The sequence below is a fragment of the Microcoleus sp. Pol12A5 genome (genome assembly GCF_036701435.1).
Lineage (GTDB): Bacteria > Cyanobacteriota > Cyanobacteriia > Cyanobacteriales > Microcoleaceae > Microcoleus.
The window spans coordinates 1-51,889 of record NZ_JAUBQU010000036.1 but is presented as its reverse complement, the minus strand read 5'-3'; the positions used below and the strand labels follow the sequence as shown (position 1 = coordinate 51,889).

Genomic DNA, 51,889 nt, shown 5'->3' with positions numbered 1-51,889 from the left:
TAATCAGTGGTTTGACTCATTTCTATTGGTGGCCGGAGGCAAAAGCTTAATCATGGTTAATCGACCGGACATGATATAAGATATTCTATACTTCCGCGTATACAAAAGCAGGTACGCGCTTGTAAGCAGGCGTGCCCGATCGCTTTTCAATCTCCGGGTGAAAAATCACATTCACTTCAGGATAAAACATCAAAGCAGCACCCTCACGAACCGCCCCATAAATCACCTCGACATTTTCCATTTTCCCCACATTGCCCTGCACCGTAACCCGCTGATGTTCTCGAAAACCCGTGCTTTCTGCATCCGCACGATTCATCAAAATGCAGTTGCGGTGCGGCATTCCCCGGTACTTGTCATCAATTTTGTAAACCACAGTATTGTGCTGAGAATAGCTGCGTCCCGTCATCAATGCCACAACAATACCCTGTGTTGATTCCGATCCTCCAAACTCTTTCGCTTCCGGTAATCTCAGCTTAGGTAAAGGCGCGACAAACATCTTCGCTTTCCCAGACTCTGTAGGAAATTTAGGTTCTGTAAAAATGCGACCGCCGATCGTGAATTCCTCTTTTGTTTCATCAATTGTTGCCATCTTTTCATAACCAGGAATGGTTTTAGCAATTAATTGCCGAACGTATTTTGTATCTTGAAGTCTGCGCCAATCAACAGGGAAATCACCGTGAATTATGCTTGCTAATTCTGTCAAAAAATGCACTTCAGGAATCAAATCAGAATTTTTGAGATGAGTTTCACCCTCATCATTTAAACGCACAAAATTATTCCCTGATTCCACCGTTGTTTTATGGGGATTTTCAAATCGATTCTGTACAGGAATCACAATTGTATTGTATTTTGCCAATCCGCTAAAATGTCCTAAGTTCGGTTTAGTTGCAAGGTAAATAATAGTTTCAACATTGGCTAAAGCGCGTTTGGCCTGATTAGAATCTGGATTTGCCCCGTACAAGTTGCCGCCCAGACAGATCAGCGTATCGACTTTGCCTGCATCTGCTGCTTCAATGAGCGATCGAGTTTCGTAACCCTTAACAGAACTGAGGGGACGATCTAACAGTTTTTCTAAAGCTTGTTGAATTTCTTTTTTCAGCTTCACAGTGACGCCCATAGATCCGAATCCTTGGACGTTTGAGTGTCCTCTGACTGGCATTAATCCCGCCCCTTCTTTGCCGACATTTCCTGTCATTAAGGCAGTGTTGGCGATGCTAAAAACATTATCTACGCCGTTATCGTGTTGGGTAATTCCCATCGCCCAACCGAATACAACCCGCTTTGAAGTGCCGATGATTTTGGCTGCTGCCTCAATTTCTGCTTGGGAAACTCCGCAGGTTTTAGTAATAGATCCCCAATCGGTTTCGCGGGCGTGCTGGACTACTGCTTCCCAGCCTTCAGTATAGGCTTGCAAATATTTTTCGTCCAGCAACCCTTGTTCGATTATAGACTTTTGAATGCCGACAAATAGCGCCGTATCGCTGCCCGGAATTGGTTGCAAGTATAAGGAGGAAATATCGGAACCGGGGATGAGCGACTTGACGGGAAATGCCGGAGAACCAAACTTGACTAATCCAATTTCCATCACCGGATTGATTACAATGATTTTACCGCCTTTGTCGCGAATTTTAATTAATTCGTTCATGAAGCGGGGATGGTTGTAGGCAGAATTCGCACCCGCGAGCACGACGCAATCTGCTTGCTTTAAGTTTTCTAGACTCACTATCGAGGTGCGAGTGGCAAACATTTCGCTTAAGCCAGTTGTCGAGGGAGCGTGGCAGAGATCGGAACAATCTGCTAAGTTATTGGAACCCATCGCTCTAATCATCAATTGCAGCAGAAAAGCCGCTTCGTTGGAAGAGCGGCCGGAACTGTAAGATGCTACTCGTTCCGGGGTTTTGCGAAAAGCAGCTTCGGCAATTTGATAAACTTCTTCCCAAGAAATGCGATCGTAATGAGATGAACCAGCCCGCAAAATCATCGGAAAACTCAGCCTTCCCAACCTATCGGCTTCCATTGAAGTTAATTGCTGAAGTTCTGCAATACTCTTCTTTTCAAAAAATTGAGTTGAGATAGCGGGCTTGATTTCAGCGGAGATTGCTTCGACGCTTTTCATGCAGCGCTGAAGTTTTTCGCCCTCTTCATTTGTAAACCCTCCTTTCTGCCCGCCAGTGCCCCAAGAACAGGACAAACAAGCACTTTTGTGAAGCAAAGTTTTCCAAAGTTTCGGCCCTTCTGGGGACAATGTATGTTCTGCCCAATATTCTATTACGGGCAAACCGCCACCTATCTCTGGTGTTTCCTCGTTTGTCTCGTTGAATGGCGGGATTGGTTGGACATTTTGGGAGTTGACATCCATGCGGTTTACCTTTTGTTGGAATTGCGGATTAATGCGGCGGGCGAACCGCCAAATGAGTTCAGTTTATTACGGAAATTTTAGCGCAAAGTTAAAGCCAAAAACACCAGTCAACAGATAGATACTGTAATCTAAATTAAACTCTAGGTTAGCAGTCATGAAGAGAATTCCTTCTTCATCGGCAGAGAGAGAAATCAATTCCTCACTACAAACAAGGTTTACTTCCTCTTATTTAACGCCTGCTTCCCAAACCCAAGACACAGCAGCCGATCGCCCTCAGCAACATTCGGGTCATTCTGCAAATAATCTCCCAACCACTCGCAACTCCGAGCAATGATATTATTTAGTTCCAAATTCTCCACAGGCAACAGAATTACAGTCCTATCCCTACTAGCAAAAGCCAGAGTTTTGCTGTCCGAACTAAAAGTAACGCTCAACACCCGATCGCTCGATTCTAACGTCTTAGATAGCAGCGCCTTCTTGCCGTCAAAATTCCACACCTTAACAGTATTTCCCCCACTCGCCGCCGCAATCAACTTGCCGTCGGGACTAAAACTCACGCTTTCTACAGTATCGCTGTGGTCGAGTTTTTCAGTTAAATTTGCTACCTTTCCATCAAACCCCCACAAGTAAACTTTTTTGTCAGCACAAGCAGCAGCAATAGTCTTACCGTCGGGACTGAAACTAACATTTTTAACGCTGTCCCGGTGGTCTAGAGTTTTCATAATTTTGGCAGACGAACCGTTAAATTTCCACAGGTAAACTCTCTTTTCTCCGGTAATTTCAAAAGCCTTTTTCTTCCCGCTTGCCTTGTCCTCAGAAGCGGTAGCAGTAGCAATAGTTTTGCCGTCGGGACTGAAGCTAACGCTAATTACTGGATTGGTGTGATCGAGTTTTGCAAACAAAGTTGCTTTAGAACCGTTCCAGCGCCAGAGGTACAGTTTGCGGTCGGCACTTGCGGCGGCAATTATCTTTCCGTCTGGACTAAAAATCACGCTTTTAACAATGCCGCTGTGGCTGAGAGTATCTAATAGTTTGCCGTTTAAACTCCAGACTTTCACTGTTTTGTCGTCGCTCGCCGAAGCAACAGTTTTATCATCAGGCGAAATGCTCACCCAGGTAACAGAATCCTTGTGACCTTCTAAAATTTTGAATAAACTGCCGTCATCCTGCCAAAGTCTCACGGTTTTGTCCCCGCTAGCAGAAGCAATTGTTTTGCTATCAGCGCTAAAACTGACTTTGTAAACCCAGTCTCCGTGTCCCGATAAAATCTTATTCAGCGGAGTGCTGTCCGGTTTCCAAATTTTCACTATTTTGTCTTTACTTGCGGAAGCAATAGTGCCGTCCCCGCTGAAACTTACGCCCCTTACATCGTCTTGATGTCCTCGAAAAGTATTGAGCAAAGTGCCGCTGCGACTCCAAACTTTCACCGTATCGTCTGCACTGCCGGTGACGATTTTTTCGCCATCGCGACTGAAACTCGCGCTGACAACTTCATCGTTGTGTCCTTTGAGAGTTCTGATTTCCTCACCATTTCGATTCCAAATTTTGGCTGTGGTGTCGGCACTTGCCGAGACGAGTTCTCGACTATTGGGACTGAACTTAACGCTGTAAACAATTCCAGAATGATTGGTTAATGTTTTGGGATTAATTTTAAATTTCTGGGTTTTACTTTCTCGGTTCCAAAGTTTGACAGTTTTGTCAACACTTGCGGAGGCAATTGTTTGGCCGTCGGGACTGAAACTGACGCCGAGCACCCAGTCTTTGTGTCCGGTTAAGGTTTGCAGCAATTTTTTATTCGCCAGGTTCCAGATTTTCACGGTGTTGTCGTGACTGGCGGAAGCTAGGGTTTTGCCGTCAGGACTGAAACTGACGCTGGTGACGATATCGCGGTGGCCGGATAAAATGCCGTGAAGCGAAGCTATCCCGTAGGGAATCGCACTTTTGTCGTTATCTACTTGCCAAATTCTAATTGTGCGATCGGCACAACCAGTAGCGATCGTTTTCCCATCGGGACTAAAACTAACACTCGTGACGCTATCCGGGTGATTGAAAGTTTTTAATAACTTACCTTCTTTGGTCCACAATTTAACAGTTTTGTCAGCACTTGCCGAAGCAACTGAATTGCCGTCGGGACTGACACTCACATCCAAAACAAACTTGCTGTGCTGCTCGAAACGGTTGCGTTCTTGCACCCCGGAAACTGCTTGTCTGAGTCTTTCAGCAATTTGATTTTTAGTGTCCACAGGCAGCGCTGTACTTTTCTGAGAATCACGGCCGATTTTGATACTATTTCCCAACACTCCTAATTGATTTTTTTCATTAGAAAGCACTAAAGCTTCCGATGCCGAATTTAGGGCATCTGTCCGACTTTTTTCTGCTTCTTGCCGCGCGCTTTCTGCTAGTTTCGCTTGCTCGAATGCCATCGCCGAAACACCTCCGAGTACAAGCACTCCTAGAACCGCCGCCCGCAATTGCCATCTCCGAGTTTGGTAAAGTTGAGCTTCCGCTTGGTACTGTTTGTCTCTAGCTTCCGACAGCAAAGCATCTTGCTCTCTGTCTTTGCGAATTTGTTCAATTTCATCTCGGTTAATTTGATTTTGCTTTCGCAGTTCCTCAAATTCTGCCTTTTGATCTAATTCTTGCTGCTGGCGAATGAAGCTAACTAAATAATCGTGAACGAGCTGATAAAGCTCAGCAGGCAGTTCCGTCCATCGAAAAACTAAACCAGAGCTTACTAACAGCTCTAAGACTAAATCTAATTTGTCTGCTTCGGCAAAAGTAGCCAAATTGGAGGCTAATTCAGCGCGGGTTTTTAGGGGACGTATCTCCTCTTCATCTGTTAGAAAATACAAAACTCGGCGGGCGGCCACTTCATTTTCCGGACCGCAATCTTTGATAACTTCTTCAAGAAACCTTTCGACTAATTTTTGTTGCGGATTGTTTCCTAGTTCCTGATATTGAGTTAAAGTTCTAATGTCCTCTTGTTGCAGTTGAGCGCCGACAAGTTGTAGTTCGATCGGGCGGACTTCTCCCAATTCTCCAGCTAGATCTTTGACTAATTCTTCGATCAGATCCGGTTCTAAGTAAAACTGCGCTCGTTCAGTTAATGTGCGAATTACCGATCGCGCATCGACCAGCGAAAAATTTCCCAAATAAAACAGAATATTTTTGCTGAGAATGTCCTCCAAAATATCATTGTTAACGAATCCTGTCTGGTTTTTGGGTCGGGAAAATTCTAGCAAATAGTGCAGGTAATCTTCCCGCAAACACAGGACGACTTTTAAATATTTTATTTTCAAGCATTCCCGCAAAAAATCAAAAAATATTTGTCTTTCCGCTGGCTCTTTCCACACGAAAAAAAATTCTTCAAATTGGTCAAATATCAGAACTGTCACTAAATGTTCGGAATTTATTTGCAGCTCGTTGAGAATATTTTCGTATTCGATCGCCTGTTGTTGTATGATTAATTCTACTGGCTGTGACTGCTCCGTTTTATCCTCATTATTCCCAGTCGAGCCACCCTGAAACCCCGAAATAAGATTTCCCTGGACTGAGCTTGGTTCTACGGTCAAATCTACCGGAAAAATTTCTGGTACTGCTTCGGCAATTTCCGGATCGAATATTTCAGCTTTCCCAGCAGATAGCTGTCTGGTCAATTCCCGCGGCCAGTTGTTATAAACTTGCAGCACTACGGGCAAAACAGTCCGCATTTCTATTTTTTTTTGTTTGAGAGCTGGTACTAATCCTCCCGTGACTATTGAACTTTTGCCAACTCCAGACTGACCGTAAATTACTGTCAGTTTGTCGGGGGTATTGTTCATCCTATATATCAAGCGGTTGAGGTCTTGCTCTCTGCCGGAAGCTGTAATTTCGTCAGCAATAGTAGCCGCGTTTGCAACAGTTTCGGCGACGGAATTAACCGCTTCTCTGTGCGGCTGCAATTTTCCGGCTCCAATAAAAGCTCGGAACCGATACGTGTGTTCCACCGCTCGGTAATCTTGCTTAATTTGAAATGCTTCGAGATATTCTCCCCGCTGAAAATATAGAGATCGCAGCATTTCTAAAACCCGCAAATACAGTTGCGGGTTGTAGCAAGGTTCCGTTTCTAAGCGAGCAAGCTCTAAATGTGCGATCGCCTCCTGCACCTCACCCAACTGACTCTGAGCCTCTGCTAAAATTAACAGATATAAGCCTAGATGCTGCGACTTTACAGGGGTTCCCTGTCCCGTAGCTTCTAAATTTGAGTTGAGAACGTCTAGAGCGATTAAACCCCATTCTTTCGCCCCTTTCCAGTTTTTTTGCTCTAAGGCTACTCTAGCCAAAAAGCCGTAATCTTGAGCCAAATTAACTGCTAAACTTTTCATATTTTCATGTAACCTCCGAGCTTTGATAGCTAAATTCCAGAGTGCATCCCAATCTTCTAAATGCTGCAATACTTCGCCAAGTTGATTGATGAATATACCAACGGCATCCGGCCGTCCCGCCCGTTCTAAAATATCTATACATTCCTGAAAATAATTTTTCGCCTCCGTCCAGTAAGGACGGTTGCCGCTGCGGTGTTGTTCTGCTTGGAAGCGGTAACAAAGACCGATGTGGAATAGGATAATTCCCTCTAGCACTGGTGCAGGGTGAACGGTAAATAACAAATTGCTAAATTCTGTTTTGGACCCAAGAAATGCTACTTGATGCTTCCAAAAGTTGAGACTTTTTTGATACAATTCCAGAGCAGCCGGGATACGGTGACAAGCATATTCGTGCCGACCGCGAATAAATTGCAAACTCGCTTCAATAGCTGGTTCTAACCTGATATTGCAAGTTTGCAAGTCTTGGCTAGCCGACTCTAATTCAGTCAAAGAATTGGCTCCGAGAATGGCAGAATTACTTAAACGCCAATTGCCGCTTTCTAAAATGTTGGAGAAAAGGCGATCGGCACTTTTGCCCAGGAATTCCACCAAGTCGTCGGGGCCAATCACAAATTCAACACTTGTCGTCCAAGTTTCGATATCTGTTACTAACCGAATTAGTTTTTTTAATATTTTGTCTGTCACCCACAGCACCACCGGGAAGGGAAAATTATTCCGAAATTCTTCCCTCACGTAGTTGGTAGAAGTTAGCACCCGATCGATCGCACTTACCGATTCCAATCCAAACACCATTAAAGCTGGCGGATGGCTGCAGGAAAGTTTGGTTTCTATCGTCGTGTAAAGAGTTTTAACAGATGACGGCAGGACAATTTCTCGAATCTCGATCCCCGACTCCTCCCGCAATTGCCGTACAATTTCCTCTCTCATCGCACTGTAATTGCACCGCACCAAAATCAGCGAAAATTGCCCCTGAGACATTCTCAGAGTCCGGGTGAGAGTTTGCAGCGAACTTGTGTTTTGCTGTGCTGCTGTGTCTTGCTGGCAGTGCGAATTAAGCATAATTAATATTGGAAAGATTTTCTCAGGATAGGTGCTGTCAACTGTCGAAAAAAGGGAGTTCGGTAACGGATTGATTAACGGATGTAACGGATGGCAGTTCGGCAACGGATTTTTTAACGGATGTAACGGATGGAACGAATCGACGACAGGGGAAGTGCAATTAAGAACTTCCTCACCGTTTTAGCGGCTGCTCCAAGTTTACTTTTACCCGTTTTTACGTTGGCAAATCACTGCGAAGAACCCTAGGATTAATTTTATTTTTGCTCTTGTGGGTGATTTCCAATCACTGGCAACTATCAATTAGTTAAGTTTATTTCGGCCTGCATACTTATTATGTTAACCGATCGCATTAAAGCATACCCAAAAAAATACATACTCTGTTATTCGCATATTCCCAGCAAAATCAACCGGATTTTACTTAAATCTTGATCGTTGCTCAAATTCTACCCAGCAAAAGAGTCTTTGTTTGCATGGCTCCGAGCCATCGCCCAAATTGCACAAATCCGATTCAGTTATTCGCATATCGCTGAAATCCGGCATTCCTTGCTTGACTGACCCCTTGCAGCACTGAGATAAACGATGGGCGGTGGCTCATCAATTACAGCTTGAAGATTTTTTGTCATAAATTTACTAATCTCCATATCTAAAGTAGCTGCAAAATCAGGTTCATCCCAATCCTCGCTTTCTTCAATGCTGATTGTTGTTGGGATCCCAATATCAACATCTAGCTCATCGCCAAAATCCGAAACTTTCTTAATTGGATCTATTTTCTGACCGGGATCGGCGGCTAAAGCTTGAGTTGTATTGGCTATTAGTACGATCGGCAGTGCTACTATGGCACTTATTGTTTGTCGCGCCGTGATTTTCCTCATGGTATCCTCCTGATATAAACTAAACTTTGGTGCTGCTATACATTCAACATCCGCCGCTACTTTAGAGCGCTGTGAGTCGATTTTAGATTTTAGATTTTAGATTTACTCCATAGATGAATCTGAGAGCTTGAACTAGGGTCTAAAATTGTGGGCTACTTACCTCTGTGACAGTTCACAAGTATCCGTTTTTGAGCAGAGTCATTAATTAATAGTGGCTTGTTTTTCCACAGGATCTAACCTTATCTGTGACTTTTCGCGGCAAGTTTGCTTAACTGAGCATATCCGGTCAACTGTTTGCGTTTCTATTTACTACGTGAAAACTCTTAAACAGTCAGGTTTTCCCGTTAAGTAATTCTCCAGCCTTTGCGAGTGTTCATCTCAGACTCAAAGCAAAGTGGGTGAGAAGTTCGATCGCACACCAGTTTTCGCACTCCCGCGCTGCCACCAGCAAGCTGATGTGCCGTACCACAGTCGCCGGATATCTGTCAATACTTATATCTTAACATTTCTACGTTTTTGGATGATTTTCGTTACCAGGCTCTTCCTGGTAACGCCACTCGACGAGGCAGAGCCTCCAGCCAAGTCGAAAGGGGTCCTATTTCGTCAAGCCGTGTTCGAGAGCGAAGCGAACCAACTCAGTACGGCTGTTAGTACCCGTCTTGCTGAACAAACGGCTGACGTACTTTTCCACATTACGCACGCTAGTTTCCAAGCGGCGGGCAATTTCCTTATTCATCAAACCTTGAGCAACCAAATCCAAAACACTTTGTTCTCGCGGAGTCAAATCAATTTTAATCGGGGAAGGACTTTGGGCGATCGAACTCCGCCCACTCAGCAAAGACTCAATTCTCGCCATTTGGCTTGTCAAAGCAGCAATATCTGGACTTTCAGCATTTTCGCTCGTCTCCTTAGCAGCCGCGCGGCGGGCCAGCAAATTGGTTACTATTGCTACTAATTCGTCAGGATCGAAGGGCTTAGAAAGATAAGCATCGCAGCCTGCTTGATAGCCTTGAATACGATCGCTCGTCATCCCCTTAGCCGTCAAAAACACCACCGGCAAAGACTTATAGCGAGGATCTTCCCGCACTTGCTTGAGAAATTGATAACCGTCCACCTGGGGCATCATAATGTCTGAAATCACCAAATCGGGATTGTACTGCTGCAAAAGTTCCCAGCCGTCGCGAGCATTACTGGCAACCTCAACCGCAAAATCGCTATCTTCCAAATAAGCTTGTACTGCTTCCCGCAAGCCCGGTTCATCATCTACCAATAATAATCGTGCTGACATAGTTTTTACCCTTACGCTTTACCACTATTTTTTAATTTAGCCGAATTTAACTCTTCTTGTCACTCCATCCATCCAAGGAACTAAAAAAATTGTTGTTTAACTCAAGAGTTTTGAGTTAGGTTTTGATCTAACGATTAAAAAGTTCTTAAATCTTTAATTCAAAACTCGAAACTCAAAACTCAAAATTATTGTTGAACCCTTCAACTTAAACTTTTGAACGATCGGTCAAAATTTCATAACCAGTTTCCGTCACCAACACAGTATGCTCAAACTGAGCCGACATAGCATTGTCAACCGTTACAGCAGTCCACTTGTCAGAAAGCGTCCGAGTGTACTTAGAACCCGCATTTAGAATCGGTTCGATCGCCAATGTCATGCCTGCTCGCAATTTCACGTTCGGCATTTCCCGCGTGCGGAAATTGAAAACCGACGGTTCCTCGTGCAAATTTCGCCCGACACCGTGGCCGGTAAACTCCTCAACGACGCTAAAACCGTTGCTTTTGACATGATCTTCGATCGCACCAGCCAGATCGAGCAAATAAGCTCCAGCCTTCACTTGTTCGATGCCTTTGTAGAGAGCTTCTTCTGCGACTCGGATTAATTTTGCCGATTCGGGAGTCACTTCCACAACTGCGATCGTAATGCAAGAATCGCCGTGAAAACCTTGATAATATGCCCCAGTATCTACCTTGAGAACATCTCCTGCCCGAATTACTTTTTTGGGACTGGGTATGCCGTGAACAACTTCGTTATTAATGCTAGAGCAAATCGATCCTGTGAAACCGTGATAGCCTTTAAAGCTGGGAGTTGCACCCATTTCGCGGATGCGTCTTTCGGCATAAGCATCCAAATCGGCAGTAGTCATTCCCGGTTTTACCATTAAGGAAATTTCTTTGAGTACCGTTCCAACGATTTTCCCTGCCTGTCGCATAATTTCGATTTCGCGTTCCGACTTAATTTCAATGCCTCGACGCTGTTTTTTGACTTGTGGTGCTTGAGTAGGACCAGAAAGCAGACTGCTAAAAATATTCATGTATTGATTGGCGGGTAATTTTGTACTTTGACGGCAGGTTGAAGCAAAAAACGGCAAATATCCAGTTTTTTGTGGAAAAACGAGTGTCTTGTTCCGAACTGTCGATCGCTTGTCCTTTAAGCTAGCTTAATATTTTTCTCACTAATCGGCACGGGATTGGGGGGTCAACAAAGCGGTTTTAACCGCCGAGTCTGTCGGTTCAGGATTCCCGAGCATTCCTGTGAGGTTAGCAATTGCGGCAATTAACTTAGTTATGTCAACTGGTTTAGATAAGTGCATCTGGAAACCAGCTTCCAGCGCTTGCTTGCGCTCTTCCTCTCTGGCGTAGGCCGTCAGAGCGATCGCAGGCATCTTTCCACCCCTGAGCACTTCCATTTCTCTCACGCGCGCGATCAACTCGTAGCCGTCTGCTTGCGGCATTCCAATGTCGCTCAGCAGCAGATCCGGCCAATAACTCTCCAGTGCAGCTACAGCCCCGGCTACCGATGCCGCCGATCGCACGATAGCTCCTTCGTCCTCGAGTAAAGCAATCAAAAACTCCCGCGTGTCATCGTCATCATCCACCACCAGCAATTGCAAATTAGTCAGAGTGGGGAGAACCTCTGTCGCGTCATTGAGCGGCGACCAAGCATCCCCTGCACCTTGGGTCTTCCTTTGTGCCACAGGTAAAGCCACCGTAAATTTCGCACCCACGCCCGGATTATTCTCTGCATACACCTTACCGCCGTGCAGTTCCACCAAGTGACGGACGATCGCCAATCCCAGGCCCAAACCCCCGTAAGACCTAGTTGTGCTGCTATCAGCTTGGCGGAAGCGATCGAAAACATAAGGCAAAAAATCAGGAGCGATACCAATGCCGCTATCAATTATCTCAATTTGAGCCTCATCGCCAACTGACTCTAACCGCACCTCTACTTTACCCTCTTGGGGACTAAACTTAATCGCATTTGACAGCAAATTCCACACAATTTGCTGCAAGCGATCGAAATCGCCCATAACTTCACCTACATTTGGACTGCACGTTAATTCTAGGACTATTGATTTTTCCTCAGCTAGGGGCTGCAAGGAATCTATTGCCAAGTTGATGGCAGATTCTAACCGAATCGGATGCTTATTTAAATTTAGTTTCCCGCGCAGAATCCGCGAAACATCTAAAATATCTTCAATGAGTTGAGATTGAGATTTAGCATTACGCTCAATTGTTTCTAGGGCTTTCTCTATAGTATCTTGGTCAAATGTTTTGGTACGAAGCAGCCTAGACCAGCCGAGAATTGCATTTAAAGGAGTACGGAGCTCGTGAGAGAGAATAGCTAGAAATTCATCCTTCATCTGATTAGCTCTCTCAGCTTCTTGCCGCGCCACTTGTTCCCGGAGTAGTCTGCCGCGTTCTTCCTCTGCTTGCTTGCGGTCGGTGACATCTCTAACCGTGCCCACGTGACCGATCAGTTTTCCCAAATCTGAAAACATTGGTGACGACTGCACGTGAACCCAACGCACAGTTTCGCTACCAGCTAATCGAAACTCGTTAGAATATTCCTGACTTTCTTTAATCCACGCTAACCAATCTGCTACTACCCGATCGCGATCTTCTGGATGAACTTCCCGCTGCCAAACCTCGGCCAAACTTTCCTCCAAAGTTAACCCGCAAATCGCTTGACAACGCGGGTTGATGTAAGTACAGCGGCCTTCAACGTCAGCCAAGTAAATTCCTAGTGGCGAACAAGCACACAAAGTGCGAAACCGCTCTTCACTTTTACTTAGTTCACTATTAACAGCAGCTAACTGTGTTGCTTGCTGCTTCACCTCGACTGTTTTTTGGAACAATTCCACAAATACCTGCACCTTCGAGGTCAATATTTCCGGTTCTAAGGGTTTGAACAGGTAATCGACCGCACCCAGAGAATAACCTTTAAACACGTGGGTGTCATTACTGCTGAATGCTGTGATAAAAATAATCGGAGTCGCTCGCGATCGATCTCTAGAGCGAATCAATGTTGCTGTCTCAAATCCATCCATTCCCGGCATCTGCACATCAAGCAAAATTACTGCAAAATCTTCATTAAGCAGACATCTCAGAGCCTCCGCGCCCGAACTAGCTTGTACTAGATGATAAGAGGGACTGTTGAGGATAGCTTCTAGAGCTACCAAATTTTCTGGGCGATCGTCAACTAAAAGGACATTTACTCGATGGGGGGACTGCAGATTCATAATTTTTTTAATCTTTCATTCTTAGCAAATTGACTAAACAGGGAGCGATTTTAGAGAGGGGTAAAATCCAGTCTACTTTAACATTTGCGATCGCCGACGCTGGCATGGTCGGGCATAGAGCTGAAGCCGGTTCCTCCACGAATGTCAATCCTCCCTCAGCTTTAATTTTTGCCAGCCCTTTACTGCCATCCGAATTAGCTCCCGTTAAAATTATGCCGATAACTTTCTCCCCAAAGGCATCCGCAGCCGACTCAAACAGCACATCGATTGAGGGCCGCGCGTAGCAGACAGGAGCCTCAGTTGATAGTGCAAATTTAGGAGTTCCGCGATTGCGGATTGGGGAGTTTGAATTATGGATTGACTCCACTGCCACGCTCCCCCATTCTGTAAATTCGTTTTCATACAGGATAAACTCCTCGTCAGAGGGCGATTCTATTAGCAAGTGATAGTCAGCAGGAGCCAAGTAAACCCGTCCAGGTACGATCTCCTCTTTGTCTTGGGCCTCTGTGACTTGGAGAGAGCTTTGCTTTTGTAAAAAATAAGTAAGCCTATTCTGAGAACTCTTATGGCGGTGTTGGACAATAACTACAGGCAAAGGAAAGCTTTGTGGCAAATCTGCCAGCAGAAGAGTCAGAGCCTCTAGCCCTCCCAAAGACGTGCCCACAACCACTATTTCAAAATTTTTTTTATTTAATCCTCCGGTAGAGTTTATCACTACTTTCAATGGGTTCATAGTATTTTTCATAAGGTGTAAAAGTCAGAGACTCCTGATGTCCTAGTCCTAAAACTCCAAACATTCCCAGGCTCTCATAAAAAAGCTTGTGTACCCGCTCTTGGAGGTGTGAATTGAAATAAATCATCACATTACGGCATAAAATAACATTAAATTCATTAAAAGAATTATCCGTTGCTAGGTTGTGGTGAGCAAAGACAATATTATCTTTAAGTGAAGAGCGAAAAATCGCATTTTCATAGGCAGCAGTGTAATACTCAGAAAACGCTTTCTTGCCCCCCGCTTGGTGGTATAGTTGCGTATATTCTTGCATTTGTTTCAGCGGGAATATCCCTGTTTTGGCTGTTTTCAAAACTAATTCATTCATGTCCGTAGCGTAAATACGACAACGGTCATACAGTCCTTCTTCTTGCAGCAAGATTGCCATAGAATAGACTTCTTCTCCCGTTGAGCATCCAGCGTGCCAAATCCGAATAAAAGGATAAGTACGCAACAGCGGCACCACTTTATTTCTGAAACTAATGTAAAAACTGGGATCGCGAAACATCGCCGTTACATTGACAGAAATGTCTAGGAGTAAACGATCTAAGTAAGCAGGATTGTGAAGTACCTTTTCCTGAAGTGCAGAGACAGTGGTGAGCCGTTCCGAGCGAATAGTGTTCCAAATACGGCGCTTGAGAGAGGCAAAAGCATAATTGCGAAAATCAAATCCGTAATAGCGAAACATTCCCTCTAGTAGGAGTTGAATTTCGATTGTTTCAAGTTCATGGCTTTCGGGCATTTTTAATGACTAATTGGTTATTGGGCATTTTTGACTGTTAACTGCTGACTGTTGACTGCTGACTAATGACAACTAACAACTGCCAACAGTCAACTTCCAAGTGAACAACTGACTTCATTATCGATAAAGCCAGACACGCAGCAGCGAGAGCAACTGTTCCGTATCAACAGGTTTGGTAATGTAGTCAGACGCACCAGCTTCGATACATTTTTCCCGATCGCCCTTCATCGCTTTCGCAGTCAGAGCAATCATTGGCAACGAAGCAAATTGAGGCATATTACGAATTGCTTGCATGGTTTCGTAACCGTCCATCTCTGGCATCATCACGTCCATCAACACAATATTTATCTCAGGCGTATTTTGCAATTTAGCAATGCCCTCTCTGCCATTCTCAGCATACACAACTTCCATTTTATGGCGCTCCAGCATACTTGTGAGGGCGAAAATATTCCGCATATCGTCGTCAACAATCAAGACTGTTTTGCCCGCCAGCGTCGAATCTGTTTGATACAATTGCTCTAGCATTTGGCGCTTTGGTTCGGGCAAATTTGCTTGCACTCGGTGCAAAAACAAAGCTGTTTCATCTAACAGGCGCTCAGGCGACCGCACATCTTTAACAATGATTGTTTCCGCCATGCGCTTGAGTTGAGTTTCTTCGGATCTTGTCAACTCTTTGCCCGTATAAATAATAAGTGGCAGACTTTTCAAAGTAGCCTCTTGCTTGATCTGCTCTATCAGTTCAAAACCAGTCATATCTGGTAGTCCCAAATCGAGTACAACGCAGTCAAAATGCCCCGATTTCAAAATTTCTAGCGCCTCTGCACCACTCCCCACAGCCGTGGTAGAAACATCGTGATTACCGATTAAATCCACAATACCTAGACGCTGTGTTTCGTCGTCTTCCACGACTAGCAAATTCTTCACTGGTCGCTCCACAAACCCCTTAATATCAGTCAAAGCTTTGCTCAATGCTTCGCGACTGACAGGCTTTTGTAAGTAAGCGATCGCCCCTAACTGCAAACTGCGCTGCCGCCCTTCTTCAACTGATACAATGTGAACCGGAATGTGGCGCGTACTTGGGTCGTGCTTCAAGCGATCGAGCACTGTCCAGCCATCCATCACAGGCAAATTTAGATCCAGCATAATCGCAGTTGGCTTGAACTCTCGAGCCATCGCCAAACCGATATCGCTCCGCAAAGCCACCAAACCTTTAAAACCCTGTTCCTGCGCCATATCCAGCAGAATCCGAGCAAAGTTTACATCATCTTCAATAATCAACAGCACGCGATCGTCACTCTCAATATTTTCTCGATCATCAAAGATTAAAGGTGAGGGGTAAGGTGCGATCGGCAAGTGGAAATTCGGCAAAGGAAGTGCGGGAGAATTAGCAGGGGGTAATTGAGGCGTTTGCTTGCCCGTTCCCGAACCCGTATCATTCATTATGCGCGATTCTTGGTAAGTTTGTGGCAGATAAAGCGTGAACTTACTACCCTCACCAGGATGACTTGTCAATTTAATTTCTCCACCTAACAAATTAGCGATTTCTCTACTAATTGACAAACCCAAACCCGTGCCCCCGTATTTGCGGCTAGTGCTACCATCTGCTTGTTGAAAAGCCTCAAAAATAACCCTGTGTTTTTCAGCAGAAATCCCTATCCCGGTATCGCTAACTGAGAAAGCCAAAACAGTAGGGGAACTCCTTAAACTTTCTATCTCTAAACTCCACCCTTCCCGCACTACTTCGGCACGCAATTTCACCTCCCCTCGCTCTGTAAACTTAAACGCATTAGAGAGGAGATTCTTCAAAACTTGTTGCAGCCGTTTAGCATCAGTATAGAGACCTTTTGGCAACCCAGCCTCAAGCTCTATTTTAAAACTCAACTTCTTATCCTGGGCGATTTGGCGGAAAGTCCGATCCAAATGATCTCGCAAGTCCGTAAACAACACTTGCTCAATTTCCACCGACATCGTGCCCGATTCAATCTTAGCGAGATCCAAGATGTCATTAATCAGCCCCAGCAAATCATTTCCCGCGGAGTAAATTGTGCGCGTGTATTCAACTTGCTTCAGAGTCAAATTGCCTTCAGTATTGTCAGAAAGCAATCGAGCCAGAATCAACAGCGAATTTAGCGGAGTTCGCAACTCGTGAGACATATTTGCCAGAAACTCCGACTTATACTTAGAAGTTAGAGCCAACTGTTCTGCTCTTTCTTCCAACAACCCCCTCGCCTGTTCGATATCTCGGTTTTTCCGCTCCACTTCCTTATTTTGCAGCGCTAGCAATTCAGCTTGTTCTTCTAGTTCTTCATTCGTTTGTTGCAACTCTTCCTGCTGACTCTTTAACAGTTCCTCAGATGCGCGGAGTGACTGCGCTTGTTGTTCAAGACGCTTGTTAGTTTCCGTTAGTTCTTTTTGCTGAGTTTGTAACTCTTCGGCCAAAGACTGTGACTGTTTCAGCAACTCTTCAGTCCGCATACTCGCCGCAATTGTATTTAAGACAATGGCGATACTTTCTGTAAGTTGGTCGAGGAATGTCAAGTGTATTTCGCTGAATCGGCGGAACGAAGCTAACTCGATTACTGCCGTCACTTGTCCCTCAAATAATACGGGTAAAACCACCACATTCAGCGGCGTAGATTCTCCCAGTCCCGATCCAATTTTAACGTAGTTTTCCGGCACTTCGGTCAACAGTATCCGTTCTTTTTCCAGGGCGCACTGTCCTACCAAACCTTCGCCTAAATGGAATCTATTTCCTAACTGTTTGCGTTCGCGGTATGCGTAGGTACTTAACAGTTTGAGAAACGGATCGTGTTCGACAGATTCCATCATAAAGAAGACGCCATGCTGAGCAGAAACCAGCGGCGTCAATTCTGAGAGAATTAGTTTAGAAACAGTTTCTAAATCCCGCTGACCTTGTAGCATTCGAGTAAACTTAGCAAGGTTTGTTTTCAGCCAATCTTGCTCAGTATTTTTCTGCGTAGTCTCCCGGAGATTGGCGATCATCTGGTTAATGTTGTCCTTAACAATGGCAACTTCTCCTTCCGTGGCCACGGAAATTGACCTCGTTAAATCGCCTCTGGTAACAGCAATTGCTACTTCTGCGATCGCCCGCAACTGAGTAGTCAAATTCGCCGCCAATTCATTCACATTATCCGTCAAATCTCGCCAGGTTCCCGCCGCGCCCGGAACCTTCGCCTGGCCGCCCAATTTCCCTTCAATTCCCACCTCCCGCGCCACAGTAGTAACTTGATCGGCAAACGTCGCGAGCGTATCAATCATCTCATTAATCGTATCTGCCAGAGTCGCAATTTCTCCCTTAGCTTCCAGCATTAATTTGCGCTTCAAATCGCCATTCGCCACCGCCGTCACAACCTTAGCAATACCCCGCACTTGCGCTGTCAAATTCCCCGCCATCGAGTTTACGTTGTCGGTTAAATCTTTCCAAGTTCCCGCAACTCCTTTCACCTCAGCTTGACCGCCCAATTTACCCTCAGTTCCCACCTCCCGCGCCACCCGCGTTACCTCAGAAGCGAAGGAATTAAGCTGATCCACCATCACGTTAATAGTGTCTTTCAACTCCAGAATTTCGCCTTTAACATCGACGGTGATTTTCTTAGACAAATCGCCATTTGCCACCGCTTTCGTCACTTCCGCAATATTCCGCACCTGCGCTGTCAAATTCCCCGCCATCAAGTTAACATTATCGGTTAAATCTTTCCACGTTCCCCCTACACCCCGCACGTAAGCTTGCACACCTAATTTACCTTCCGTTCCTACTTCCCTAGCAACTCTGGTTACTTCAGATGCGAAGGAACTCAACTGATCCACCATGATGTTAATGGTGTTTTTCAGTTCTAGAATTTCGCCTTTAACATCTACTGTAATTTTTTTAGATAAATCGCCATTTGCCACCGCCGTTGTCACTTCGGCAATGTTACGCACTTGGGCTGTTAAATTCCCCGCCATCGAGTTAACTGAATCCGTTAAATCTTTCCAAGTTCCCGCAACTCCTTTAACTTCAGCTTGCACGCCTAATTTCCCTTCGGTTCCCACTTCCCTCGCAACCCTAGTTACTTCCGAAGCGAAGGAATTTAACTGATCCACCATCGTGTTGACGGTGTTTTTTAACTCCAAAATTTCACCCTTAACATCTACAGTAATTTTCTTCGACAAGTCGCCATTTGCCACAGCAGTAGTAACAGCCGCAATATTCCGTACTTGTTCGGTTAAACTCCCCGCCATAAAATTAACTGAATCTGTTAAATCCTTCCAAGTTCCTGCTACGCCTCGGACATCCGCTTGACCGCCGAGTTTACCTTCGGAGCCCACTTCTCTCGCCACCCGCGTTACTTCAGATGCGAAGGAATTAAGCTGATCCACCATCACGTTAATGGTGTTTTTCAGTTCTAAAATTTCTCCTTTAACCTGTACCGTAATTTTTTTAGATAAGTCACCGTTAGCAACAGCAGTCGTCACCTCAGCAATGTTGCGGACTTGTGCTGTTAAATTCCCGGCCATTGAGTTAACTGAATCCGTTAAATCTTTCCAGGTTCCTGCTACTTCCTGCACTTCAGCTTGCACGCCTAATTTCCCTTCCGTTCCCACTTCCCTAGCAACCCTGGTTACTTCAGATGCGAAGGAATTTAACTGGTCTACCATCGTGTTGACGGTATTTTTGAGTTCGAGAATTTCCCCTTTAACATCTACGGTAATTTTCTTAGATAAATCGCCCTTGGCCACAGCGGTTGTCACTTCAGCGATGTTCCGCACTTGTGCTGTCAAACTGCCTGCCATGAAGTTAACGCTATCCGTTAAATCCTTCCAAGTTCCGGCAACTCCTTTAACTTCTGCTTGACCGCCGAGTTTGCCTTCGGAACCCACTTCTCTTGCCACCCGCGTTACTTCAGAAGCGAAGGAATTTAACTGATCAACCATGATGTTAATCGTGTTTTTTAACTCCAGAATTTCACCTTTAACATCTACTGTAATTTTTTTAGATAAGTCACCATTTGCCACAGCCGTCGTCACGTCGGCAATGTTCCGTACTTGTGCGGTAAGATTGCCAGCCATTGAATTAACTGAATCCGTTAAATCTTTCCAGGTTCCTGCAACTCCCCGCACTTCAGCTTGCACCCCTAATTTGCCTTCGGTTCCTACTTCTCTCGCCACCCGCGTTACTTCAGATGCGAAGGAACTCAACTGATCCACCATGATGTTAATCGTGTTTTTCAGTTCGAGAATTTCACCTTTTACATCTACTGTAATTTTTTTGGATAAATCGCCATTTGCCACCGCCGTTGTCACTTCGGCAATGTTACGCACTTGTGCTGTTAAATTCCCTGCCATCGAGTTAACTGAATCCGTTAAATCTTTCCAGGTTCCGGCAACTCCTTTAACTTCAGCTTGCACGCCTAATTTCCCTTCGGTTCCTACTTCCCTAGCCACCCGCGTTACTTCCGACGCAAAGGAACTCAACTGGTCAACCATTGTGTTAACAATTTGCGCTGTTTGGAGGAATTCTCCTTTGAGGGGTCTGTCTTCTATTTCTAAGGCGATAGTTTGCGATAAATCTCCTTTTGCTACGGCCCGAATTACTCTGGCGGTTTCAGAGGTTGGTTGCACTAAATCTGTAATTAGGGTATTGACAGAGTTTACGCTAGCTGCCCATGACCCCTCGGCGCTGCCGATGGTGGCCCGCTGGGCGATTTTGCCTTCTTTACCGACAACTGTGCCGATCCGCTCGAGTTCGGCCGCCATTCTCTCATTGAGATCGATAATGTCGTTAAGTTCGTCAGCAATTTTCCCCGCTAGACCCGTCTGGTCTATGGGCATCCGAACTGAAAAGTCCCCTTTTTTGACTGCTACTAAGGTTCTGAGTAACTGTTTGGCATAAGCATTATTGGAATTGGGGCTTGTTATCTGTGCAGTTGACATGACCGTTACCTTTGACGAGTTTGAAGGGGAAGCGGGGAATATTTTTGAGATTATTGATATTATCCGACTAAAGCAGTGTCTGATTGCTTCTGTCGAAAGATGGATGACAAATAGCTGATAAACAGCTATTTTGTTATTGGTTATTTTATACTGGTTCGCAGGCTCTTCTTGGTAACCAGTTAATTGTCGGGTGTCAGGAACAAGCCCGAAAGCCTGTTCCACCCTGTTCTACAAAGAGTGAATTTTATTGTAGGGCGGGCAGGATGCCAGCGCTACAGATTACCAACTGCGATTATTTCCAATTTTGCCACGAACTATTGAAAATAGAAGTACCCGGAAAGGCGATCGGATTGGCATTTTGTTGCAATCGCAACTGCAACACTTCTAAGTTTGGCTCGCGGGACGGCAATTCGTCCACTAATTCATAAGGTAGAATCCCCTTTTCCAAGGAAAAAGCAGCCGTAACTCCCGCCGCGGCACCTGCAGACCATTCAAAAGAATGCACTCGATAAGCAGCGGCCGCTGTGTGGCTAACAGCAATACTTTTACCTGCCACTAACATATTGTCAATTTTCTGGGGAATCATTGCCCGCAGCGGAATTTGGAAGGGATAAGCTTGCCCTTGAGCTTTGCGAGTACCTTCCCGTTCGGTATTTCCCGGTGCTTCCGGCGGACTGTTGGTCATGCAGGGGTGAAAGTCGATCGCATAATGACCGATACCCACAGAATCAGGATAAATCGTAGCGCGCGATCGCGATTTTGTATCCTCAACAGATTGACTTCCCACAGCCAAAGCAGGCGCATTCAAACCACCCACAGCCAACCACAAATTGCGATACTCTTCCTCAGACAAATTTTGGCGGTAAAAATCAGCCGTAAAGTCAGTGCGAGACATATCAACTTCCCACACCGTAAAACCTTGAGGCTGATTGAAACTCGGCCGCCCAATAATGCGCCGGCCCTCCCGCATATAAGGATATTTAGAAAGTCCGTGTACTGTCCCCATCGGCGAATCCAACCCGCTCAAAAAACGATTGTTTGGATTAGGCTTTTTGACTCCTTCTCCTAGCTGCGAGTCAGTAGTTCCTGTTACCAGCCAGTAGAAAAATCCTTTGGCATTTTCCTCTCCCTTTCGCAAAGTTTCCGTTCGCAAACCGCCCATCCATCCCCCCGGTTGCAGTTGACCTGCTTCTTCCAACTGCTCGCGAGAATAAATTAAATTATCCTGGGCAGAACCGGGACGATAGTCATTGCCCCAAGTCCAGTTTTGCATCGAAATATCCCCCGGATAAATCGGAAATTGCTTCGGGTCTGAAGGTCGCTTTTGATCCGGTCTCATGCTCCTGATTTGGCGGTAGGTGAAAACTAAGGGAAAGCTCGCCAATCTCTGCAATTCGTAGCTGTAGTAAGGAGCGTATTGTTGATAAAAAGACGGCACTTGATGCTGCTGCGGTTCCTTCGTTGCCTGCATCGCAAAGGTGTAGGTAAAACCTTGAGTGCAGTAAGGATCGCCGGTTGCGCTGGGGGAAGAAGGTTCGAGAGGGGAACGCGGGTCAATTCCGAGGCGGTAGGGAACATCGGCAAGTCCGATCAATTCGCCTGTTTCAGTGGCATCTACAACGTACCAATCAGCACCTTTAGGTTGAGAATTTGACTGGTTAGGTGGTTTAGGAATAAACCGAATAATAGTTTTGTTAAATCTCGGAGAATTTTCGTAGCGATAGGCTTCTTCGATAGTTTGAGAAAGAGTTTCGGTGTTGAGTGATGGCGTGTTGGTGGCGGGTTTGTGTTGAATGGCGATCGCACTTTTAATTTGTTGGCCCCCAACCGCATTCCCCGGCACAGCAGGAGTAATTGCTAGTTCTTTAATAACCGTATTGGGAAACCATTTCAGCGTGCCTTTGCCTTTTCTAGCTGCATCCTGCAAGATGTTAAATAGAATTTTGTGACCGTCGTAGGGCATGAAACACGAATAGCTAACCCAACAGCCTCCGGGATTTAGCCGGCCGTAATGTTCCTCGATCCGCCCCCGCAATTCGAGGTAGCCACGGGGGTAAAATAAGAGCGATCGCTGAGTCTCTCTTTCATCGAGTGCGGAAGTTCCCTGGGAGGAAATTTGACCGCCTACCCAGTCAGTAATTTCAGTAAGGCAAACTGTGCGCCCCGCCAGTAAACCTTCGTAAGCGGTAGCAGCGCCTGCGAGCCCGCCGCCTGCTACTAGAATGTCGCAAGTTTCTGCATTGTCTGGATTGCGCGGAGGTGCGGCAAATACTGGCGAAATGCTCCCAATCGCGGAAATGATGCCGAGGGTGAGGCTAAGGATCGATCGACTTTTGAGCAAAAATAGATAGTGTCTAAGTTTCATCAGAGATTGTGGAATTAATTTTGACATAGCACGAAAAACACTCATGCCATCTAAATGTTTATTTTGCAGTATACTGGTATTTCGCGGTGTTGTCAGGGAAAACTTTTTTAGATAAGAGGCATTAATACCAGCAACAACTATTGAACAGTCGGCTCTACCTTATGCTCAAAATCGTCAAATTTTTTAGATCATTGATTCCTTTTGAGAGTTTAACAATTACCACCAGTTTAACTTTTTCGGAAGTTTTACGCAGGTTGGATGAAGTTGTTACTCCTCCCAAAGTTTTTAGAATAATTATACCCTTTGGTCCGCCACTTCCCAAACCTTATGAAGGAACAATTTCTGGCAAAACATTCAAAATTAATCGCATCATCATCGGTCGAAATTTATTGTTCCCAATTATAGAAGGAGATATACACACTCAACAGTTCGGTTGTTCCATCAAAATTAGGATGACTTTACATAAAATAGTCATAGGACTTCTGATTCTTTGGCTGTGGACAACTGGCAGTATTGGAATGTTTTCTTTATTTGCTTGGTTAGTCGAACCCTCTGTGGGAGCAATATTTTTACCAATTTTAGGAATGTTTATTTTTGGTTGGCTTTTATGCTTAATTCCATTTAAAATAGAAGCAAAAGCAGCTACAAAATTTTTGTCTATTCTCTTAACCTAAAGTAATTTGTCACAGCCATATTTTAGCTGTATTATTAAAAATAATTTAGGTTCATCGATCGTCAGCGACGGTAAAAAAACTCCAAATTTATGCGTCAAAACCAACTAAAACAAAAAATTAAACAAGGCGAAACCGTCCTCGGTTTATTTATGAACTGCGCTTATCCCGCATTCATGGAAATATGCGGTCACGCTGGATTCGATTTCGCCGTTATCGATATGGAACACGGCCCCCTGAACCCGCTTGCTGCTGAAGATTTGTGTCGCGCCGCCGACTGCACTGGAATTGCACCGATTATTCGCGTCCGCAAAAACGACGGGCCGCAAATTCAACGAGCTCTCGATATCGGCAGTGCAGGCGTTCAAGTACCTCAAATTGAAAGCAAAATCGATGCTGAAACCGCTGTCAAAAGCGCTAAATACAGTCCTCTGGGTACGCGAGGCCTTTCCTTCGCTACGCGGGCAGGACTTTACACCGCTGCAGGTACAAATATCACCGATCGACTCAACGAAGAATCCTTAGTTGTGATTCATGTCGAAGGCAAAGGCGGCATCGACAACCTGGCGGAAATTGTTACTGTGCCAGAGGTGGACGTGATTTTTCTGGGGCCTTACGATCTGTCACAGTCGATCGGCATTCCCGGCCAAGTCCGCGATCCCCGAGTCATCGACATGATGCAGGAGGCTGTGCAAACCATCCGCAAAGCAGGCAAAGCCGCCGGTACTTTTGCCGAAAACCCCGAAATCGCCCAGCAGTGGATTGATGCTGGCGTTCAGTACGTCGCACTTGGGGTCGATGTTGCCGTTTTCCTGCGGGCCTGTCAGTCGCTGGTGAAAGCAGTCAATCGATTTTAGATTTTAGATTTTGGATTTTGGATTAAAAGAAGAACAAGCCCCCGGATTCATCTTGCAAGCTTTACGATATCTTTGCAATTTTTGTAGTGTCTTTTACGACACATACAAAAAACCTGCGCTAGAGTAGAAGCATACACCTCCTTAAGGCAAAACTGGGGAGGGGAGCAAGGCTTCAGGGAGAAATATCTATGAAAACGGTATTAGAATCCATTCATTTGGATTATGCCTTCATGTTTACTTTCAAAAAAGTAAACTCGATTAAGCTCGAAGGTTTCAAGGAATTCTTTGACGATATGCCTGTCGATCCGTATGTGAAAGGTAAGTATCGTTCGAGAAGATTGTCGCGGTTTGCCGTCAACGGAAATGAGTTAGTTAAGTTACCTCACGGCTATTTGTATCAAAGCAAAACATACAATCCGCTAGTGGGTGATATCAGGCGGGAATTTGCGGAATTGGACGATCGACTAATCGCCCTCGATAATTTCAAACAGATGATTTTTGCTTTTTTCGATTCCTGCAAAATTCACCCAGAAGCTGAAATCGGCATCCATCAAATCAGGACGACTTGTTCGGCGCACAATTTTGGCAACCCCGCACCGGAAGGCATTCACCAAGACGGTACTGACTTTATCGGGATTTTCTCGGTTGACAGAACTAATATTGTAGGCGGGGAAACGCATTTGTACTTGGCTAAAAAAGAGAAGCCTGTTTTTAATAAAATTCTGCATCCGGGAGAATTGCTGTTAGTTAACGACCATGAGTTTTTCCACTTTACTACGCCGATTAAACCGGAATCTGAAGGGGTGGGAACCAGGGATGTCTTTGTGCTGACTTCTCCGAGTTTGCTTTGCGATTGAGGAGAGTTGGGAAATTGGGCGGGGAGGATCGAGCGTGAGAGCTTTTATATGAGTGCGATCGTCCCCGCTCGCTACTAGAGATATAAGCTTTGCTAAGGGGAATTAGACATTTTCTAGGGCATTTAGGAGCGCAAACCCCCTAGCTCGCCAGGGAAAGAGATCTATGACCTAAAAATGCCTAAAACCCTTGGTATAACTAAATTCAAGCCCATTCGAGCTAAAAGTCTTTCTCGATTTGGGCTTGAAGCCATTTTAGCAGCAGTTTTTGTCTAAGTCTCGTTAACTCACATCTTGCACAATTGTCAATTACTTGTTTAGGAACAGGCTTTCCGGCCTGTTCCACAAAAAAACTCATTCTTTGTGGAACGGGCCGAAGAGCCCGTTCTTGACAATGGTGCAACATCTGAGGTTAATCAGAGCAGAAGAACAGATTGATAATTGGTACGAAATTCAACGGAATTTTTCTCTTCAGGTAGCCCGTGATTTCATTCTCAATTATCTGAATCAAAAAGTAGGTCTAAAAACTGAATATTAACGGCTCGCTAAGTGCAGCATTAATTGGACTTGTCGCATCTCAACAAATATCCGTGGTTTTTGCAACTTTTTGTAAAAGCACAAGCTTAATCCGCCGTTGGGATTACCTTATTTTTGCACTTTTTACACATTTTACTTAATTTGTCAATGCGTAAGTCCTATATCTGAGTCTGCCTACCCATATCTGACGATCGATCTAGTAACTATACCAAGCCGTACAAATCTCCTATGTAGACCAAGGGCGAGATCCCTTCACTTTGTTCTGCCTGCTTTTGGAGGAAACTGCGTGAAGCGAAGCTATCCCGCAGGGAATCGCCCTCCTCACATGAATCTTTATTTGTATTTTTTTTAAGAAATGTTAAAACATATTTTTTTAAGTAACACTTAAGTTTGGCTTAAAGTGCAGAGTACAATGAGGTATCAGAGCATCCATCTACTTACAAATTGACACTTCCTCAAAAACTTGTGTATTAATATTTAACAGAGACTGCCAGGATGATTAACTTAGCCGGCTACGAGATTACCAACCAAATCCATGAAAGTAACAATTCCTTAGTTTACCGAGGCCTGAGAAAGCAAGACAACCAAGCGATAATTCTCAAATTTCTCAAGCAAGATTATCCGATGCCAGCTTCGTTAGTTAGATACAAGCAGGAATACGAAATTACACGCAATCTTAACCTAGAAAGTGTGCCTAAAACCTACAACTTAGAAAGATACCAAAACAGTTTAGTTATTATTTTCGAGGATAGTGGTGGAAAATCATTAAAGCTGGGGTTGGCTTCTCAAAAACTTACCTTACAAGAGTTTTTGTTAACAGCTATCAAAATAACCCGAGCTTTAGGCGACATTCATCAACATAAAATTATTCATAAAGATATCAACCCCAGCAATATTATTATTAACTCGACAACAGGGCTAGTCCAAATCATAGATTTTGGCATCTCTACTGTCTTATCGCGTGAGAATCCTACCCTAAAAAATCCTAATGTTTTAGAAGGCACTCTTAGCTATATATCGCCCGAACAAACAGGCAGGATGAACCGAGCGATCGACTACCGCACTGATTTTTACTCATTAGGAGTCACTTTTTACGAACTGCTAACGGGGCAACTGCCATGGGATTACAACGATGCAATGGAATTAGTACACTGTCATATTGCTAAACAAGCAGTACCGCCCCATGAAATTAATGCAGAAATTCCTAAAGCGGTTTCTGATATTGTAATGAAACTGTTAGAAAAAACGGCTGAAAAAAGATACCAAAGTGCTTCGGGAATCATCGTAGATTTAGAAGAATGCCTGAAACAACTAGAGGGGAAAGGAACGATTACAGATTTTGCGATCGGCCAAAAAGATATTACAGATAAGTTTCAAATTCCCCAAAAACTTTATGGGAGAGAACGAGAAATAGAAACCTTATTAGCAGCCTTCGAGCGCGTCAGCAATGGCACAACGGAAATTATGTTAGTGTCGGGTTACTCTGGCATTGGCAAATCAGCCTTAGTGCAAGAAGTTTATAAACCAATTACTAAGTCAAGGGGTTATTTTATTGCGGGTAAGTTCGACCAATTTCAACGCAATATTCCTTACGCAGCTATCATCAATGCTTTTCGATCCTTAGTGAAGCAAATGCTAACTGAAAGTGAAGTACAATTAGTTCATTGGAAAGAAAAACTTTTAGCAGTTTTGGCTAAAAACGGACAAGTCATTATTGATGTCGTTCCAGAAGTGGAATTCATTGTTGGTAAGCAGCCAGCCGTGCCAGAATTAGCGCCAGCCGAGTCACAAAATCGTTTTAATTCAGTATTTCAAAAATTTATCGGCGTGTTTTGCTCATCTGAACATCCTTTAGTCATCTTTTTAGACGATTTACAATGGGCTGATTCTGCCACGCTGAAGTTGCTAGAAGTAATGATGACAGATGCACAAACGCGCTATTTGTTCTTAATTGGGGCATATCGAGATAACGAAGTCGCTCCCGGACATCCCTTGATGATAAGTCTTGATTTACTACAGTCCAAAGCCTCTGTTATCAACAACCTCACATTAGTTCCCTTAGCTATTGAACATATTTGCAACTTAATTTGTGATACGTTACACGCTAACACAATTGCAGTAGAACCATTAGCTCAATTAGTAATCAGAAAAACTTCTGGTAACCCCTTTTTTGTCAATCAATTTCTCAAAACTCTCTATCAGGAAGATTTACTTACATTTATTCCTCCGTCTCAAGGCAGTAAACCCCAATGGCAATGGGACATAGCTTTAATTGAGGCAATAGGCATTACTGATAATGTTGTGGAGTTAATGGTTAGGAAGTTAAGAAAACTTCCTACCTCCACACAGCAGGTTTTACAGTTAGCTGCTTGTGTAGGCAACACTTTTGATTTGCACACCCTTTCTATTATCCATGAAACATCAGCAGCAGTCGCTTATCAAAAGCTTTTACCAGCAATTCAGGAAGGTTTAGTATTACCTATTTCTGATCTGGAAATTACACCAGAAGAAATAATAGATGCTGCCCTAATTATTCTTACTTTTAATTTTTTGCACGATCGAGTGCAACAAGCAGCTTATGCCACTATCCCTGAAGAGCATAAAAAAGAAGTTCACCTCAAAATCGGTCAACTACTTTTAAAAAATACGACAGAAAAAAAAGTGGAAGAAAAAGTTTTCGATTTGGTCAATCATCTTAATATAGGTGTGGAATTGATTGATGATTTAGAGCAGAAAGTTAAATTGTCAAATTTGAATTTAATAGCAGGCAAAAAAGCCAAAGCTTCCACGGCCTATAAAACAGCAGCTACCTATTTTGCTTTAGGAATAAAAATACTAGGGATTCAGGCTTGGGAAAATTATTATGAATTAACATTTACTCTCTATAGGGAGCGAAGTGAGTGCGAGTATTTAGCTGGCAACCTTGAGGAAGCAGAAGAACTTTTTAAGATAGCCTTAAGTAATAGCCAATCGGCCATCGACAAAGCAGAAATTTATTCTCTTTATACATTGTTTTGTTCAACTTTATCACGGAAAGATGAAGCCCTCAAGTTCACGCTTGCTGGCTTAGAATGTTTGGGTATGGATTTGCCTCGTACAGAAGAAGAATTACCAAAAGCAGTAGAAATAGAATTACAACAGGTATCATTAAATCTGTCCCAAAGAAAAGTTGCTGATTTAATCAATGCTCATGAGCTTAGAGACTTGACAAAAAGAGCCAGCATTAAATTATTAATTGATTTGTGGGCGGTAGCTTATTATGTTGGACATCAAAATTGGCTAGATTTATCTATATTAAAGATAGTCAATATGTCCTTAAGGTATGGAAACACAGATTTATCAGCATTCGGTTATGTTACTTATGGAATGTTGTTATCATCTCGAAATGAATATAAACTAGCTTATGAATTTGGTAAGCTAGCTTTAAAACTCAATGATAAATTTAACAACAAGAGCCTTAGTTGTAAAGTCCCTAATCTTTTTGCTTTGAGGATTAATCCTTATAATAATCATTTAAAAACAAACTTAGATATTTTTAGGACAGCTTATAAAGGTGGGCTAGAGTGTGGCGATTTAGTTTACATCGTTTGGACGATTATGTTTAGTATATGGACGAGATTTATTATAGGTCAGCCTCTAAAAGAGGTTTATGAAGAATCTTGTAAATATATAGCTGTTATGAAGCAGACAAATGACTTAAGTATGCTGTATGGATTTATGTCTTTACAGCAAACTACTTTAAATTTACAAGGATTGACTAAAGATAAATACAGCTTCGATGATGAAATATATAGTGAAGCGTTGTGCTTGCAACACTGGGAAAATACGAAGTTTTATCATGTTAAGACTTGGTATATAACTTTCAAGGCTCAAGTTTTATTCATTTATGAGAACTATACTGAAGCTCTCAAGCTGGCTCAAGAAAATGAAAAAATAATTAATAATTTCGGTTTTTTTAATATCACTCAACACTATTTCTATTATTCATTAATTTTGGCTGCTGTCTATTCAAAGGCTACTATTGATGAAAAAGAAAATTACTGGGAAATTTTACATAATAATCTAGAAAAAACAAAAGTTTGGGCAGATAGCTGCCCAGATAATTATCTACATCAGTATTTACTGATAGCCGCAGAAATAGCGCGGATTTCTGGTAAGGATTTAGAAGCAATGGATTTATACGACAAGGCTATTGCCCTTGCCAAAGAAAACGAATACATCAACGAAGAAGCACTCGCTCACGAACTCGCCGCCAAATTCTATTTGTCATTGGGCAAAGAAACCATCGCTCAAGTTTATATGCAAAACGCTCACTATAGCTACCAAGTTTGGGGTGCTATAGCTAAAGTTAAGCATTTAGAAGAGAAATACCCCCAATTCCTAGCTAGAACATCAGCCAAAACCACCACTCAAATTAAAGTTAACCAAACAACGATTAAGGCTACTACCATTAGCACGAATTTGGGAGAAACGCTAGATTTAGCCACAGTAATGAAAGCTTCCCAAGCAATTTCAGGAGAAATAGTTTTGAGTAAGTTGCTAGAAAGGTTGATGAAAATTGCGATCGAAAATGCGGGTGCCCAAAAAGGATTTTTAATTTTAGAAAAAGCGGGAAACTGGGCGATAGAGGCAGAAGGTTCGGTGAAGGAAGATGAAGTCAGCGTGCTGCGATCGCTTCCCCTGAATGCAAAAGCAGATTCTGGGGAAACGCCCAAACTAGCAAGTGCGATCGCCAACTACGTCATCCGCACCCAGGAAAACGTCGTATTAAATAACGCCACCCAAGAAGGACAATTTACCCGCGATCCTTACATAGCAGCCACCCAACCCAAATCAATTCTCTGCACCCCTCTACTGCACCAAGGCAAGCTCACAGGCATCCTTTACCTAGAAAACAACCTGAGCGAAGGAGCCTTTACCACAGATAGACTAGAACTGCTAAAATTGTTATCAGCCCAAATAGCCATTTCCATCGAAAATGCCCAACTCTACAATAACTTGCAAGAGTTCAATCAAAACTTAGAGCAATTAGTCAGCGATCGCACCCACGAATTATCTAATGCCCTAGATAATTTAAAAGCTACTCAAAGCAAGCTAGTGGAATCTGAAAAAATGGCATCGCTGGGAGGATTAGTTGCAGGCGTCGCCCACGAAATTAATACTCCCATCGGCGTAGGTGTCACCGTTGCGTCAGCTTTGGCAGAACATACCACAGAATTTGCTTCTACTTATAACAGTGGCAAAATGAAGCGCTCCGAGCTAGAAAAATTTTTGGATATAGCCACCCAAAGCAGCAACACCCTTCTAACTAATCTAAATCAGGCTGCGGCATTGATTCACAGCTTTAAAGAAGTGGCAGTCGATCGCTCTAGCGAAGAACGACGAACTTTCATAGTAAGAGATTATCTGGATGAAATTTTAATCCAATTAAAACCAAAATTGAGAAATAGCAAACATTCGATCGAAATTAAGGGAGACACCAAAATAGCCCTAGATTCTTATCCAGGTGCTTTATCCCAAGTTGTCACAAATTTACTGATGAACTCTCTGATTCATGCTTACGAACCGGGCGAATCTGGTCAGCTCGCTTTTGATTGGCAACAAGAGGGCGATCGGCTTAGATTTGAATATTCCGATGACGGTCAAGGCATTCCCCCAGAAAATTTAAGTAAAATTTTCGAGCCATTCTTTACTACAAAACGCGGTCAGGGTGGTAGCGGGTTGGGATTGCATATTGTCTACAATTTAGTTACCCAAAAACTTCTGGGTGAAATAGAATGTAAAAGTGAGGTGGGAGTCGGCACCAAATTTATTATTAAGCTACCCGTCCAAATAAATTCACATAAATTCACAACGGTAGTTTCCTAAATCCCAACATCAGTAACAAAGAAAGGTAAGCAGCAATGGACAAGAGTATTTACGGCTTTTCAAATGAAATATCATCTGAAGAAGTGTTATTTGCGGATGAAGTTAACTCAGATGAAGAGTTATTTTTTGCCGATGAAGTATCAGAAGATTCTCCGACAGAAAGCTGGAAAATTTTGATTGTAGATGATGAATCTCACGTTCACACAGCTACCAATATAGCCTTAATAAATTTTGTTTATGAAAATAAATTTTTAAAATTTATTAGTGCTTATTCCGCTAAGGAAGCTAAAGAGTTAATTCAAGAACATCCTGATGTGGCTATCATCCTGCTTGATGTAATCATGGAAACGGATGATGCTGGCTTAGAGTTTGTTAAATATGTCCGCGAAGTGTTAGGCAATCAGTTAGTGCGAATTATTTTACGCACAGGTCAACCCGGACAAGTACCCGAAAAAAGCGTTATTATCAATTACGATATTAATGACTATAAAACTAAAACTGAATTAACGACATCAAAGCTATACACTACAGTGCTAACAGCTTTGAGAAGTTTTTGTCTCGGTCATAAATTGCACTCGGAAATAGAGCGGCGCGAACAAGTAGAGAAAGCACTTCGGCTCAGTGAAGAAAAAGAACACCAAAAAGCTCTGGCCTTAGAGCATTTTGTCAAAGAACTGCAAGAAACACAAGTCCAGCTAGTTCAAAGTGAAAAAATGTCGAGTCTCGGTCAATTAGTCGCAGGTGTCGCTCATGAAATTAACAATCCGGTTAACTTTATTTACGGCAATATCTCGCACGCCAAGGATTATATTAAAGAACTCATCTATGTATTGAATCTCTACCAACGGCATTACCCGCAACCCGAAGCAGAAATTCTCCAGGCAATAGAAGATGGAGAGTTGTCATTTATCATGGACGATTTGCCAAAGTTGCTTTCTTCCTTGCAGTTAGGCATCGAACGCATTCGTATGATTGTGGAGTCTCTACGAAATTTTTCGCGCTTAGATGAAACCGAAATCAAATCAGTAGATATTCACGAAGGTATTAATAGCACCTTGATGATATTGCAGCATCGCCTCAAGGCTAAGTCAGATCGTCCTGCTATTAACGTGATTAAAGAGTATAGTCCATTGCCACTTGTGACCTGTTATGCAGGTCAGCTTAATCAGGTGTTTATGAACCTTTTAGCGAATGCTATAGATGCTTTGGAAGAGCTGGGAAGTAGAGAAGAGGGTAAAGTTTTTCACCCACAAATTTTGATTCGTACTGAAGTCGTAGCGGGCAATTCCTATGACAACATTAGCACGGGATCAGGCATTCGGGTAACAATTGCTGATAATGGTATTGGCATGACTGAGAAAGTTCGTTCAAAACTTTTCACTCCCTTTTTTACTACTAAGCCAATCGGAAAAGGTACAGGCATGGGATTGTCAATCAGCCGAAAAATTCTGCTAGAAAAACACTGCGCTCAACTACAGTGTTTTTCTACGCCAGAGCAGGGAACGGAGTTTATTATTGAGATGCCGACTATCTGTAAAGCAACCAATTTCGCGGTATCTATGGTCTAGGAAACTGATTGGGCCCAATTCATCATATAGCGGTTTTCATTTGCAGGGGAGAAATCAGCAGTAATTCCGAAAGTTACGCTAACGGGCTGAGACAAAAACTGAAGCCAAAATGGCTTAAAACCTAGATAGAGAAAGACTTTTACCTCGAAAGGGGATAAATCTAATATTTACAATGGTTTCAGGCATTTTTAGGCCATAGACCTCTTTCTTTTGCTAGGGAGAGGTTTTCAGCCCCTAAAAAGGTGAGAAAATGTCTAAGTTTCATTAAGCAACTCACAGATAACTCCTATCGAAACTTCCGTTCTGATTCTTGAATGGGAACATCATTAATACTAGCTTCACGTCTTCGCATTAACCCATTTTCTGCAAATTCCCACTGTTCGTTACCATAGGCGCGATACCAGTAGCCAGAATCATCGTGCCACTCATACTCAAATCTAACAGAAATCCGATTGTCTGTAAAACTCCACAGTTCTTTCTTTAAACGGTAATCTAATTCCTTTGCCCATTTTCGTCTTAAAAAAGCCTTGATTTCTTCCCGTCCGCTGAAGAATTCGGCACGGTTTCGCCACTGAGAATCTTCCGTATAAGCTAAGGCTACTCGTTCTGGATCGCGGGTATTCCAGGCATCTTCAGCAGCTTGAACTTTCGCTTTAGCCGTTTCCAAGGTAAAGGGCGGTAGAGGTGGTTTAGTTTCCATCAGCTTTGTTTTTTGTGATTATAAAAGGTAAGGTGCGGGATGCTCGCGCTACAGAGAAAGTTTGGGGAATTTGATATCAATCCTCAGCATCGGGATCGATTCCCATTGCTCGCAGTCGATCGGCTAACTGGGTGACTTTTCGCTCTGCTTGTTCAGCTCTTTCCCGTTCTTGTTCGGCTCTTTCCCGTTCTTGTTCGACCAGGGCCCGCTCAATTTCAACTTGTTCGGAGCCAGTTAACAGCAAATTCCCCTGCGAATCCCACCACCGCAGCCAAAGCAGTTCTTGATTTTGATAGCTTCCCTGCCACAGTCCCAATTCTACATCTAGTACAGGAATGGGATAGTGACCGCGTTCGTTTGGCTCCATCCTTCGATACCCAAAATCTATTAGGTGATAGACTTCTAAATTGCCCGTTCTCATTTCATAAATGCCGTAGTAAGGAATGCGAATAATTCTCTCGTACACCCAAAACTTACCCGGTTTAGTGGTGGTACCGTCAGCGGCCACAGTCAAGGGAGTACGATCGCGCTCTTCCTCTCCATTACCGCTAGCAAATTCTAAAGCAATGAACAGAGCCATGTGTTCCCGCCACAGTACATAAGAACGGCGAAAACCGTCAAGTGTTGCCGGTACATTTGGCACGTAAAACCAATCGGGTGCTTCTGCACCTCGCTCTGGCGGGTCAGTTTCTCGCCAGTAAATGCCACAATCTTGCCCGATCGCATATTGTCCGTCTGGGTGCAGCCGCTCTACAACCGGCCCGATAGAATCTGTCAAAATGATGCTCTGGGGATGCTCCTAAAAATTTTTTACAACTGTACCGTCTTCGTCTGGCAATTGGGTATGGTCAGGGAATGCAGGAGGCAGACCTGTAGCAGTTATTGGCTCGTTCATCGTCTTTTGCGTGCAGTTATTGTTGATTGTACTGCGAAATTTTATAGGAATCTGATTTGAAAATTTAGCTAATTTTAACTAAACCCAGCTAACCACAAGGGAAGCATCAGCAGCAAACCGACGGAAGTGATGGCGATGCTGCTAGCTAACAAATCGCGATCGAGCTCGTAGACTTCTGCTAAAATCAGCACGGAAAGAGCTGTGGGCGTTCCCGACATCAACACCAACACGAACCTCGGATCGCCACTCAATCCGAAATAACTAGCACCCAATCCGATTATCACGGGCACAATTACCACTTTTAACAGCGACGGGATTAACGCCAGTTCAAAACTTTCCCATTTCTTAATAGACCTCAGCCGGATGCCAACCAGCAGCAAAGCACTAGCAATTACCACCCAAACAGCAGTCTGCAATCCCGATTCCACTGTTTCGGGCAGGGGGATGTTTCTAGTATAAAAACCAATTAAAAAAGCCCACAGGGCGGGAACTGTCAGCACGTCCCGGATCTGAGTCCACCAGTGATTTTTTTGCTCGGAGTTTCCGAAATAGCTAGCAATAAATACACCGAAACAATAAGTTCCAATAACGTTGTTAGTGACGCTGTACAAGACAGCCCAGTTGTTGTTATCGGTGCTGATGATAGAGGGGGTGATTGCTAATCCAACAAAGCCCGTATTCCCTAACATCGCAGCTAGGAGAAAACTGCCTTGGCTCGATCGCTTCAAGGAATTTATATTTAACAGAAATAAATTTAATAAAGAATTTTTGCCCTGAAAATAGGGCTTTTTGATGTGGGCCGCACTCAGCCTACGCAATAACACCCAAGTCAGCCAAGCAAAACTCGTACTCAGAAATAACACGAATATGGCGATCGCCGGCGTGAATCCCACAGCACCCGAAAAATCGCTCTGACGGGCTAAAACTAGAATTTGCAGCGGTATCCCAATCCAGAAAAGAAAGTGGCTCAGCAGCTTGGGAAAATCAACTGGGATGTACCGAAACAGCAGCAGTCCCAAGCCAGTCCAGATCACCAGAGGGGTATAAGCGTGAAATAAGGTTTCAATCATAAAAATTTAACTTGACAATTTGAAATGCCTTTATCTATTAATAATAATGGTAAAATCCGTTTGAAAAATGCGAATTGTCGTTAGCGTAACCCTCGAAGAGGATCGCACTTGCACGCTTGTTCGTCCTAGGGTGTTGGTAGCACTCCAGGCCCAAAAAATTTTGCCCACATTCCCGCATCTTGCAGGGCACTATTTTCAGACTCGCAGCCCCAAAAGATTGCAGCTTTTTACCTTCACATTCACGAAACCTCTTGTAATTTGAAAAATGTGCGATCGAGCTATCTTGCCTTGGACGAACTGATGTCCCACGTTTTCCTGGCATTTCTCTCGAACCGAAACAGGGCGACACTAAAGCTGCTAATGACTTGTACTCATTAATTCAATTTCAAAGCATTAACAGGCACCTCATCCCAAGAACTAACAGTCCGCAAAGTAGCAACCCAGCCCTGCTGTTTTTGCTCTGCAGTCAAATTCTTCTCAAAAGATTCGTGGCAATCCTTCGCTTGGCTTTCATCGCAACAAGCAATGCAAGAATAAAGAATGCCCGACGGATCGATTTGCTCGTTTACCCAAATAATCACGATCTACTCTCTCAATCAAAATCTACTGTTACTTAAATTTTCCTATATTTTTGCCAATTATCTACTCCGATTTACGCAACCATAGATTTGAGGCGGTACAGATTTTTTGTAAGGTGCGCAGTGCACACCCTACAGATTCGTTGTAAGGTGCGCGATACACACCTTGAGGTCTTAGTCTCTTAGAGAAGGACTTCGTTTGCATAGTAGCGATTTCCCTCGCCGAGTCTTATCGAGGGGTTTTTACAATTGTTTCGATGCCAAAGTTGCCAAAGATTCGCCGGCAACCCGGCAAATCCGCCAGTCGGGCATCACATCAGCACCGATACCCTTGTAAAATCCGATCGCCAATTCATTCCAATCCAAAACACTCCATTCCAAACGCCCGCAGCCCCTTTCAACCGTCAACTGCGCTAAATAAACTATCAAAGACTTGCCAATTCCCCGCCCTCGAAACTCAGGGATCACAAACAAATCTTCCAAATAAATTCCCGGCTGAGTCAAAAAAGTAGAATAATTGTAAAAAAACAGCGCCCAGCCCACAACTCGATTTTCGCACTCCGCTAAAATCGCTTCAGCAAAAGGTCGATCGCCAAACAAATGATTCTCCAAATCAACCGCATTGCCAGTCACGGCATGAGATAATTTTTCGTACTCAGCTAAAGCTTTAATCAAATCAAACAGCACCGGCACGTCGGCGCGGGTAGCTGGGCGCAAAATTACCTCAGAAGACATAAATAAGTAAGTACGACGCGACAATCAACAATTAAAAATACCACATCAAGACATTTTTGATTTGTAATTTTTAATTAAGTTTGTCAACCTTGAATTAACATATTTAGGGCGACGTTGGAGTGTCCACCCACAATAATTTTAAGATTTTTCACAATGCAAACTCAATGTTTTCTAGCTTATTTCAACCAGCCCTTCAATCGTTCCGTCACTTGAGGGCGGCGCAGCTTTCGCATTGCCTTATTTTGAATTTGACGGACTCGTTCGCGGGACAAATTGAACAAACTGCTGACCTCTTCTAAAGTGTAAGGTTCGCCGGTCAGCAAACCGTAACGCATAGCAACAATCTCTTTTTCGCGCTCAGTCAAAATACTGTCCAACACCTCCAAAATATCTTGGCGCATCATCATCTCATTCATCTGAGCTTCGGGAGATTGCGTCGCGTTATCTTCGAGAACATCCAAAAGTTCCGAACTTTCTTCTGAGCCGATGCGGTGGTTGAGAGACAAAGATTGCCGGCGTACTTGCTGGAGGTAACGAAGCTGTTCGCAAGTAACTTGCATTTCTCTAGCAAGTTCAGTTTCAGTTGGATTGCGTTGAAGAGAACGCCTCAAATCTCGATAAACTTTTTTGAGTTTATTTAACTGTTCGACAATGTGAACAGGCAAGCGAATCGTCCGCCCTTGATTGGCAATTGTCCGGGTAATTCCTTGGCGAATCCACCAATAGGCATAAGTAGAAAACTTGTAACCCTTCTCCGGATCGAACTTTTCAGCGGCGCGATTCAAACCCAAAGCTCCTTCTTGAATTAAATCGAGAAAAGGCACGCCCCGATTAAGATAGCGTTTGGCAATCGAAACCACCAAGCGCAAATTCGAGCTGATCATTTTCCGTTTCGCCGACTGACACTGGTGGCGAAGCTGTTGCAGTTGAGTTTCGCTTATCCCCAAAGCCGCTGCGAGTTCAGCTTTTGTCGGCACTCTGTCCAATTCTTGCTGCAAACGCTGTTCTAGTTCATCCAGGGCTACCAATTCTTGAACGCGGCGCGCCAACTCTACTTCTTCGGTGGCACTGAGTAGAGGATAGCGAGCCATTTCCTTGAACAAAGCTCCCACTGGATCGTCGGCAGACCAATTGTTGTATGCTGACGATCTAGTTACCGTCGGACGATCGATCTCGGTGTCTTCATCTTGTGCGATCGCGAATGAGGCGTCGGGTGCCACCGCAAAACTGCCTAGGTCAGATTCTGCCATATCGTGCTTGGTGTCGGTGGAATGATTTGAAAAGTATCCCTTAACTTTAACCAATTTAACCGGAAATTTCCGAAATCCATCTAGAAGCTCGTGACAGAAATTAGATGGCCCCAATTTTATACCTTTCTATTGAGTTCGAGCCAGTAAAGGAGCTGCCTGCAATAATTGCTGAGTATAAGGGTGCTGCGGATTAGTAAAAATATCCCTAGTCTTACCGATTTCAACAATTTTTCCCGCATTCATTACCGCAATGCGATCGCAAAAAAATCTCGCCACCCACAAATCGTGCGTAATGAACAGATAAGTCAAATTAAATTCCTTCTTCAACTCCAACATCAGTTCTAATACTTGAGTCTGCACGCTGGCATCCAGCATACTCACAGGTTCGTCGCAAATTATCAGTTGCGGCCGAGTAATCAAAGCGCGGGCGATCGAAACTCGCTGCTGTTGTCCTCCTGACAATTCCCCCGGATAGCGGCGAAAGAAATCCTCCCCTGGACTTAAACCCACCCGCTCTAACATTTGGATTACTTGTTTTTTAGCTTCGCTGGCATTAGCTAATTTGTGAATAAACAAAGGGTCAGCAATACTTTGCCCGACAGTCATCATCGGATTCAGGCAAGCGTGGGGGTCTTGAAAGATCATTTGCATTTCGCGGCGGTGCTTCCTCACAGCATCGCGGTTCAGGGCAGTTATATCTATTCCTTGAAATTCCACTTTGCCACCCGTCGCGGTAATTAGCTGCAAAATCGTGCGTGACAAGGTACTTTTGCCGCAGCCGGACTCCCCCACCAGCCCTAGGATTTCTCCCCGTTGTAGCTCTAAACTAACGCCGTCTACGGCTTTAATTACCTGGCGATTCCTGGAAAACAACTGATCTAATAAATTGCTTTCTAAACTGTAGTGTTGCTGCAAATTCGTTACGGTCAAAAGAGGCGAATTTGTTAAGTTTGCAGTAACGGCTTCAGTCCTGATTTCCTCGAACGCTAACCCTTTGTCGGAATCGGCTTGAATGTGCAAAGCTGCTTTGAGGAGCGATCGAGTATATTCGTGCTGCGGCTTTTCAAACACGTTTTGCACCGGCCCTGTTTCTACGACTTTACCGCCGTACATCACCGCAATGCGATCGCAATACTCAGCCACCATCGCCAAATCGTGAGAAATCAACAAAATAGCCGTTCCCCGTTCCTCACAAAGTCTGGTTAATTCCTGCAAAATCTGAGCAGCTACAGTTACGTCCAAACTTGTAGTCGGTTCGTCCGCCACAATTAATTTGGGATCGAGCAAAAGAGCCAAAGCAATTGCTACTCTTTGCCGCATTCCGCCGCTAAATTCGTGGGGAAATTGCGACCAGCGAGAAGCGGGAATTTTCACAGCTTCCAGAGTTTCGATCGCCCGTTTCTTAGCTTGCTTGCGATCCAAATTCGGTCTGTGAGCTTGCAAAGTCTCGATGCAATGTTCTCCTACAGTCATCAAAGGATCGAGACGAGTCATCGGATCTTGAAAAATCAATGCTACAGCTTCGCCCCGAAACCGTCTCAGCCGCGAAGCATTCATATCAAACACCGACTCTCCAGCAAAACTAACTCGCCCCTCAATCAGCGTTGAATCCGGCAGCAACCGCATCGCCGCCCTTCCCAAAGTTGACTTACCGCACCCAGACTCCCCAACTAATCCGAGCTTTTCCCCCGGTTTCAGCGTCAGGGAAACCCCGTCAACGGCCCAACCGGATTGGCCTCGCCGCTGAGGATAAGCTACTCGCAAATTGTCAACGGAAAATAGAGAAGAGTCATTAGTCATTAGTCATTAGTCCTTAGTCTGTTGTCTGTTGTCTGTTGTCTGTTGACTGTTGTCTGTTAAGTGTTGTCTGTTGACTGTTAACTGTTGACTGTTGTTATTTATTGTTTGTCAATATCCTGGCGGTTAGTTGTTAGTTATTAGTATTTTTCATGGCTTATTAGTGATTGGCAAGAGACCGATATGCTGTTTGTAAATACCAATAGAAATTGCTACAAACAAAGATTTTATTAGTACATCATTAACCGACCAACCGCTTACTAACAACCGTCAACAGTCAACCGTCCACAGTTTGTAAATACCAATAGAAATTGCTACAAACAAAGATTTTATCACTACATCATTAACCGACCAACCGCTTACTAACAACCGTCAACAGTCAACCGTTAACAGTCAACCGCCAACAGCCAACTGTCAACAGCCAACAGATTAAATTTCCCTTCGCTTCAACTCAGCTCTCCGCAGTATGTAAGTAGCGGCACAATCTGCGTGAGGATGGTCTGCTAAAACTTCCGCGAGTTCCAACACATATCCGGCGATATCCGGCCCCAGCTTCTCAGTCAGCACTTGACGTTCCCGAGAGGCGAGTTCTTGCACGCGGGCCTTAGCTTGCCAATTCGGAGAAAACATCTTGTCAATCTCGGTGTGGAATCCCAGACTTTCGAGAATGTCCCACTCGCCGTTATCGCACCAAATGCCCCCGCACAACATACAGCGCTCTATGTAAAAGGGCACTCTGCTGAAAGGAACTTTCGCCCGCGACAGATAGTGACCGTCTTCGGGACACAGCGCTGCTTTGCTGTCGTAGACAGACGGGGTGAATTCTATGCCGAGAGTCCCTGTCGCATCAGGCTTCTCGGATTTGTTGTACCACTGGCTTTGCTCTTTCTGCCAAGCTTCGTATTCTCTGCCTGGAATCCAGATACCGTAACAGTTGGGACACCACTGCACCGACATACGGCCGGCTAAGGTACCGCCTTCTAAATTGGGATGTTTACATTTTGGACATTCCACCGCTTTATTTCTCCTTGCCTTATTAATTCCCTGTTAATTCAATTATTAATTCTGTATCTGGGCGGGCCCTGAAGAACCAGAATTTTTTTGCAGCAGCGCGCCACAGTAGCAAATTAGCGTATTAAGCCGCGCGATCGCCGCAGTTTGCCTCGCCTTTGCTGTCGCTGGCTGGCGCGACGCTTGCAAAAACGTGACATCTGTCCCCAATAACCGCAGTTGCTTGTGAATTTCCGTCAAATAGGACTGCTCTGGGGGTGTTTCTGAGGCGTCTAACTCATCGCTTTCGGCTCTCATAATTTGGTTTCCGAAAAATTGTTGCACTTTTGTGTATTCGATCGCCAGCGCGGCCCGATCCAGATTATCCTGTGCAGCAGTTCTTTGTAGTTGTTCTAGTGCTTGCTGTAATTTTTGGTAGCACTGGCGGCGGTCTTCGGACAATATCATGATTTTGTAAAGAAATTTGTATTTATAATCAAAGTAGATACTTACTTAAGTTTGCTCATATGGAGGGAAGCCGTGCGTTTTTGGAGCAATTCCCTGTTTTGTGAGAACTTTTTTCGATTTTCTGCCCTAACTCTACCCTTCTGGCTGCTGCTTTCTGTTGAGCGTTGCCGGTAAATGCCGAGCCCCCGCTACCTCAACTGCTACCGCCAAAATATGCTTATTTTACCGGATCGACAGACTGCGGCGGCAGTGGTGTCACTATATTTTCCTACCTGCGAGGGGGGGCGACTCGGAAGTAGATAGGTATAGTTAACAGAAAAATCGACTATTTTTTTGAATTGCAAATTGTGGCATTCAATTAGTTTAGTATAGCTAAACACATAATTTCGGCAATTCAACCGGAAACCGGCTTTTAACCATTTGTATTTCTAAGTTTTAAAGGTGTACCCCATGAACGCGAACACTCTGACTCCCTCTCCTTCGATCGATCCTGCTGTAGTTCCCGATTGGCTGCAAGAATGCCTGAATAGTCGATCGCAGCCTGATGGGGGCCCTAACCCGAATTGTTCGGCTGACGACAGCTTAATTTGTCGGGCCTTTGAATTTGCCCGCGACTTGCACGAAGGACAATACCGCAAATCGGGAGAACCTTACATTTGCCATCCGGTAGCTGTCGCTGGAATACTCCGGTATATGGGCGGCAACAACGTCATGATTGCTGCCGGCTTCCTCCACGACATTGTTGAAGATACAGATATTACTCTCGAAGAAATAGAACAGCGGTTCGGCGCGGAAGTGCGACAGTTGGTTGAAGGTGTCACCAAGCTTTCTAAGTTTAATTTTTCCAGCAAAACAGAGCGCCTTGCGGAAAATTTCCGCCGAATGTTCCTAGCAATGGCTAAAGATATTCGCGTCATTGTGGTCAAACTCGCAGATCGGCTGCACAACATGAGAACTTTGGAGCATTTGTCCGAAGAAAAGCAGCGCAGTATTGCCTTAGAAACCCGAGATATTTTTGCTCCCCTGGCGAACCGTTTGGGTATCGGCCGCTTTAAGTGGGAATTGGAAGATTTAGCGTTTAAATACCTGGAACCCGAAGCTTACCGCGAAATTCAGGAATTGGTGGCCGAGAAGCGAGCCGATCGAGAAACTCAACTCGCAGAAGTCACAGATTGTTTGCGAGAAAGGCTTGACAATTTAGGCATTAAATGCTATGAAGTTAGCGGCCGTCCTAAACATTTGTACGGGATTTACTCGAAGATGCAGCGCCGCCAAAAAGGGTTTAAGCAAGTGTACGATATTGCGGCGGTGCGGATCATAGTAGAAACCAATGATGACTGTTATCGGGCTTTGGCGATCGTCCACGATTCTTTCCGCCCGATTCCCGGCCGCTTTAAAGATTATATCGGTTTACCAAAAGCCAACCGCTACCAATCTTTGCACACCGGAGTAATCGGAACCAGCGGCCGCCCCATCGAAGTGCAAATCCGCACCGTAGCAATGCACCACATTGCAGAATACGGCATTGCTGCCCACTGGAAATACAAAGAAACTGGCGGTTCTAACACAACAGTTACCGGCGACGACGAGAAATTTACTTGGCTGCGACAACTCCTAGAATGGCAAAGCGACCTCAAAGACGATCGCGAATATTTACAAAGCATTAAGGATAACTTATTCGACGAAGATATTTACGTTTTTACTCCTAACGGAGACGTGATTGCTCTCAATAGCGGATCGACTCCCGTAGATTTTGCTTACCGCATTCACACAGAAATTGGCAATCACTGCACAGGTGCCAGAGTCAACGGGCGAATGGTAACACTAGACAAGGTTTTAAAGAACGGCGATATTGTAGAAATCTTGACCCAAAAAAATGGTCATCCGAGTTCCGACTGGTTGAATTTTGTCAAGACAAACGGAGCTAAAAACCGAATTCGCCAGTGGTTGAAGCGATCGCACCGAGATGAAAATCTCGCTCGCGGCCGGGAATTGCTGGAAAAAGAATTAGGTAAAAATGGCTTGGAATCTTTGCTAAAATCTGAGCCCATGCAATCGGTGGCTCAGCGCTGCAACTACCACAGCGTCGAAGATTTAATCGCAGGTTTGGGCTACGGCGAAGTCACCCTAAATCTCGTAGTAAATCGACTGCGAGATTTAGTAAAAGTGCAGCAAAAAATTGAAGCTGCTCCCGCAGGAGGGCAGGAAGTGCCCCAGCTAATACCTGCATCGACGACACCGAAACCATTACCGAGTTCGTCTCCGAGCAAATCGCCGATCGCAGGTGTAGAGGGATTGCTCTACCATTTATCCGGCTGTTGCTGTCCAATTCCTGGGGAATCAATTATTGGAGTGGTGACTCGTACTCGCGGAATTTCGATTCACCGGCAAGGATGTTCAAATGTTGAGAACGTGCCTGGGGATCGGTTGGTTCCTGTGAGTTGGAATTCCAGCAACCGCAATGAATCTCGACCCAACACTTATCCGGTTAACATTCAAATTGAAGCCCTCGATCGAGTGGGAGTTCTCAATGATGTTTTATCGCATTTGAAGGACAACCAAGTAAACGTCCGCAGCGCTCAAGTCAAAACCTATCCCGGATTGCCTGCATTAATTGACTTGTGCATGGATATCCAGGATAAACAACAGTTCGAGCGCACTTGTATGCAAATTAAAAAGATGAGCGATATTTTGAATTTGCGCCGGCTCAGTGAAGGGACTTAAGAGGAAAGCCTAAGTGTATTGTAGGGTGCGCGCCGCGCACCTTATCCTATGTTCCTAATTGTTGAATCTAAAATCTAAATTTGCAGCTTGGCAAATTAACTTGACGTGGGAATATACTAACATTGAAACCCTCTATTTTGGCGGACTTACTGGCTCTGACTCGCCCAGCTTTTGCTGCAAAAAGTCCTGGGCTACTTCTCTAGCTTCTTGCTGTTTCTTATCAACTTGATAATTGAGCCGTCGCATATCCTCCTCGGAGATTTTGCCGCCCAATTCTGCGAGGACTGGACGCAATTCCGGGTATTTATCCAAAATTTGCGATCGCACAACCGGAACTGCTTCGTAGGGCGGGAAATAGTTCTTGTCATCCTTGAGAACTACTAAACCTAAACTTTGAATCAAACCGTCCGTCGTATTACCAGCAATCACATCTACTTCTTTTTGTTGCAGCGCTTGATAAAGCAATCCTAACAGCAACTCCTTCGGTTCTTCTCGAAACTTAATCCCGTAAGTTTTAGCTAATCCGGGAAATCCATCTTCTCTCTCCTTAAATTCTGGGCCGAAACCAGCCCGGAGGTTAGGTGCAGCTTTCCCAAGTTGCGAGAGAGTTTGTAAATTGAGTTTTTTGGCATCGTCTCCCCGCACAATAATCGCAAAACTGTTATTAAATCCCAGCGGTTCCGTCCACTCAGCTTTAAACTGTTTGGGATATTCTTGCTTGAGGTAATCGAGGACTTTTTTGGGGTCAGAAATCGGTTTCTGTTTGAGCAAGTTGGCGTAAGCAGTCCCCGTGTATTCGACGTACAAATCGATTTTACCTGCTGTTAGGGATTGATGGCAAAGCGAACCTCCGAGATTCAGTTCTCGTTCTACTTTGATATCTGTTTTAGCTTCGATATGGCGTGCTAAAATTTCTGCGAGGATGACTTGTTCGGTAAAGTCTTTCGAGCAGATGACAACTTGCTTTTCGGGCTTAGAGGTACATCCTGCTACTGCAAGCAAGCAAAGCAGCCAGCAGGAATAGAAAAAAAAATCGTTCTTAGATATTTTCATGACTTAACTCAAATTAAAAATCTACAATTAATACCTTATAAGTTATAGCATAAAGCCCCGATCGTAGACTTCTTCAAGAAGTCTGCGCTTTAACACCGATCGCAATTTACCCAAGTTCCGTTTTCCTGTTGTAACATTTATTGATAGACATGGAGCAATAAATATGGTAATCAGAGTCAGCGATATTATCCACCAGCAGCGACAATTTTTTGCGACTGGGAAAACTAAGGATGTGGATTTTCGGATCGAACAACTCAAGAATCTCAAAAGTGCGATCGCTTCCTATCAATCACGGATTGTGGATGCTGTCAAGGCTGATTTGAACAGGCCGGAGTACGAGGCTTATTTTGAAATTGCTGCGATCGCAGAAGTTAATTATGCCATCAAAAATGTAAAATCGTGGGCAAAGCCGCAAAAAGTTCCTACTTCGATCGATCAATTCCCAGCATCGGCCCGCATTTACCCAGAACCTTTGGGCGTTGTTTTAATCATCGGGCCTTGGAATTACCCATTTCAGCTAATGATATCACCTTTGGTCGGGGCGATCGCCGCCGGCAACTGCGCCATCCTCAAACCTTCTGAAATCGCCTCGCACACGTCGGAAGTTGTCGCCGATATGATTACCAAAACCTTCGATCCCGCCTACGTAGCAGCCGTCGAAGGAGGAGTCGAAATCAGCCAACAATTATTAGTGGAAAAATTCGACCACATCTTCTTTACAGGCGGCACCAAAATCGGTAAAATAGTCATGGAAGCTGCTGCTAAACACCTGACACCTGTCACATTAGAATTGGGTGGCAAAAGTCCTTGCATTGTAGACTCAGATATTCAAGTTGAATACACTGCTAAACGCATTGCCTGGGGCAAATTCATCAATGCCGGTCAAACTTGTGTCGCTCCAGATTACCTGTTAGTTGATAAAAAAGTTAAACCAGATTTGATTGAGGCAATTAAAACAGCAATTCACGGATTTTACGGCGACGACCCGCAAAAAAGTTCCGACTATTCCCGAATTATAAATCAGCAGCAATTGGAACGTTTGAGTGCGTTTATTAAAGATGGAGAAATTGTCGTCGGCGGGAAAGTTACGCCGGAAGATAGATATATTGCACCGACGGTTATAGATAATATTTCCTGGGATTCGCCGGTGATGCAGGATGAGATTTTCGGACCGATTTTGCCAGTTTTGGAGTATGAAAATTTTGGGGAGGCAATCGCCAAAATCAACGCCCGTCCTAAACCATTAGCTTTGTATTTGTTCTCGAAGGATAAAGAAAAACAAGAGCAAGTTTTGCGGGAAACTTCTTCTGGGGGAGTTTCCATAAATGATACTGTCATGCAATTCGGGGTGACAGCTTTGCCGTTTGGAGGAGTTGGTGAAAGCGGGATAGGGAGTTATCACGGCAAAGCGAGTTTTAATACTTTTTCTCATTACAAAAGCGTGCTGCAAAAGTCATTTTGGCTTGACTTGAAATGGCGTTATGCTCCTTATAAGGGTAAGTTGGATTTGATTAAAAAGGCGATCGGTTGAGCGATCGCACTTGCAGGGGCGGGTTCACCAACATTTACAATATCAGCAAGATAGCCAAATCAACCCGCCCCTTCCTGATATTATCGGTTAATCTATTCCACGGTTAACGATTATTTCCAGAAATTTTAAATTATTGCTCATCTGTTTTTTGAACGATTTCAATCACATTCTTTACCTCACTCCTAAATGACAGTTGCACCCATCCAAAATTATTGACATTAGAAATGTCTATAATATCTTTTAGCATCCGATCGCTAACAAGCAATTTATGGAACCTTTAGCAAAAGAACGCTGTGCCGCCTGCCGCCCAAACTCTCCCCGCCTCACAGCTTACGAAATTGTCCAGCTAAAACCTCAAATTCCCGACTGGAATTTAATCGAAAAAAATGGCATTCCCCAAATAGAACGCACCTACGAATTCCCGGATTTCAAAAGTGCGATCGCCTTTACAAACAGCGTCGGGGAAGCAGCAGAAACCGAAGGACATCACCCCGCACTGTTAACCGAGTGGGGAAAAGTTACCGTTACTTGGTGGACTCACGCGATTTCTGGACTGCACCGCAATGACTTTATTATGGCCGCGAAAACCGATGCGATCGCCAATCAATTCCCAACATAAAATCAGACTTATCGGCTGATAAGTAGGTGGGTAAAAATAAACATTAAATAGATAGGTCAGGCGGGTTTTGCCTTCATCTTCTCGCTTGTATATGAGTGATTCTTAGCTAGACCCGCCCCTATAAGATACTATTGTTTTTTTGCAATGACCTACTTAATACTCTAAGAAAGCACCGCCCTGGGAACTGGTGAATGGACCTGATTGGCATTATTCAACAACTCCAGATTCAGTCGGTAGCCGACATTCCGTACAGTTTGAATCAGGCTCGGCTGTCGCGGGTCGATTTCGATTTTTTTACGCAGAGAGAGTACGTGAGTGTCGATCGTCCGGGGGTTATCAATCGCATCGGGCCACGCCCGACGCAGCAAATCCGAGCGCGACAGCGGCACTCCTCCAGCTTGAGCTAGCACGTACAGCAGGCTAAATTCCTGGGGAGTCAGCTCAATATGTTCCTCGTACAACCTGACTCGGCGCTGCACCAAATCAATTTTCAGCAGCCCGCACTCCAGCGTCGCCGGCGGTATCATCGTGCGGTTGCGGCGCATCAGAGCTTCCACCCTCGCCATAAATTCTTGCATCCCAAAGGGTTTAGTCAGGTAATCGTCTGCCCCCGCCTTCAAACCTTCAACAATATCCGATTCCGAATTCCGCGCCGACAGCATCAAAATCAGCGACTGCTGCTGCTGTTGCAGCCAGTGGCAAAATTCCAAACCGTCCCCATCCGGCAATTGGGCATCCAGAATGACTAGGGTTGGCTGGCGGCTGAAAAATATTTCCCTAGCGTGACTGATATCCGCTGACTGGTGCACCCAGTGACCGACTTGCTGTAGATGCCAGCCCAAGAGCGATCGCAGGTGCGGATTCCCTTCAACAATTGAAATACTTGCAGATTCCACAGAGGCGAGCTTCCCATATCACTAATTGCTACAAGGTTAACAGAGCTTTTGTCAAGCTTTTGTAACCATCGCTACTCAAGCATGAGCTGCGTTGAAAGCAGCGGACACACCCAGGGTACGAATGTTAAAGATTGGGTTAATTTGGCAGGGTCAGCCTGCAGAAAGGTTAAATCATTATGGCGATGAGCTTACAATGAAAATAAGACAGTGTAAAGCCGATCGACCCCATGCCCCAACCGCCTGCTAAAAGCGATCCCCCCGACCCAGCCCCCACTCCCAGGAGGTTGACAAATCGCGCAAGTGAAACTAGAATTCCTCCAACCGTTCGCTCGGTAGCCGGAACACTCAGCCACTTTGACCGCAAAATTCAGCAACATCCCGACTCCATTAAACGCACAGCGAATTATCTAGGTGCGCGCAAAAAGTCGAGCAACTGCATTGCAACGAGTGAAATTTTTTATGGAGGGTAGCCTGTTGAGCAGGGTAAAAACTTTTATTTAGAAATAGCCTCAAGCTGAGCCACTCAGCATCAATCGAGGCAATTCCTAAATCCCGCCGTCATTATACAAACCACAAAGGATTTCAACCTCACACCATGCTACAAGACACCCAAACAATCCGGCACTACCAGAAACTCACCGACGCCCTCGTCGAAATGTGGAATAGAGGTTATCGCTTCGATGACCTGCGGCTTTACTTAGACGGGTATTTAGCAGCCCTGCGGCATTCCAACGGTTTGGAACCCTATCTGATTCACAGACTAGAGGAAGAAGCAGCGCGTTACATTCACGACCCCTCCAATTTTGCAATGCCACAGACCCAAACTGAAGCCGACTACTATTAAATAGCAAATTCGGTTGGATAAACCCTTGATGAATTGGGAATTGGGAATTGGGAATTGGGAATTGGGAATTGGGAATTGGGAACTTGTACTGCGCTTAACTCGTTCCCTAGCCGTGCTGGGGAACCGATGTCCAGAGGCTAGGCCTCGCTTTCTGAGCCTACCCTACAAATTGGATGTTGTCGAGCCGACCGCATTGTGTTCCCAGGCTCTGCCTGGTAACGAATAATTAAGTAAACAACCTAATTCAACGTAAAACGCGATTGCTGTTATTTCCCCGACTTCTTTAAGAGGTCGGGGAGATGTTTTTTCTGTCTAATTTAAGAAGCCAAAGCCACTTCTACAACTTCTTGCAATTCGCCCTTTTGATACATCTCGATCATAATATCCGAGCCTCCAATAAACTCGCCGTTGATATAAACTTGGGGAATTGTCGGCCAGTTGGAATACTCTTTAACCCCTTGACGAATTTCCTGGTCTGCCAAAACATCAACAGTTTCGTAAGGCACTCCCAAAGTATTGAGAATTTGCACCACAGTATTAGAAAAACCACACTGGGGCATTAACTTATTGCCCTTCATAAACACCATGATTTTGTTTTGCTTAACCAACTCGTCAATTCTTTGATGTGCTGTTGTACTCATGGTAGGTCCTAATATTGTTTGAAAAGTTTTAAACGTTGACTGACGCAGAAACCGCGTTTTTTACGAAAATCTTTCGTTACAACCATAGATTCCGGTAAAAAAACCGGGTTTTTATGATTTTTGTGCGTAAGTGGAGCAGTTGTATTTCAAGCAACTCTTGACACAAGCACAAACTTGTGATATCCAATGGCTGCTCAACAATTAAGCAACTTGACTTTTCGCTTCCCATTCTGCGGGAGTTAAGGTTTCCAAGCCCAAAGCGTGGATGGCTTCACTAGCCATTGCCTGTTTGAGAGCGCCGTAGACCAGTTGGTGCTGCTGTACTCGGCTTTTTCCTTCAAAGGCTGCAGAGACGACTCTCGCCTGGTAGTGGTCACCGCCACCGGTCAAATCCTCAACTTGTATTTTAGCGTCGGGCAACCCTGCCTTAATCATTTCTGCTACTTGAGACGGTGTAACCATTGGTTTCTCTGATAAACGGCTGTAATTTAGATTTTAGTGAAACTATTTTTTCGATGAGCTCGGTTGACTGCTGGCAGGCCGGGGAAAGGGCGAATCCACAAAACCCAATTCCAGTAACTGCTGGTAAGCTTTCTTTCCCAAGTCGCGAGTTGGTTGCTGCGATCGAATAATCTGAATCAGCAGGGGCACAGCCAGTTCGGGCTTATTTTGCGCCCGGTGTACCAACGCCAGCCGGTAGGTAGCTTCGTCGCGCATTTGGGCTGTTTCTACAGCTTTGGTGCGGTGGCTTTCGGCCAAGCGGATGTCAATTCCGGCAAAACTGCTACCCAGTTGTTGGTAGAAGTTGGACAGTTGATTGAAAATTTGGCGGGATTCTTGGAGTTTTTGAGTAGCCAGTGCGTAATTCTGATTGGAAATAGCACTGCTGGCTTCTGTCATCAAACGCTGGCCTCCTTGGACGCTCAGCAGACTGCTGTCTTGCGTCAGAGGGCGAAGATTGTTGGGGTCTGTGGGGTCGTCGGCGGGATCGACTTGCTGTTGGTTCTCTGGCCCAGAAGGTTGTTGTGCTTGGACTGAGAGCGGTTGCAGCAGGGTAAAAGCTGCGATCGCCCCGATCGTAATCCGGGCAGTGGAGCGAAGCCAGCAAACAGTTCCAGAGTATACCATGAAATTACTTTGCGCCTGTGCGCTTTAAAAAAATATTTAGCTTGAGCCGATCTTACCATTGGCGATCGCAACCGGCTAAGTGTAAACCAAATTTGTTGAAATGTCAAAGGGTGCGATCGGGAGAAAGGCTCAAAACGAGTTTTCTGTGAGGTGGTCGATCTGAAAAACTCGCCGCGATCGAATAAAAATCTGCGGTTGAAACCGATCCTACACAAACTTTCGTCCCTCTATAAGAGACTAATGGATTTATGCAAGGCGCTTATGGCGCACTCTACCGCTGTTAGTTACAGTTTCAAACCCCTCAGGGTAAAAACCTGCCTGACAGCTTATAAATATGTTTGATAACTCTACATCAAAATTAAACAGGAACATTTGTGATGGTACAACCAAGCAAACCGACCTCCGAAACTCTCCAAAATTATCAAGGTATCGGAGTTCCAGAAGAAAGTCTGGCAGTAGTTTTGCAGCGCGGCGGCGATGAATTGCTGCTGTCAAAAGTTCCCAACCGCTTTACGATTCGCCCCTCACCAACAGCATCAGCTTCAAACGATTGGGCTGCAACAACTGGGGCAAAACTCAACCGCCGCATCGGCCAAAGCAATCTCGAAGAATATCTCGT

At 44.5% G+C, this 51,889-nt stretch carries 33 protein-coding genes and 2 pseudogenes; 11 read left to right on the top strand and 24 right to left on the bottom strand.

Translation table 11 applies throughout. From position 1 onward, the window contains the following. Positions 1–85 precede the first annotated feature (85 nt). From QUA45_RS12475 to QUA45_RS12430, 10 genes are all read right to left on the bottom strand, one after another. Positions 86–2,359, bottom strand: coding sequence for an FdhF/YdeP family oxidoreductase (locus tag QUA45_RS12475; RefSeq protein ID WP_333220924.1), 2,274 nt, complete (start codon positions 2,357–2,359; stop codon positions 86–88). A gap of 215 nt (positions 2,360–2,574) precedes the next feature. Then, positions 2,575–7,782 carry an nSTAND1 domain-containing NTPase gene (locus QUA45_RS12470; protein WP_333220922.1) on the bottom strand — a complete coding sequence of 1,736 codons (5,208 nt, stop codon included), beginning with the start codon at positions 7,780–7,782 and terminating at the stop codon, positions 2,575–2,577. 512 nt (positions 7,783–8,294) lie between these two features. Continuing rightward, positions 8,295–8,654, bottom strand: a complete 360-nt coding sequence (locus QUA45_RS12465; RefSeq protein WP_333097170.1) for a hypothetical protein — start codon at positions 8,652–8,654, stop codon at positions 8,295–8,297. A 595-nt stretch (positions 8,655–9,249) separates the two neighbouring features. Continuing rightward, positions 9,250–9,942 (bottom strand): response regulator transcription factor, encoded by a 693-nt coding sequence (locus tag QUA45_RS12460; RefSeq protein ID WP_333161782.1) that lies wholly within the window; start codon positions 9,940–9,942, stop codon positions 9,250–9,252. Between the two features lie 205 nt (positions 9,943–10,147). Beyond that, a complete protein-coding gene (gene map / locus QUA45_RS12455) occupies positions 10,148–10,975 on the bottom strand; it encodes a type I methionyl aminopeptidase (RefSeq protein WP_333220920.1) in 828 nt (275 codons plus the stop codon). Between the two features lie 141 nt (positions 10,976–11,116). Further along, positions 11,117–13,183, bottom strand: a complete 2,067-nt coding sequence (locus QUA45_RS12450; protein ID WP_333220918.1) for a response regulator — start codon at positions 13,181–13,183, stop codon at positions 11,117–11,119. Positions 13,184–13,190: 7 nt separating this feature from the next. Then, positions 13,191–13,916 carry a chemotaxis protein CheB gene (locus tag QUA45_RS12445; RefSeq protein WP_333161786.1) on the bottom strand — a complete coding sequence of 242 codons (726 nt, stop codon included), beginning with the start codon at positions 13,914–13,916 and terminating at the stop codon, positions 13,191–13,193. Next, on the bottom strand, positions 13,870–14,697 hold the full coding sequence (locus tag QUA45_RS12440; protein WP_333097163.1) for a protein-glutamate O-methyltransferase CheR: 828 nt from the start codon (positions 14,695–14,697) through the stop codon (positions 13,870–13,872). The genes QUA45_RS12445 and QUA45_RS12440 overlap by 47 nt, the downstream gene beginning before the upstream one ends. A gap of 117 nt (positions 14,698–14,814) precedes the next feature. Then, positions 14,815–20,631, bottom strand: a complete 5,817-nt coding sequence (locus tag QUA45_RS12435; RefSeq protein ID WP_333097161.1) for a HAMP domain-containing protein — start codon at positions 20,629–20,631, stop codon at positions 14,815–14,817. Positions 20,632–20,923: 292 nt separating this feature from the next. Then, positions 20,924–22,996 (bottom strand): FAD-dependent oxidoreductase, encoded by a 2,073-nt coding sequence (locus QUA45_RS12430; RefSeq protein WP_333220916.1) that lies wholly within the window; start codon positions 22,994–22,996, stop codon positions 20,924–20,926. A 161-nt stretch (positions 22,997–23,157) separates the two neighbouring features. Here QUA45_RS12430 and QUA45_RS12425 point away from each other — a divergent pair, with 161 nt between their 5' ends. The 5 genes from QUA45_RS12425 to QUA45_RS12405 all read left to right on the top strand — a co-directional run bounded on the left by QUA45_RS12425 (position 23,158) and on the right by QUA45_RS12405 (position 33,351). Beyond that, positions 23,158–23,670 carry a hypothetical protein gene (locus tag QUA45_RS12425; protein WP_333097157.1) on the top strand — a complete coding sequence of 171 codons (513 nt, stop codon included), beginning with the start codon at positions 23,158–23,160 and terminating at the stop codon, positions 23,668–23,670. A gap of 89 nt (positions 23,671–23,759) precedes the next feature. Continuing rightward, the gene (locus QUA45_RS12420) at positions 23,760–24,524 is read left to right on the top strand and encodes an aldolase/citrate lyase family protein (RefSeq protein WP_333220914.1); all 765 of its coding nucleotides are present in this window, start codon (positions 23,760–23,762) and stop codon (positions 24,522–24,524) included. A 188-nt stretch (positions 24,525–24,712) separates the two neighbouring features. Further along, positions 24,713–25,381 (top strand): 2OG-Fe dioxygenase family protein, encoded by a 669-nt coding sequence (locus tag QUA45_RS12415; protein WP_333044665.1) that lies wholly within the window; start codon positions 24,713–24,715, stop codon positions 25,379–25,381. A 1,029-nt stretch (positions 25,382–26,410) separates the two neighbouring features. Then, positions 26,411–31,783, top strand: a complete 5,373-nt coding sequence (locus QUA45_RS12410) for an ATP-binding sensor histidine kinase (RefSeq protein ID WP_333220912.1) — start codon at positions 26,411–26,413, stop codon at positions 31,781–31,783. Positions 31,784–31,818: 35 nt separating this feature from the next. Beyond that, the gene (locus tag QUA45_RS12405) at positions 31,819–33,351 is read left to right on the top strand and encodes an ATP-binding protein (protein ID WP_333220910.1); all 1,533 of its coding nucleotides are present in this window, start codon (positions 31,819–31,821) and stop codon (positions 33,349–33,351) included. A gap of 286 nt (positions 33,352–33,637) precedes the next feature. On the opposite strand, the gene QUA45_RS12400 is transcribed toward QUA45_RS12405, so the two are convergent. The 9 genes and pseudogenes from QUA45_RS12400 to patD all read right to left on the bottom strand — a co-directional run bounded on the left by QUA45_RS12400 (position 33,638) and on the right by patD (position 41,834). After that, positions 33,638–34,051 (bottom strand): nuclear transport factor 2 family protein, encoded by a 414-nt coding sequence (locus QUA45_RS12400; protein WP_190657739.1) that lies wholly within the window; start codon positions 34,049–34,051, stop codon positions 33,638–33,640. Between the two features lie 76 nt (positions 34,052–34,127). Beyond that, positions 34,128–34,946 (bottom strand): annotated as a pseudogene (locus tag QUA45_RS12395) (Uma2 family endonuclease). A 74-nt stretch (positions 34,947–35,020) separates the two neighbouring features. Beyond that, positions 35,021–36,016 (bottom strand): AEC family transporter, encoded by a 996-nt coding sequence (locus QUA45_RS12390; protein WP_333220908.1) that lies wholly within the window; start codon positions 36,014–36,016, stop codon positions 35,021–35,023. Between the two features lie 374 nt (positions 36,017–36,390). Then, positions 36,391–36,597 (bottom strand): glycogen debranching protein, encoded by a 207-nt coding sequence (locus QUA45_RS12385; RefSeq protein WP_333075545.1) that lies wholly within the window; start codon positions 36,595–36,597, stop codon positions 36,391–36,393. A 240-nt stretch (positions 36,598–36,837) separates the two neighbouring features. Beyond that, complete coding sequence (locus tag QUA45_RS12380) at positions 36,838–37,329, bottom strand: GNAT family N-acetyltransferase (protein ID WP_333097144.1); 492 nt, start codon at positions 37,327–37,329, stop codon at positions 36,838–36,840. 176 nt (positions 37,330–37,505) lie between these two features. After that, on the bottom strand, positions 37,506–38,579 hold the full coding sequence (locus QUA45_RS12375; protein ID WP_333220906.1) for an RNA polymerase sigma factor, RpoD/SigA family: 1,074 nt from the start codon (positions 38,577–38,579) through the stop codon (positions 37,506–37,508). Between the two features lie 126 nt (positions 38,580–38,705). Next, on the bottom strand, positions 38,706–40,379 hold the full coding sequence (locus QUA45_RS12370; RefSeq protein ID WP_333097140.1) for an ABC transporter ATP-binding protein: 1,674 nt from the start codon (positions 40,377–40,379) through the stop codon (positions 38,706–38,708). A gap of 426 nt (positions 40,380–40,805) precedes the next feature. Continuing rightward, entirely contained in the window at positions 40,806–41,390 is a 585-nt protein-coding gene (locus QUA45_RS12365; RefSeq protein WP_333097139.1) for a zf-TFIIB domain-containing protein, read from the bottom strand. 45 nt (positions 41,391–41,435) lie between these two features. Next, a complete protein-coding gene (gene patD, locus QUA45_RS12360) occupies positions 41,436–41,834 on the bottom strand; it encodes a heterocyst frequency control protein PatD (protein ID WP_333097138.1) in 399 nt (132 codons plus the stop codon). Between the two features lie 450 nt (positions 41,835–42,284). On the opposite strand from patD, the gene QUA45_RS12355 reads away from it, so the two are divergent. After that, positions 42,285–44,558, top strand: a complete 2,274-nt coding sequence (locus tag QUA45_RS12355) for a bifunctional (p)ppGpp synthetase/guanosine-3',5'-bis(diphosphate) 3'-pyrophosphohydrolase (protein ID WP_333097137.1) — start codon at positions 42,285–42,287, stop codon at positions 44,556–44,558. Positions 44,559–44,690: 132 nt separating this feature from the next. Here QUA45_RS12355 and QUA45_RS12350 read toward each other — a convergent pair whose 3' ends face one another. Next, entirely contained in the window at positions 44,691–45,611 is a 921-nt protein-coding gene (locus QUA45_RS12350) for a glycine betaine ABC transporter substrate-binding protein (protein ID WP_333220904.1), read from the bottom strand. A 163-nt stretch (positions 45,612–45,774) separates the two neighbouring features. Between QUA45_RS12350 and QUA45_RS12345 the strand changes: the two genes are divergently transcribed. Further along, complete coding sequence (locus QUA45_RS12345) at positions 45,775–47,142, top strand: aldehyde dehydrogenase (RefSeq protein WP_333097135.1); 1,368 nt, start codon at positions 45,775–45,777, stop codon at positions 47,140–47,142. A gap of 268 nt (positions 47,143–47,410) precedes the next feature. Further along, a complete protein-coding gene (locus QUA45_RS12340; RefSeq protein ID WP_333097133.1) occupies positions 47,411–47,761 on the top strand; it encodes a 4a-hydroxytetrahydrobiopterin dehydratase in 351 nt (116 codons plus the stop codon). Positions 47,762–47,922: 161 nt separating this feature from the next. Here the strand turns inward: QUA45_RS12340 and QUA45_RS12335 are convergent, their stop codons facing one another. Further along, positions 47,923–48,657, bottom strand: coding sequence for a response regulator transcription factor (locus QUA45_RS12335; protein WP_333220902.1), 735 nt, complete (start codon positions 48,655–48,657; stop codon positions 47,923–47,925). Between the two features lie 595 nt (positions 48,658–49,252). Between QUA45_RS12335 and QUA45_RS12330 the strand changes: the two genes are divergently transcribed. Both QUA45_RS12330 and QUA45_RS12325 read left to right on the top strand, forming a co-directional pair. Further along, positions 49,253–49,501, top strand: a complete 249-nt coding sequence (locus QUA45_RS12330) for a DUF6761 family protein (RefSeq protein WP_006634037.1) — start codon at positions 49,253–49,255, stop codon at positions 49,499–49,501. Between the two features lie 13 nt (positions 49,502–49,514). Beyond that, a complete protein-coding gene (locus QUA45_RS12325) occupies positions 49,515–49,727 on the top strand; it encodes a hypothetical protein (RefSeq protein WP_333220900.1) in 213 nt (70 codons plus the stop codon). Between the two features lie 91 nt (positions 49,728–49,818). Here the strand turns inward: QUA45_RS12325 and grxD are convergent, their stop codons facing one another. The 3 genes from grxD to QUA45_RS12310 form a co-directional block, all read right to left on the bottom strand. Then, on the bottom strand, positions 49,819–50,142 hold the full coding sequence (gene grxD, locus QUA45_RS12320; protein ID WP_190657705.1) for a Grx4 family monothiol glutaredoxin: 324 nt from the start codon (positions 50,140–50,142) through the stop codon (positions 49,819–49,821). A gap of 201 nt (positions 50,143–50,343) precedes the next feature. After that, complete coding sequence (locus QUA45_RS12315) at positions 50,344–50,604, bottom strand: BolA family transcriptional regulator (protein WP_333068825.1); 261 nt, start codon at positions 50,602–50,604, stop codon at positions 50,344–50,346. A 42-nt stretch (positions 50,605–50,646) separates the two neighbouring features. Next, positions 50,647–51,270 carry a hypothetical protein gene (locus tag QUA45_RS12310; protein ID WP_333220898.1) on the bottom strand — a complete coding sequence of 208 codons (624 nt, stop codon included), beginning with the start codon at positions 51,268–51,270 and terminating at the stop codon, positions 50,647–50,649. Between the two features lie 377 nt (positions 51,271–51,647). Between QUA45_RS12310 and QUA45_RS12305 the strand changes: the two are divergent. Further along, positions 51,648–51,889 (top strand): annotated as a pseudogene (locus QUA45_RS12305) (S8 family serine peptidase); the annotation flags it as partial.

What these genes read in the sequence shown, in the direction of transcription:
- QUA45_RS12475 (WP_333220924.1), bottom strand. Translation starts at nt 2,359, where the DNA reads ATGGATGTCAACTCCCAAAATGTCCAACCAATCCCGCCATTCAACGAG.
- QUA45_RS12470 (WP_333220922.1), bottom strand. Translation starts at nt 7,782, where the DNA reads ATGCTTAATTCGCACTGCCAGCAAGACACAGCAGCACAGCAAAACACA.
- QUA45_RS12465 (WP_333097170.1), bottom strand. Translation starts at nt 8,654, where the DNA reads ATGAGGAAAATCACGGCGCGACAAACAATAAGTGCCATAGTAGCACTG.
- QUA45_RS12460 (WP_333161782.1), bottom strand. Translation starts at nt 9,942, where the DNA reads ATGTCAGCACGATTATTATTGGTAGATGATGAACCGGGCTTGCGGGAA.
- map (WP_333220920.1), bottom strand. Translation starts at nt 10,975, where the DNA reads ATGAATATTTTTAGCAGTCTGCTTTCTGGTCCTACTCAAGCACCACAA.
- QUA45_RS12450 (WP_333220918.1), bottom strand. Translation starts at nt 13,183, where the DNA reads ATGAATCTGCAGTCCCCCCATCGAGTAAATGTCCTTTTAGTTGACGAT.
- QUA45_RS12445 (WP_333161786.1), bottom strand. Translation starts at nt 13,916, where the DNA reads ATGAACCCATTGAAAGTAGTGATAAACTCTACCGGAGGATTAAATAAA.
- QUA45_RS12440 (WP_333097163.1), bottom strand. Translation starts at nt 14,697, where the DNA reads ATGCCCGAAAGCCATGAACTTGAAACAATCGAAATTCAACTCCTACTA.
- QUA45_RS12435 (WP_333097161.1), bottom strand. Translation starts at nt 20,631, where the DNA reads ATGTCAACTGCACAGATAACAAGCCCCAATTCCAATAATGCTTATGCC.
- QUA45_RS12430 (WP_333220916.1), bottom strand. Translation starts at nt 22,996, where the DNA reads ATGAAACTTAGACACTATCTATTTTTGCTCAAAAGTCGATCGATCCTT.
- QUA45_RS12425 (WP_333097157.1), top strand. Translation starts at nt 23,158, where the DNA reads ATGCTCAAAATCGTCAAATTTTTTAGATCATTGATTCCTTTTGAGAGT.
- QUA45_RS12420 (WP_333220914.1), top strand. Translation starts at nt 23,760, where the DNA reads ATGCGTCAAAACCAACTAAAACAAAAAATTAAACAAGGCGAAACCGTC.
- QUA45_RS12415 (WP_333044665.1), top strand. Translation starts at nt 24,713, where the DNA reads ATGAAAACGGTATTAGAATCCATTCATTTGGATTATGCCTTCATGTTT.
- QUA45_RS12410 (WP_333220912.1), top strand. Translation starts at nt 26,411, where the DNA reads ATGATTAACTTAGCCGGCTACGAGATTACCAACCAAATCCATGAAAGT.
- QUA45_RS12405 (WP_333220910.1), top strand. Translation starts at nt 31,819, where the DNA reads ATGGACAAGAGTATTTACGGCTTTTCAAATGAAATATCATCTGAAGAA.
- QUA45_RS12400 (WP_190657739.1), bottom strand. Translation starts at nt 34,051, where the DNA reads ATGGAAACTAAACCACCTCTACCGCCCTTTACCTTGGAAACGGCTAAA.
- QUA45_RS12390 (WP_333220908.1), bottom strand. Translation starts at nt 36,016, where the DNA reads ATGATTGAAACCTTATTTCACGCTTATACCCCTCTGGTGATCTGGACT.
- QUA45_RS12380 (WP_333097144.1), bottom strand. Translation starts at nt 37,329, where the DNA reads ATGTCTTCTGAGGTAATTTTGCGCCCAGCTACCCGCGCCGACGTGCCG.
- QUA45_RS12375 (WP_333220906.1), bottom strand. Translation starts at nt 38,579, where the DNA reads ATGGCAGAATCTGACCTAGGCAGTTTTGCGGTGGCACCCGACGCCTCA.
- QUA45_RS12370 (WP_333097140.1), bottom strand. Translation starts at nt 40,379, where the DNA reads ATGACTAATGACTCTTCTCTATTTTCCGTTGACAATTTGCGAGTAGCT.
- patD (WP_333097138.1), bottom strand. Translation starts at nt 41,834, where the DNA reads ATGATATTGTCCGAAGACCGCCGCCAGTGCTACCAAAAATTACAGCAA.
- QUA45_RS12355 (WP_333097137.1), top strand. Translation starts at nt 42,285, where the DNA reads ATGAACGCGAACACTCTGACTCCCTCTCCTTCGATCGATCCTGCTGTA.
- QUA45_RS12350 (WP_333220904.1), bottom strand. Translation starts at nt 45,611, where the DNA reads ATGAAAATATCTAAGAACGATTTTTTTTTCTATTCCTGCTGGCTGCTT.
- QUA45_RS12345 (WP_333097135.1), top strand. Translation starts at nt 45,775, where the DNA reads ATGGTAATCAGAGTCAGCGATATTATCCACCAGCAGCGACAATTTTTT.
- QUA45_RS12340 (WP_333097133.1), top strand. Translation starts at nt 47,411, where the DNA reads ATGGAACCTTTAGCAAAAGAACGCTGTGCCGCCTGCCGCCCAAACTCT.
- QUA45_RS12330 (WP_006634037.1), top strand. Translation starts at nt 49,253, where the DNA reads ATGCTACAAGACACCCAAACAATCCGGCACTACCAGAAACTCACCGAC.
- grxD (WP_190657705.1), bottom strand. Translation starts at nt 50,142, where the DNA reads ATGAGTACAACAGCACATCAAAGAATTGACGAGTTGGTTAAGCAAAAC.
- QUA45_RS12315 (WP_333068825.1), bottom strand. Translation starts at nt 50,604, where the DNA reads ATGGTTACACCGTCTCAAGTAGCAGAAATGATTAAGGCAGGGTTGCCC.
- QUA45_RS12310 (WP_333220898.1), bottom strand. Translation starts at nt 51,270, where the DNA reads ATGGTATACTCTGGAACTGTTTGCTGGCTTCGCTCCACTGCCCGGATT.